Source organism: Streptomyces sp. NPDC050704 (assembly GCF_040654355.1).
Taxonomy (GTDB): domain Bacteria; phylum Actinomycetota; class Actinomycetes; order Streptomycetales; family Streptomycetaceae; genus Streptomyces.
In genome coordinates this window covers 1-49,009 of the sequence record NZ_JBFAHW010000077.1, presented here as the reverse complement: position 1 = coordinate 49,009, position 49,009 = coordinate 1, and the positions used below count along the sequence as shown (strand labels likewise).

Sequence of the window (49,009 nt, the reverse complement as noted above, 5' to 3'; positions counted from 1 at the left end):
GCCGGTAGCGGGATTCCGCTACCGGCCCTCCGGCCTTGCCCCCGGGTCCAACTGCCGTGGCGTCAGTTCGCCTTGGCCGGGCCCGAGGTGTCGATGGCCAGGGAGATGGCGAGCGCGCCCAGCACCGTGCCCATCGCGTAGCGCTGCACCTTGAGCCAGGACGGGCGGCGTGCGAGGAAGACGGCGATGGCGCCGGCCGCCAGGACGATGGCGAGGTTGACCGCGACGCTGACCACGATCTGGATCGAGCCGAGGAGGAGGCCCTGCAGGAGGACGTGGCCCTTGTCCAGGTCGATGAACTGAGGGATGAGCGAGAGGTACATGATGGCGATCTTCGGGTTGAGCAGGTTCGTCATCAAACCCATGGTGAACAGCTTGCGCGGTGAGTCGTGCGGCACGTCCTGCGGGGCGAAGACGGAGACGCCGCCCGGCTTCAGAGCGTTCCAGGCCAGGTAGGCGAGGTAGGCGGCGCCCGCGAGCTTCACCGCGAAGTACAACTCGGGCACGGCGAGGAAGACGACCGACAGACCCAGGTTCGCGGCGAGCAGGTACACCATGAACCCGATGGCGACGCCGCCGAGCGAGACGATGCCGGCGCGCCTGCCCTGGGTGATGCTGCGGGAGACGAGATAGATCATGTTCGGGCCTGGGGTGAGCACCATGCCGAGGGCCACCATCACCACGCCGAGGATCCCGCTCAGTTCAACCATGAAAACCCCTCAATTCTTCGGTGCGTTGTGCCGTCGTCCCCCGGGACCCGCTTCGTCGGCGTGGCCGTCGCGCAGGACCTCGGCGAGGTCGTGCGCGATGTCGTGGAGGAGGTGACGGGTGAAAAAGTCGACGGTGAGCCGCGGATCGGCCAGGCGTGGATCGTCGCGGTCCCAGTCGTCGGCGGTGAGCGTGGCCAGGCGGCGGGCCAGGGCCTCGGCGGCACACCCCAGCTCCTGAGCCACCTGCCGCGGCTCCTCGTCCCGGTAGCGCGGGCCGCCGTCCGAGCGGTCCGCCGCTGCCCCGGACTCCTCCCCGGTCCGTGATATCGGTGCAATCGATGGTTGCCCGAGGATTGCATCGAGCCGAGTGTGGAACAGCAGGCACATGTCCCGGACGTGGCAGCCCCGTTCCAGGGGCGACCAGGCGGGCAGGCCCGCGCGCCGACTGCCGAGGCCCAGGTCGCGCAGGCACCGCTGCCAGCCGGCCGCGTACTGCCTGAGCACGTCGGCGATCGCATCCTGCCTGATCGGGGCGGATGTGAAGCCGCAGTGGCGACAGTCGGGCGCGGGCGGGGAAGCCCGGCCGAGCGGTGACCGGGATCGCGTGGTCGTGTTCACTGCGCCCTGGACCCCTTCCGTCCCGCGGACCCGTCTGATCGGGGCATTGATCGGACTGTATTGGACGACAATACCCCGAGGCAATACGAGCATTGCCCTCCGTGCAATATTGTGGTTGGATGGATGTCCTCACGAGAAGACCGACTGGACGATGAGGGAGCGCCGTGAAGGACTACCGGAGCGTCGCCGACGTGGTGGCCGGGGAGATCGGAACCGGCACCCTCCGGCCCGGTGACCGGCTCCCCCCGCAGCGCGAGTTCGCACGGCAGCACGGCATCGCCAACTCCACCGCCACGCGCGTGTACCAGGAACTGGCCCGCCGGGGCCTGACGGTGGGCGAGGTGGGCCGTGGCACCTTCGTGCGCGCGGTGTCCGCCGGATCCGTGTCCGCCGGCCCCGCGCTCACCGAACCCGCCGACAGCCGTCGCGTCGACCTGGAGCTCAACTATCCGGTCGTACCCGAGCAGAACGCTCTTCTCGCCGAAGCGCTCGGCGGGCTGCTGCGGCCCGACGCCCTCGGGAACGCCCTGCGGCCGGTCGGCACGTCGGGCTTCCCTGCCGTACAGGAGTCCGCCGCCGACATGCTCGGCCGCGGCGGCTGGCGCCCGGACCCGGCGCGGATCCACTTCGCGGGCAACGGGCGGCAGGCGATCTCGGCCGTCGTCACCGCCCTGGTGCCGCCGGGTGCCCGACTCGGCGTCGAGGAGCTGACCTACCCCGTCATCAAGGCCGTCGCCGCCCGTCTCGGCATCACCCTCGTCCCGCTGGCCATGGACGGTGCCGGGCTCGTTCCGGAGGCGGTCGAGGAGGCCCACGCCGCGGCCCCACTGCACGCCGTCTACGTACAGCCGAGGCTGCACAATCCGCTCTCGGTCACCATGCCTGCCCGGCGCATCGAGCGGCTGGCCGACGTACTGCTCAAGCTGGGCATCCCCGCGATCGAGGACGCCATCTGGGCCTTCCTCCACGACGAACTGCCGCCGCTGGCCGCGTACGCCCCCGAGCAGACCGTGCTGATCGACAGCCTGTCCAAGCGCATCGCCCCCGGCCTGACCCTCGGGTTCGCGGTGGCGCCCCCTGCGCTGGCGAGCGAGATCGTCTCCACCCTGCGATCGGGCGGCTGGACCCCCATGCGGTTCGCCCTGGACGCCGCCCACCGCTGGCAGCAGAACGGCACGGTGAAGGCGCTGGTGGAGGCCAAACAGCGGGAAGCGGTGGTACGGCAGGAGATCGCGGCCCGGCACCTCGCCGGATTCGCCGTGCAGAGCGATCCGGGCTCCTACCACTGCTGGTGGCAGCTGCCCCGCCCGTGGCGCGCGGACACCTTCGTCGCCGCCGCCGCGCGGCACGGCATCGGGGTGGTGCCCGCCGCCGCGTTCACCGTCGGCCGCAACCACGCCCCGAACGCCATCCGACTGGGCCTCGCCTCGCCGCAGCCGGACGTCCTCTCCCGGGCGCTCGGCACACTCGTCGAACTCGCCCGGTCCGCGCCGGAGGAGCTCGTCACCGACTGACGCCCGCCCGAGCGAACACCGCGGAGAAATCCGGCAGTCCGGGGAGGGCACCTCCGGGACCCGCCCATGAGTGCCACCGCACCCGCGCGGCCCGCGCCAGGAAGCCCCTGACCGGCGGGCACTCCTCGGCGAAGCCGGACCACCGCCCCGATACAGGTGAGCCCATGGCCGGTCAGGCCGGGCGACGCGCGGTTGCCCCGACACAGCGGCGCAACAGGCTATGGCTGCCCTACGCGTCCACGGCGTAGCGGCCCCCTACGGTGCGGATCGACCCTTCGCAGGGCCACCCGACGACCAAGACACCGGACTGATCGATGGACATACCACGTCCCCTTCCACCGGTCGGTGCACATTGAAATTTTTCGCTCGGAAGGGACAGTTGCCATGTCATTCCCGGGGGAACATTCTAGTTCACCGAAAGAATTTCGGAAAGCTTCCACAGCGCGATACGGGAAATCCGCGCTGGCGAAATTCTGCCTCGGTGGCCGAACTCATCCCCAGGCCGAGTCGTCTCTCGTCAACGCAGTTGCCTCGATAAGGCCACCACGGATGTGCTCACATAGGGAAATCTTGGACATCTTCGATACCTCGCCAGTGTGAGTAGTTCCACGTTTAGCAATATTTCGACGAGCAGATGGGGATGATCATTCGCGGCCCTCAACCGGGTGGAACACCCGGTTGAGGCCTGCTCGACCGCACTGCCCGACTACGTGATCAATCTTTCCGGTGGAGGGTGGGGGCCGCGAGGGCAAGGGGTCGTCGGGATCACGCAGCGCAGCAACACGAGGGGGGAACATATGTGCCAGAAAAAGGACATCAAGGAAAATAGAAACGACGGATCCTCGCACGAGATGCACCTCTGCACGCAGGGGTTGGAGCGTTATCGCGAAGCCCTCAATGACGGGACGATATGGGGAGAGATACCCGAGTGCCTCGTCGCTCATGGACTGTTACGTCCGATGCCGGGCATCGCCGGGTTCTTCGTACCCATCCCGCCGAAGGTGGCTGAGGCGGAACTCTCCCGCTCCGTAATACGAAAGATCGAACAACACGAGAAGAGTCTCGCGGCACTGCGCTCTTCCTTTGTGGCCGCGGAGACGCTTTACCGCAAGGCTCAGCACGACACGGGCGTCCCGATCGAGTCCCTGAAGGGAGCGGACGTGATCAGTCAGTCACTGCAGCTGGCCGTCGAAGCCTGCAAGGAGGAACTGCTCACGGCACAGCCGGGCGGCGGCCGCTCCCCGGCCCTCCTCGCCGAGGCTCTCCCCCGCGACCTCGCGCTCGCAGGCCGTGGCATCAGCCAGCGCACGCTCTACCAGCACAGCGTGCGTTCTCACCAGCCGACCCTCGCCTACGTGGAGCGCGTGACGGCCGAAGGCGCCCAGGTCCGCACCCTCGACGAGATCTTCGAACGCGTCATCATCTGCGACCGCGCGGTCGCCTTCATCCCCGGCATCCCGGAACGCAGGACTGCGGCACTAGCCGTACGGCACCCCGGCGCCATCACCTTCCTCGTCAAGATCTTCGAGCACATGTGGGAACGCGCCAGGCCGGTGTCCATCGTCCCCGAGCAGCACCGACCGGATCTGCTGATCGACTCGGTCCGCTCCGCCATGCTCCGCATGGTCGTCACCGGGCACACCGACGAAACGATCGCCACCCGCCTGGGCATGAGTTCGCGCACTGTCTCCGCCCACATCAAAAAGGTCGCCGATGTCCTGGGCAGCCGTAGCCGAGCCGAACTCGGCTATCTCATCTCCCAGCGTCGCCTTCTCGAACAGGAGGAGTTGGTCGGTTCCTGAGCAGGGACAGCACTCCTTGCCATCAGGACAGCGGAACGCGTGTGAACCGCCCGGCCACTCGCAAGTCCGCCTCGACGCGGGCGGCCATCGCTCCCGGCCGTCGTCACGCCGAATACCACGACACTTCAGCAGCGCAATCGTCGTTCACCACAAAGGACCAGGTCAGAGCACATCTGATCTGGTCTCAGGTAGAGCAGCCTTCGGAATTCGGAACCTCGGAGGCAGCCAAGTCGGGCTGTACACCGGCTACTCGGCCGCAAGCACGGCCGTTACGGCTCGCACGCACCTGCGCCACCAACTGCCTCGACCGATCCGCAGTTCCTTACGCAGCGACTCGGCCGAGACCGGACCCTGATGCCGATGCCAATGCCAATGCCAAGCGTCCACACGCCGGGCCCGCTCCAACAGCCCATCGCCCTGGGCGCTGTCACGGACACCATCGCTCTCATCGTCGCCCTGGTCGTCGCGCTCCGTCCCCGCCCGGGCACTCGGCCGGTGGGCCAGCAACTCCACCGACAGCAACAGCGCGACCGGCGGCCACGTCAGGGGGTGAGCTGCTGGTGCCCTATGACGGAGAGCAGTTCGAGTTTGCTGTGGCTCTCCGTGCCGGGGCGCGTGGTCAGTACCACCAGGGTCTGGGCGCGGTTCTCGGTGAACAGGACCTGGGCGTCGACGTCGATGGGGCCGAGTTCGGGATGGAGGATGGTCTTGCAGTCGTCGTAGCGTCGGGCGACCTCCTGAAGTTCCCACATGCGGACGAACTCGGGGCTGTGTTCCTGGAGTTCGGCGAGGATCCGGGCGGCTCGGGGGGTGTCGCTGCCGGCGGTCAGCGCTGCCCGCAGGCGGGCCGCCTGAGTGCGGCCGTGGCGTTCGCGGTTCTCCTCGGGAACCATCAGCCGTTCGGCCGGGTCCATGAACCAGCGGTAGTAGGCGCTACTGGCCAGACCGGTGTGGTGGGTCTGGTCGCCGAGCAGCGCGACGGCCAGCGGGTTCATCGCGAGGGTGTCGACCAGGTCGGTCTGCACCAGGGCCGGGGAGTCGTCCAGGCGGTCCAGGACCCGCAGCAGTGTCGGGCTGACGTGTTCGGAGCGCTGGAAGCGGGCCGGGGCGTTGTGGCCGATGAGCACGAAGAGATGGTCGCGCTCGTCCAGGGTCAGCCGCAGCGCCCGGGCGAGCGCCGCGGTGATCTGGACGGAGGGCTGCGGAGCACGCTGCTGCTCCAGCCGGGCGTAGTAGTCGGTGGACATGCCGGCGAGCTGCGCGACCTCCTCGCGGCGCAGCCCCCGCGTACGCCGGCGCGCCCCCTCGACCAGCCCGACGTCGCGGGGGCGCAGCGTCTCACGCCGGTGGCGCAGGAATACCGCCAGTTCCTTCTTGTCCATCCCTCCATCCTCGCCGCATCCCGCCCGGCTATCCAGAGACCACCGATCCATGGCTGAGCCCGCCGCGACAGTCCCCCGTCGAGGACACCCGACGCTGGGGACCGCCCCCCGAGGCGGGTCCAGCTCGCGTGCCGTTGTTTCGCGTCGGGCCTGAGAGGCCCGTCAGCTGCCGCTGATCATGGCGAGAACGTCGTCGTAGGAGCCGTTGGCCACCGCGTCGCGGATGAACCTGGCGCGCTCGACGACCAGCTCCTTCGCGTCGGGCTTCTCGCGCAGCAGGTCGAGGGTCTCGGTGAGGAAGTCGTCCAGCGGCATGGACTCGTCGCTGTCCTGCTGGCCCAGCAGGGTCGTGCGCACGCCCGGCGGGACCACCTCGATCACCTGGACACCGGCGTCGGCAGCGGCGAGCTGGATGCGCAGGCTCTCGGAGAAGGAGTGCAGCGCGGCCTTGGTCGCACCGTAGGTCGGGGTGCTCTGGAACGGGACGAACGCCAGCGAAGAGGTGACGTTCATGACTACCGCGTCGTCCTTGCCCACCAGCAGCGGCAGGAAGGCGTACGTCATCCGGATCGTGCCGAGCAGGTTGACCGTGACGTGATCCTCGGCGACCTGGAGTCCGGCCGGGTCGAGGAGGTTCTCCAGCAGCATGATGCCGGCGTTGTTGACCAGAACGTTCAGCCCCGGGTGGCTCGCCGCCACGGTCTCACGGGCCCGGGCGATCGAGTCGGGGTCCGCGACGTCGAGGACGACTGCGTCGATGCCCGGGTGCTCGGCCGTGATCTCGTCGAGGAGTTCCTTGCGCCGGCCGGCGACGATCACCTTGTTGCCGGCCTCGTGCAGGCGCAGGGCCAGGCCGAGGCCGATACCCGAGGTGCCGCCGGTGATCAGGATCGTGTTGCCGGTCATCTTCATGGGGTCTTGCTCCTTCGGTACGGCGGGCCGGTGAGCGCCCGCAGCCCCGACCGTAGGGGCGTCCGCGCAGGGGCGGGAGAGGAAGGTTTATCCATGGATCGGCGGTCTCTGCCTGGTGGAGCCCTACTCCGAACTGAGCCCGTCCAGCAGGAGGTCACCGAGCTCGGAGAACGCGTCGCCGGCGGTCAGGCCGGTCCTCTCCAGGAGGGCCCCCGACTGAACCGCGTCGATGGTGACCGCCACGACCTGGGCGGCGAACTGCCCGTTGAGCGCGCGGAAAACGCCGGCCTGCACGCCGTCCTCGATCAGTTCGTGGACTCGGCGCGCCGCCGCGGCGGAGTTCGTACGGTAGATCTGCGCCGTCGGTTCGTAACCGACCATGTCGTCGTAGAAGGCGTGGGAATGCCGGCGCATGGCCGTGCCGACGCCGGTGAGGTAGACCCGGATCCGCTGCCTGGGGTCGGGCTCGGCCTGGACAGCCTGTTCGATCTCGGCTGTCGCATCCCGGAAGAAAGCACGGGTGACCGCCAGGACCAGCTGTTCCTTCGTGGAGGCGAGGCTGTACAGCGTCGCCTTGGAGCACCCCAGTCGCTGGGCGAGCTCATCCATGGTCACCGCGGTGAAGCCCTCGGTCAGGATGATCACCTCGGCCTGGCGCAGCAGTTCGTCCCGCCGGTGTGTGTCGACGACCCGCCTGCGCGCCGATCGGCGCGGGCGTCGGTCACGCGAGTCAGTTTGGGCCGTCACCGCAGCAGTCCCCCATGAGCTCCTCCGCCGGAAGCGGCGGGTGGTCGTCCGGGCCGGAAGGCCGACCCCTGCAAATGGGTACCAACGTACCGCCTGACGTACCCGCCCGGAGTGCCCCGTGAGTGACGCCGAACAGCCGAACAGCCGAACAGCCGAACAAGGGTCACCTGCTCGTCCGCCCGGTTCGTGATTACCGGTTACCGGATCGAGGATCCGATGGAGATGCCGCCGTCCACGTCCAGGACGATGCCGGTGATGTAGCCGGCGGCTTCACTGGCGAGAAAGGCCGCGGCTTCGGCGATGTCCTCGGGCCTGCCGGTGTGGCGCATCGGGACCTTGTTCGTGAGCTTGTCGCGTGCGGGGCCGTTCATGGAGGCCAGCATGGGTGTGTCGATGAGACCGGGGGCGATGGCGTTGGCGGTGATGCCGTGGCGGGCGCCCTCCAGCGCGAGGGTGCGGGTCATGCCGACGATGCCGGCCTTGGCCGCCACGTAGTTGGTCTGGCCGAAGTTCCCGCGCCATGACATGGAGGAGAAGCTGATGATGCGTCCGTAGCCCTGGCGTTTCATGGGGCCGAACGCGGCGCGGGCGCAGTGGAAGCCGCCGGTGAGGCTGACGTCGATGACCGCGTGCCAGTCGTCGTCGGTGATGTCCTCCACCCGGTTGTCGCGGATGACGCCGGCGTTGTTGACCAGTACGTCGAGGCGGCCGAGAGCGGCGGTGACATCGGTGATCCAGGCATCGACCTGGGCGGAGTCGGTCACGTCCACCACGTCGGTACGAAGTTTCGCGTCACGGGCGTCGGTATCGGTATCGGTAATGGTCCCGGCGGCGTCTGCGAGGGCCTCTTCGTTGACGTCGGCCAGCACGACCGTGGCGCCCTCGGCGGCGAACCGGGTCGCCATCGCGAGGCCGAGGCCCTGTGCGGCGCCGGTGATGGCGACGACGCGTCCGTGGTAGCGATTCACTCGTTGTCTGCTTTCGTGGCGGTGGTGGGGGGTGCGAGAAAGGCCCGCAGGGCATCGGCCACCGAGCTCGCCGACCAGTTGTCGGCGAAGGTGGCCAGTTCCTCGCGCAGGGCCTGCTCGGGGGCGACGCCGTCGATCCGGTGCAGCAGCGTCTTGAGCCGTTGCTGGGCGGGGCTGTTGCGGTCGGCCAGTTGACGGCAGATGCGGGTGGCGGTGGCGTCGAGGTCGGCCTCGGGCACGATCGCCCGGATCCAGCCGGTGTCGGCGAAGGCGGTCGCGGGCAGCAGTTCGCCGGTGAGCAGGAGCCAGCGCGACAGTCCGCGTCCGACCGCGCCGGGCAGCCGGACGCTTGACCCGCCGGCCGGTACGAGCCGCTGCTTGACGTGGCCGTCGCCGATGAGGGTGGTGTCGGCGGCGACGACGACATCGCAGGCCAGCGCGAGTTCGAGGCCCCCGGCGACGGCGTGTCCGTGCAGCACGGCGACCCAGGGTTTCGGGCTGGCCGCGATGCGGCTGAAGCAGGCCGATACGTCGGTCAGGAAGCCGACCGGGTTGTCGCCCTGCTCGTGCAGCTGAAGGAACTGGTGGAAGTCCCCGCCGGCGCAGAAGCTCGGTCCCCGGCCTGCCACGGCGATGACCGCGGTGCCGGGGTCGGCCTCGGCGCTGGTGATCTCCTTGTCCAGGGCTTCTACGAGGGAGATGTCCAGGGCGTTGCGCCGCTCGGGGCGGTTGAGCAGCAGCCACCGGACGGTGCCGCGTTGCTCTACGAGCAGAGGTTCCTCGACGAGCAGAGGTTCGGTGTCGGTCAACGTTGCTCCGGGGCGGCGAGTTCGGTTCGTCGGCGGCTGCGCAGCAGGTAGCGCTGGGTCTTGCCGCTGGGGGTCTTGGGCAGGGCGTCGATGAAGTGGATCGTGCGCGGGTAGGCGTGGGCGGCGTAGCGGGTCTTGACCAGCAGCTGGAGTTCGGCGGCCAGTTCCGGCGAGGCGTCGCCGCCGTCGCGCAGGACGACGTACGCCTCGATGACCTCGCCGCGGACGTCGTCGGGTGCGCCGATGACACTGCATTCGGCGACCGCGGAGTGCTGGGCGAGGACGCTCTCGATCTCGAACGGCCCGATCCGGTAGCCGGCCATGATGATGACGTCGTCGTCGCGGGAGGAGAAGAAGAAGTCCCCGTCGGCGTCGATGCGCCCGGCGTCGCCCGTGAGGTACCAGCGGCCGTCGGCGGTGAACTTGGCGTCGCTCTGCCCGGGGATCTGGTAGCCGCGGAAGGTCATCAGCGGGCTGGCGGCGACGTCGATCGCGACCCGGCCGAGCACACCTGGTTCGACGGGCTCGTCCTTCTCGTCGGCCAGGACGGTGAGGCGCCAGCCGGGCAGTGGCCGGCCCATCGATCCGGTCTTGAGGGGGCGGGCGAGTTCGGGATGGTGGTGGTTGGCCAACGGCATGCCGACCTCGGTCTGGCCGAAGTGATCGTGCACGGCCAGGCCGAGCGCCGAGTCGGCCCACTCGTTGACCTCGGGAGTCAGTGGCTCCCCCGCGCTGGACGCCCGTTCCAGGCACAGCCCCTGCGGCACCGACACCGACGAGGAGCGCAGTCCCCGGTACACGGTCGGGGCGGCGGTGAAGTCGGTGACCTCGTGGTCGACGAGGGTGCGCCAGGTCGTCTCGGCGGAGAACCCGCCGCCCAGCAGCAGGCTGGGAATACCGGCGGTCATCGGCGCGACGATGGCGGCGTACAGCCCGTAGGCCCAGCCGGGGTCGGCGGCGCACCAGTAGCCGCTGTCCCGGGTGACGCCGAGGCCGTACTCCAGGTAGACCTGCCATCCGGCGATGTAGGAGACGGGGTGGATGACGCCCTTGGGCTTGCCGGTGGTGCCGGAGGTGAACATGTGCACCAGCGGTCCGTCCCCGCTCGTGGTGACGGCGGGCACCGGCTGCGGCGACGCGGCCGCGACCAGGTCGGCCAGCGACACGTCACCGTGCCGCGCGCCGCTTCCGGTGACGACGAGGCGGCGCCGCGGGTCGTCCGGCATGTCGGGGCCCTGGTCGAGTTTGTGGCGCTGGTCCGGGTCGACGACCACCACGTGCGCGCCTGAACCTTCCAGGCGCAGGGCGATGGCCTGGGGTGCGAACGCGGTGAACAGTGGTACGTAGACCGCACCGAGCCGCCAGATCGCGAGGATGACGGTGACCAGGTCGGTGCTCTTGCCCATCAGGGTCGCCACCCTGTCCCCCGGACCGACACCGAGTCCTTGCAGCGCCCGCGCACAGCGGTGGGAGTCGGCGGCGAGCTCTCCGTAGGACAGCGTGGCAGGCTCGCCGGTGCCGTCGACGACGGTGAACGCGACGCGGTCGTCGGGATGCCGGTCGCACAGCAGCCCGGCCACGTCGACGGAAGGAGCCGCGAATGTCGCGGTCAGTTCGGCGACCCGGTCGGCGGCCCGGTCAGCGGCTCGGCCATCGGCCCGGACGGCGGTCCGGTCGGCGGCGCTCATCGCTCGTCCTTCCGGTCGATGACCGGCAGGACCAGACAGCTGGGGTGGCTCGGCCCGTGGTGGATGTGGTTGACCGCGGGGATCATCTGCTCCTCGCTCTCACGGGCGATGACACCGCCGGTGTTGGTGTTGCGGTCGTAGCGCGGGAAGTTGCTGCTGGCGACGTCCACGCGGATGCGGTGACCGGGAAGGAACACGTTCGAGGTGGCGGTCATGTCCACGGTGATCTCGTAGACCGTGCCGGGCTCCATCAGTTCTTCCGTGGCGAGGCCGCCTCGATAGCGGGCGCGCAGGATCCCGTCGCACAGGTTGATCGCCCTGCCGTCGGGGAAGACGTCGACGAGCTTGGCGGTGAAGTCGGTGTCCACCGCCGAGGAGGAGACGAACAGGGTCAGGCTGACCGGACCGGTGACCTCGACGGGCTTCTCCAGTACGGGACCGGCGAAGCACAGGACGTCCTCGCGGCCGGCGACGGTCCGCTGGTCGACCGGACCGCCGAACCCCGGCGTCATCGGCAGGCACGCCCCGCCGACCGTGGGGACCGGGCGGCGCGGGTCGTAGAGATAGGTGTCGTGCCCGGCGCCGGTCGGCGGCTCGGTCGTCAACACGCCGTCGCCGCCCGCTGTGTTGGCGTGACCGGCGCTGGTGAGGTGGAAGTCGGTCCACCTGGTGTCGGGCAGCGGCCAATCCTGCTCGTCGCGCCACTGGTCGATGCCCATCACGAAGATCTTCACGGGCGCCACGTCGTCCAGAGCACTGGTGTCGCCCCGCAGCCAGCGGTCGAAGAACCGCACATGCAGGCCGGTCAGACCCACCATCTGGGCACTGGCCGGCGGACCGAAGGAGCGGTCGGGATAGACGCCACTCGTGGAGACGTGATCCCACGGACCGATGACCAGCCGCTGCCCCTCGCGCGCCTGCGCACTGCCCGCCTGCCTGCGGGCAGTGGTGAAGGTACGCACGGTCTGCCCGATGTAGAGGTCGTACCAGCCGCCGATGTTGAGCGCCGGGATGGTCACGTTCTTGAGCTCGGGCGTGAGCTCCATGGCGTCCCAGTACCCGTCGTGGGAGGGGTGGGCCATCCAGTCGTCCCACCATTTCCCGTACGCCGCCAGGACCGGAACCCCGGCCGTCGGCAGCACCTCGTTGAGAGGCTCGGGGAACAGCGCCGCCTCACCGAGCTGCTGCAGCTGGGACACAGTGCCCTCGCCGGCCGCCAGGGAACGCTGCGCGTCAGCCGCGTACATCAGGGCGTTCCACCACGTGACCACGCTCAGTGACAGCGCACCGCCCGCGGAGTACCAGGGCGCCTCGTAGTTGTCGATCGATGTCAGGGCCGGCGCGATCGCTTTGAGGGCGGGGGCACCGGTCGCGGCGGTTTCCCACTGAACCATCCCCAGGTACGACGGCCCGTACATGCCCACCGTGCCGTCCGACCACGGCTGGTCGGCGATCCAGGCGACGGTGTCCTCGCCGTCGGCCCGGTCGGCCATATGGGGAACGAACTCGCCCTCCGAGCGGTGGGTGCCCCGGCAGTCCTGCACCACCACCGCGTATCCGGCCTCCACCAGAGCCAGGAGGTCGGGGATGGCCGACTGGCCGAAGCCCATCACGTCCTTGCCGTACGGCAGGCGCACGAGCAGCGTCGGAGCCTCCCCCTCGGCCGGATGCCACACGTTGGCGGCCAGGTCCACGCCGTCACGCGTCGGGACCTGAACATCTATGTCGTATACGTGCTGCATCGGCGCTCCTCATTGAGCTGGCGACGGCGACTCGGATGTTGGGTACGTTATGGAGAACAGAAGTACCCTGTCAATTACCGAGAGAGGAGCTGTTCTCACACCGTGATAGGTGACGTGCCTCGATCTCGACGTGGCCACTCGCCCTGCGGGAGTCCGTCGCAGTCTTCGCTTTCGGTCGGTCTCACAGTGCGCCGTTCAGCGCCCGTGCCTGCCTGCGCCAGAACTCCCGCGAGATTTCGGCCTTGGGAAGTACCAGGTCGAAGCCGTGGAAGGCGCCGGGGATGACGTCGAGTTCGCAGGGGACGCCGCTGTCACCGAGCCGACGCGCGTACTCGACGTCTTCGTCGTGGAAGAGGTCGAGGGTGCCGACGCCGATCCAGGCCGGCGGGAGACCGGTGAGATCCTCGCGGCGGGCAGCGGCCGCGTACGGGGAGACGTCCGGGCCCGCGACGGCGTCGCCGAGGTAGGACGACCAGCCGTACCGGTTGCTCTTGGGCGTCCAGACGCGGACCTTGAGGGTGTCCAGGTCGGTTCTCGTCGTCGTGCGGTCGTCCAGCATGGGGTAGAGGAGCAGTTGGAACACGGGCCGGATCTCGGCCCGGTCATGGGCGAGCAGCGCGAGGGCCGCGGCGATTCCGCCGCCTGCGCTGGCACCGCCGATCGCGATGCGGTCGATGTCGATGTGCAGGTCCCCCGCACGCTCGACCAGGCCACGCAGCCCCGCGTAGGCGTCCTCGACCGCGGCGGGCGCGGGATGGTCAGGGCCCAGTCGATAACGGACCGCGGCGACGGTGATGCCGAGTTCGCGGGCGAAGGCGATGTTCGTACGGTCGTCCTGCTCGGGAGCGCCGAAGATGAGCCCGCCTCCGTGCACCCAGAACAGCATCGGAGCCGCTGTCTTCAGGCCGGTCGGCTGGAAGACGCGAAGCGAGACGGAGGGTGCGTCCTTCGGTCCTGGCACGACGATCTCCTGGACCGTGACGTCCGGCCCTGGATCGGTGGAGCGCCACTTGACGCTCCGCACGAGGCGCGACGACAGACGTCCGTAGGACACGTTGGGGATGAAGCGACCTCGTCTGAGATCGGGGTGGAAGGTACTCATCGGGTCCTCGTTCTTTCCCCTCATCGAGTCATCGAGGGTGTGTGGAATCGTCTGGCCACCCGGCGGGCGGTCGGTCGGTGTCGAGAGTGTCGAGTGGGGGGACGGTGGTGAAGCCGGTGCGACGCCGACGACGGGAAGGCCGGCGCGCAACTGCGTGAGGCTCTCGCGGACCGGATCGGGCAGTGAGACGTCGGTATCACCCGCTGCCCGCATCTCGACGGACGTCCGCGGCGCGGCAGAAACCACATCCGCCATCAGAAGCGGAGCCGTGTCGCGTTCGGCGACGGTGTGCTCGGCGACGAGTTCGGTGAGCTGCCGCGTCACGCGCCGAACTCTGGCGTCGCCTTCCGACCGCGAGGCCGGCCCCGAACCTCCGGGCGACACAGCCACAACCCGTTCGCCGGCCGGTCTCCGCCCCACCGCAGCGAGCTCGGTCGCGCGGCGGTGCGTACGCGTAGCTGAAGCCGTCGTCGTGGTCAGCCGTCCCGGCCGTCGCCTGCGGGACCAGGACCGGTGTGCGGATGGCGTCTCAGTGGTCCTGGTCGGCGTCCATGAGTGCGAGGGCGTTGCGGATGCCCTGTTCGAGGAGTTGGTCGGCGAGTTGGCGGTCGGTCAGGGCGCGGGAGAGTTGCAGGGTCCCGGCCAGCATGCCGAGGAGGCCGAGTGCCTTCAGACGCGCCGAGGGTGGGTCGTGGGGTGCCAGGCGGGCGGCGAAGCCGTCGATGAGGACCAGTGCGCCGTCGGTGTAGGCCTGCCGGGTGGCGTCTGTGGAGCGTCCGATCTCGTCGAGCAGGGCGGCGTTGGGGCAGCCGTCGTCGATGTTGTCGCGCTGTTCGGGGGAGAAGTACCAGCGCACGATCTGTTCGAGGCCGGCGCGGCCGGGTGCCGCCTGCGCGACGATGTTGGCGTGCTGGGCGCGCATCTGGTCGGCGACCGCGGTGGTGACGAGGTCGTCCTTGGAGGGGAAGTAGGCGTAGAAGGTGCCGTTGGTCAGGCCGGCGTCCTTCATCAGGGTGGCGACTCCGGAGCCGTCGATGCCGTTGCGCTTGAGCCGGCGGCCGGCCGTCGCGATGATCCGCTGCCTTGTCTCCTGCTTGTGTTCCTTCGTGTACCGCACGATGTGTTCCTCCGTCGCGGCCGGGGCGTGCACCCCGGCTGCCGCTGGTCAGGTGTCGAAGACGAGCCGTCGTTTTCGGACGGGTTCGGGTATGCGCGAGGTGGGCGTCAGTGAGGTGGGCGTCAGTTCGGCATCCGGTTGAATCGGCGGACGATGCGGTCGAAGATCCGGGCCGGTAGGACGCGGTGGAAGACGCTGATGCCGGCGGCCGTCGTCCCGGCGGTGCGCCGCAGTTTCGGGTTCTTGTCGGTGGCCGCCGCGACGATCACCTTGGCCACGGTGGCGGGATCGTCGCCGCCGCTGAGGTTCTTCGCCAGCACCTCGTCGAAGTTGCGCCGTCCCGACGCGTACAGCGGCATGGGGGTGTCGCCCTGCACGCTGTGGTCCCCGAACGGGGTGTTGATCGGGCCGGGCTCGACGAGCAGGATCCGCACGCCGTGCTCGCGGACCTCGTGGTCCAGCGACCCGGAGTAGCCCTCGACCGCGTGCTTGGACGAGGTGTAGATGGCCATGAACGGGCTGGGGACGAACCCGCTGAGGGAGGAGACGTTGATGACGCGTCCGCTCCGCTGCGCGCGCATGTGCGGCAGAACCGCCTTGGTCATCCGCATGATGCCGTAGACGTTGACGTCGAAGACCTCCTGCGTCCGGGCGACGGAGAACTCCTCGCCGGCGCCGTTGGCGCCGACGCCGGCGTTGTTGACCAGGACGTCGATGCGCCCGAACCGGTCGATCACCTGCTTGACCACGGAGGCGACCGATTCGTCGCTGGTCACGTCGAGGTCGAGGTAGGTCACCCCGGCGGTCGCGGTGACGCGCGCGGTGTTGCGAGCGGTTCCGATCACCTCGAAGCCCGCCGCGACGAAGGCGCGGGCCGTCTCCTTGCCGACTCCCGATGAGGCACCTGTCACGAGCGCTACCTGCCGAGTTGTCGCCATCACGAGCTCCCTTGATTTTGGAATACGCCCGTATGCCTTACGGCCGTATGTCTTACGTTCGTACGACCATACGGCGGTCGTCGGTCGATGGCAAGTGGTCACTCGCTTGTCGATCTCGAAGGCCGGCATCATCCAGCCGGAGACACGCCGCCAGATCTCCTCCACACAGCGGTGGGTCTCTACTCAATCCCGGCTGAACGGTAAGCATCACGTGAAACTTGACATCTCAATCGTGCCTGTGTGATCGCCGAGCGGCTTAACTGCCGGTCATGCACCCCCCACGCACCACGTTCGTACGCCCACGTCCGGGCGTGAAACGCCCTCTCGTCCGACGCTCCCGCATCGCTGTGGCTCTCGGGGCCGCGCTCATCGCTCTCGGCGCATCGGTCCCGGCCCAGGCGGACCCCACGACCGACACCACCGCCACCGACCTCGCCCGGTACGTGAACCCCTTCGTCGGCACGAAGCCGGGCGGCACCGACTTCGGCACCGGCGGCGGCGCGGGCAACACCTTCCCGGGGGCCGTCGCCCCGTTCGGGATGGTCCAGTGGAGCCCGGACACCGACCGTTCCCAGCCGGGCGGCTACTACTACGACGACGACAAGATCCGCGGCTTCAGCATGACCCACCTGTCCGGCGCCGGGTGCTACGGCGCCCAGGACCTGCCCTTCATGCCGCACTCGGGCGAGGTCACCACCTCCCCCGCCACCGACCCCGACCACTACCTGGACGGCTTCTCCCACGACGACGAGAAGGCCTCGCCGGGCTACTACGGCGTCAAGCTCGCCTCCGGCACGAAGGTCGAACTGGCAGCCACACAGCGGTCGGGCGCCGGGCGCTTCACCTACCCGGAGGGCGACAGGACCGCCTCGCTTCTGGTGAACGTCTCCGGCTCGATCGGCGGCGCGAACGACGCGCAGGCCACCCTCAGCGAGGACCGCCGCACCATCAGCGGTTACGTGGCGAGCGGCAAGTTCTGCGGCGGCATCAACCGCTACCGCGTGTACTTCTCGGCCACCTTCGACCGCCCCTTCGCCTCCGTGGGCACCTGGCACAACGACGCCGTCACACCGGGCGACGAGAGCGTGCGGGGCACTTCGCGCGCGAAGGTCGACATGGATACGGGGGACAAGACGAACGCAGCCAACACAGCGGACACGGCGAACCCGGCGGTCAAGCCCGACGCGTCGGCCGACGACACAGGCGCCGAGGCCGGTGAGAAGGTCGAGCACAAGTCCGTCAGCGTCTCCGGCCCCGGCTCCGGCGCCTACGTCACCTTCGACACCGCCAAGGGCCGCTCGGTCGGCGTCAAGGTCGGTCTGTCGTACGTCAGTGTCGACGGCGCCGCCGCCAACACGAAGGCCGAACAGGGCTCCGCGGGCTTCGACGACGTGGCGGCACGCGCGCGTGCGGCGTGGAACGAGCGGCTGAACCAGATCCGCGTCGAGGGCGGCACCGATGCCCAGCGGACCACGTTCTACACCGCGCTGTACCACTCGCTGATCCAGCCGAACGTCTTCAGTGACGTCGACGGCCGGTACATCGGCTTCGACGGACGCACCCACGAGGCGGCCGAGGGGCATGCCCAGTACGCCAACCTCTCCGGCTGGGACATCTACCGCTCCGAGGTGCAGCTCCTGGCTCTGCTCGCGCCCGAGGAGGCCGGTGACATCGCGCAGTCGATGTACAACCAGGCCCACCAGTCGGGCGACGTGTGGGACCGCTGGTCGGTGAACAACGACTTCAACGGCGTCATGACGGGCGACCCGTACCACTCGATCCTGGCGAGCATGTACGCCTTCGGGGCCACCGGGTTCGACGCCGAGAACGCGCTCGCGTCCATGGTGAAGGGCGCGACGACCGTCCAGAATCCCAAGGCGCGTTATGTGGAGCGGTTCGGGCTCGACGACTACCAGAAGCTCGGTCACATCCCCGGCGACCCCTCCTCGACCCTGGAGTACACGACCGCCGACTTCGGCATCGCCGAGCTCGCCGGACGGCTCGGGGACACCTCCACACAGGCCGAGTTCATGTCCCGCGCGCAGTACTGGCAGAACCTGTTCAACACGGCGAACGACTCCCTCCAGCCGCGCAACCGGGACGGCTCCTTCGTGACGCCGTACGACCCGGCGGACGCCGGCTGGTGGATGGAGGGCAACGGCGCCCAGTACCAGTGGATGGTGCCGTACGACCTGGCGGGACTGTTCCGCGCGCTGGGCGGTGACCAGGCCGCGGTGAAGCGGCTGGACACGTACTTCACGAAGCTGAACGCCGGCCCCCACGAGCCGTACGCCTTCCTGGGCAACGAGCCGTCCCTGAACGCCCCGTACGCCTACTCCTACGCGGGCGCCCCGTACCGCACCCAGGACGTCGTGCGACGCGCCCTGAACACCCTCTACGGGCCCGGTCCCGACGGTCTGGTCGGCAACGACGACCTGGGCACGATGTCCGCCTGGTACGTGTGGGGCGCTCTCGGCATGTACCCGCAGGTGCCCGGCCGGGCCGAACTGGTCCTGGCCAGCCCGCTGTTCTCCAAGGTCACCATTCACCGGGGCAGCGGACAGACCATCACCGTGAACGCGCCGGGCGCCTCGGCGGACACGTACTACGTGCAGTCCCTCAAGGTGAACGGCCGGGCGAGCGACCGCGCCTGGCTGCCGGAGTCCGTCGTCGCCGACGGCGGCACCCTGGACTACACCCTGGGCACCGAGGCCAACACCTCCTGGGGCAGCGCGGCGGCCGACGCGCCGCCGTCCTTCCGCCGGGGCGAGCAGCCGTACTTCGCCGGCGTGGGCCCGGCACGCGTGCGCGTGCGGCCCGGTGACACCTCCGAGAAGGTGACCGTCACCGTGCGGTCGCTGCGCGACGAGGAGAGCACCCTGCACTGGACGGCCGCCCCGCCGGAGGGCCTGACGGTCACTCCCGGGGAGGGTGAGGTCACGGTGCCGGCGGCGGGCGGCGACGACGGCACCGCCACGTTCGCGGTCAAGGCCGCGGAAGGCGCCTCCGGCTTCTTCGCGGTGCCCCTGGCGCTGAAGGACGCCTCGGGCGCGACCGTCGCGAAGGCGTCCCTCGCCGTCACCGTCGCGCAGCGCGGGAGCGTGCGGTGGTACCTCGACAACAACGGGATCTCAGCCGACGACAGCGACCCGACCGGCGACTTCGACGGCGGCGGCGTCAGCTACTCGGCGAAGGCCCTGGCCGGCCAAGGGGTCACGCCCGGGTCCGAGGTGACCGGCGGGGGCTTCTCCTTCACCTGGCCGAAGGTGAACCCCGGGGAGCCGGACAACATCGTCGTCGGCGGCGGTGACCAGGTCCTGGACGTCTCCGGAAGCTCGGCCGGGGCCACGAAGCTCGCTCTTCTGGGCAGCGCGAGCAACGGTGCCGGCACCGGGACACTCACGCTGACGTACACCGACGGGAGCACCGAGAGGGCGAGCGTCGGGTTCAGTGACTGGACGCTCGGCGGGGGTGCGCAGAAGCCGTCCTACGGCAACACCGTGGCGCTTCGAAGTCCGTACCGGCTCTACTCCGGCGGTACGGATGACGTGGACACGTACGCCTTCGCCACCGCGCCGATCCCGTTGGCCGCGGGGAAGCAGCTGGCGAGTGTGACGTTGCCCGCGAGCACCAGTGGTGGACGGATGCACGTGTTCGGGCTGGCCACTGCCTGATCCCCGTACGGGGGCGCGGGTGGGCTGTGGCCGCCCGCGCCCCTCACCGGTGGTTCGTCGAACCCGCCGGTAGGCGGGGTCGACGGCTGAACCGGTCGCCTCGCGGCGTGCGCCGTGTCGCGGCCACGAGGTAAGCGACAGCGGCCGCGAGGACCAGCAGAGCGGTCCAGTCGTTCAGGCGCAGGCCGAGGATGTGGTGGGCCTCGTCCACCCGCAGGTACTCGATCCAGAAGCGGCCTGCGCAGTAGGCGGCGGCGTACAGCGCGAACGTCCGGCCCCGGTCGAGACGGAAACGGCGGTCCGCCCACACGACCAGGGCGACCACGCCGAGACACCACAACGACTCGTACAGGAACGCGGGGTGATACGTGGCCAGGTCCGCGGTGGCGTCGGGCCGGTGTGCGGGGTCGATCTCCAGGGCCCAGGGGAGGGTGCTGGCCCGCCCGTAGAGCTCCTGGTTGAACCAGTTGCCCCAGCGGCCTATGGCCTGGCCCAGCGCGATGCCGGGAGCGACGGCGTCGGCGAACGCGGACAGGGCAACGTCCTTGCGGCGGCAGCCGATCCAGGCTCCGACGGCCCCACCGGCGATGGCGCCCCAGATACCGATACCGCCGTCCCAGACGAAAAGGGCCTTGACCGGATCGCCGCCCTCGCCGAAGTACCGCTCGCCGGACGTGATCACGTGGTAGATGCGGGCACCGACGACACCGAACGGGACCGCCCACAGGGCGATGTCCGCCACGACGGTCCTGTCTCCGCCGCGTGCGGCCCAGCGACGGCCGCCCAGCCAGACGGCGGCGGCGATCCCGAGGATCAGCATCAGCGAATAGCCGCGCAATGGCAGCGGACCCAGGTGGACCTCGCCGATGGACGGGCTGGGAATGAAAGCCAGGGGCACTGGTGGTTCCTCACAAGGGACGGTGGAGCAGCTGGCCGTCGGCCGCGGGGCCTGATCGTCGCCGCCCGCGCCCCTCCCGCACATCGACCGATCGACGCGTCCTTCGTCCACCGATCGGTGGGCCGGCCCTCCACCGGCCGGCTGATCCTTCCGCTACGTGGCTGCATCTACGCTTCGGTCATGGCACAGCGACAGGCGTGGGCGCGGGAGCGGTGGAAGGCCGTCGGGCAGCACGCCTTCTTCACCGTCGTGCTCGCTCTGTCCGTGCTGGGTGCGCCGGCCTGGGCGAACATGACGACCGGTGCGGCACTCCTGCGGATCGGCCCGGCGGTGGGGCTCGCCCTTTGGTACGCGTACTGGATCGTGCTGCGCGGCGGTGCCGATCGCCCGCCACTGCCCTACCTTGTCGGGGCCTTGGCCGGGTGGGCGTTCATGGCCGTGGTGGACCCCGCGTTCCTCCCGGTCGCCGCGGCGGTGCTGAGCCCGTACTGGCTGCGGCGGGCCTGGTGGTCGGCCGGCGGGGTGCTGGTGCTGGGCACCGCCTGGTCGTGGCAGAGCGTCACCACGGACGGCTCCGTCGACGTGCGGACGCTCACGGGATGCGTGCTCGGCACCGCAGTGGCGGTCACCATCACCTGCTACGTAGCCACCCTCGACCATGAGAGTCACAAGCGGCAGCGGCTCCTGGACGAGCTCACCGCCACCCAGGCGGAACGAGCGGCGGCGGAACGCCAGGCGGGCACCTTGGCCGAACGCCAGCGCCTGGCCCGGGAGGTCCACGACACGCTGACTCAGGGCTTCGCGTCCATCGCCATGCTGCTGGACGCCGCACGCGACGACCTGCCACCCGGCTCTCCCGCGGCCCGCCGCGTCGAGCAGGCCATGCGCACGGCCCGGGACAACCTCGTGGAGAGCCGCCGCCTGGTGCACGCCCTCCGTCCGGCGCCACTGGACCGTACGCACCTGGCGGACGCGGCCCGCGAACTCACCGCCCGGCTCGCGGAGGAGACCGGCACCGAGGCCTACACGGTCGTGACCGGCCGACCGGTCGCCCTGCCGCCCGCCACCGAGGGCGAGTTGCTGCGTGTCGTGCAGGAGGCACTGACCAACGCCCGGCGGCACGCCCGCGCGACGAGTGTCTCGGTCACGCTCTCGTACCTCGGCGACGTCCTGGCGATCGACGTCCAGGACGACGGCACCGGTTTCGCACACGCGGCCCGGCAGGCGGGCGTCGGCCTGACCACCATGCGGGAGCGCATCGCCGCCGTGCACGGCACGTTCGCGGTGGAAAGCGCCCCGGGCGAGGGTACGACCGTCGCCGTCACCGTGCCGCTGCTGGCCGAGCCCGCGTTCTCCGAACCCTCGGCCGTGTCGGGCGCCGAACGGATGGCCCCGGCGTCATGAGAACTTCCACGTGAGAACTTCCCTATGAGAACTTCGACCGGTCCCACCATCCGGGTCCTCCTCGCCGACGACCACCCCGTGGTCCGCGAGGGGCTCGCCGCCATGCTGGCCACCCAGCCCGACCTCACAGTCGTCGGCGAAGCCGCCACCGGTACCGAGGCACTGCACCGGACCGCGTCACTCGCACCCGACGTCGTGCTGATGGACCTGCAGATGCCCGGCATGGACGGCATCGCCGCGACCGCCGCCATCCGCGCCGCCCACCCCGAGGTGCGGGTACTCGTCCTGACGACCTACGACACGGACGCCGACATCACCGCCGCCGTCGACGCGGGAGCGGTCGGCTACCTGCTCAAGGACACCGGCCGGCACGAGCTCTGCGAGGCCGTCCGCACCGCCGCCCGGGGAGGTTCCGCGCTCTCGCCCGGGGTGGCCGCCAAGGTCCTCGCCCATCTGCGCGGCGACCGCGGGGCCGGCTTGTCCGGCAGGGAACTCGAAGTCCTGTCCGCCGTGGCCCGGGGGCAGAGCAACAAGCAGATCGCCCGCGCCCTGCGCCTGTCCGAAGCCACGGTCAAGACCCATCTGCTGCACATCTACGCCAAACTCGGCGTCGGCGACCGGACCGCCGCTGTCACCGCCGCACTGGGCCGGGGAATCATCCGCATGGACTGAAGGCCTGCCGGAGTGTCGCGCAGCGGTACGGCAGCAGGTCACGCTCGGGGGCCGGCCGGGGGTGAGGTACGACCCGGCGGGGGCACCCTCGGTGTGGGCGCGTCACCGGTCAGCGGAGGGACGGAGAAGGCGACACGTTCTGCTCGGCGGCCCAGGAGGCGAGGATGCGCAACCGCTCGTGGGTGGGCGAACCGGGGGCGGCGGTCCAGACGGTCAGGTGCTGGTCGGGGTCGGTGTTGGCGGTGAGGGTGTCCCAGTCCAGGACGAGTTCGCCGACGACGGGATGGTTGAGGGTCTTGGTGCCCACGGTGCGGGCGGCCACCCGGTGGTCGCCCCACCAGCGGGCGAACTGCTTGTCCCGTGTGGACAGTTCACCGACCAGCTCGATCAGGCGGGGGTCCTCGGGGTACTTCGCGGCCTCCATCCGCAGCTGCGCCACGGCGATCTGCGCCGAGCGCTTCCAGTCGGCGTACAGGCCGCGCAGTGCCGGGTCGGTGAAGATGAGCCGCGGGTAGTTGCGGTGCTTCTCCGGAATGCGGGAGAAGTCGGTGACCAGGGCGGCCGCCAGCGCGTTCCACGCCAGAATGTCACCGCGCCGCCCCTGCACGATGGCCGGAGTGGCGGTGAGGTCGTCCAGCACCCGTTGCAGCTGGGGCTGTACCTTCTGCCTGCCGTGGCGCCGGGTGCGGATGGTGGTCTTGCCCGCGAGCTGGAACAGATAGCCCCGCTCGTCGTCGTCCAGGTGGAGGACGCGGGCGAGGACGTCCAGCACGGGCGCGGACGCCTGCATACGGCCCTGCTCAAGACGCGTGTAGTAGTCCGTGCTGATGGAGGCGAGCTGGGCGACCTCCTCACGGCGCAGCCCGGCCACCCGGCGGGGCCCGCCCGTCTCCGGCAGCCCGACCGTGCGCGGGCTCAGCTCGGAGCGGCGCTTCTTGAGGAATTCTCCCAGTTCGTTCAGGGTGACATTGCTGGTCATGCTTCCCAGCATTGCATCGATCGCGCCCGGCGAAAGGGGGAGAATTTCCTCCCTGGATATTCCTCTCCCCGGATGTATTCCTCCGCTTTTCGCGCCTGCCCTCGCGTGTGAGGCTCGATTCCGAGCAGCCGTCCCGGATTTCCGGCCGCGGTCCAGACCCTCGCACCGAAGGAAGCACCCCATCATGCGCGGAGCAGTCATTCACGCCCCCGGCGACGTGCGCTTCGAGGAGTTCGACGACCCGAAGACCAGCCGGCCGACCGACGCCGTCATCCGCACGGTCGCCACCTGCGTGTGCGGCTCGGACCTGTGGCCCTATCGGGTCGCGGAGCCGGTGGCCGAGCCCCTGCCCGACTGAATCCCTGGACGCCCCGTGATGCCGACCGCACTTCCCACCCTGGCGGCCCGTGGCGCCGTAGCCGCTGCCCTGCTGCTTGCCGTGACCGCCTGCACCGAAGATCCGCCGCCCTCCCCGTCCTCGTCCCGGCCGACGTCCTCGTCACCGAGCACGCCGGAGCGGACGACGACAGGTCCCGCACCCACCACACCGACCGGCAGGACAACCGCGATGAACATCCGGCTCACCCTCGACGGCCATCACGTCGACGCCACCCTGAACGACAGCGCCGCCGCCCGGGATTTCGCCGCCCAGCTCCCCCTCACCCTGAAGCTGACGGACTTCCATCAGAACGAGAAGATCGCCGACCTGCCTCGCCGGCTGTCCACCTCCGGTGCCCCGAACGGAGTCCATCCCCGTACCGGCGACCTCGCCTACTACGCACCCTGGGGCAACCTCGCCATCTACTACCGCGACGGTTCGCCCGGTACCGGCAACGACCTGATCATCCTGGGCCACCTGCCCGAAAGTGCCACCGAGCCGCTCGCCGACAACGACGAGGTCAGCGTCACCATCGAGGACGCCTCCTGACCTCCCCGGCAGCCAGGTGGCCGACCCGGACCACCAGACCCGTACCACGAGACAGCCCGCGATCGGAGAGCACGACGTGAATCCCATCTACGACTTCACCGGCCAGGTCGCCCTCGTCACCGGGGCCGGCTCCGGCATGGGCCTGGCGACCGCCCGTGCCTTCGCCGAGTCCGGGGCCGCCGTCGCCCTCACCGACATCGACGAGGCCGCCCTCGACGCCGCCGCGAAGGACCTCACCGGCGCCGGCCACCGAGTTCTCGCCCTGACCTGTGACGTCAGTGACGAGGACCAGGTCGCCGCCGCGGTCGACCGCACGGTCGAGACCTTCGGCCGTCTCGACATGGCCTACAACAACGCCGGCATCCAGATCCCGCCCAGCGACGCCGCCGAGGAGCCCGCCGAACGCTTCGACCGGGTCAACGCCGTCAACCTCCGCGGCGTGTGGGCCTGCATGAAGCACGAGCTGCGGCACATGCGCGACCAGGGCAGCGGCGCCATCGTCAACTGCTCCTCGCTCGGCGGCCTGGTCGGCCTGCCCGGCCGCGCCTCCTACCACGCCTCCAAACACGGCGTGATCGGCCTGACCACCAGCGCCGCCCTCGAATACGCACCGCGCGGCATCCGCGTCAACGCCGTCTGCCCCGGCGCCATCGACACCCCGATGGTCAGCGACATGATCGTCAAGGGCGAGCTCGACCGTGCCGAGGCCGAGGCCAACCAGCCCATCAACCGGCTCGGCACCGCCGAGGAGATCGCCCAGGCCGTTCTGTGGCTGTGCAGCCCGGGAGCCGGATTCGTCGTAGGCGTCGCCCTACCCGTCGACGGCGGCTACGTCGCCCGGTAGGGATGGGTCGCCCGGTAAGGACGGGCCACGACGCCGGGCGACGGCAGGACGGAAACCACCTGGTCCGGCCCGGTCACCGACGAGCGGTACAACGGCCCGCGCACCCGCGAACTGCCCACGCCACAGCGGTCACCGGGAACCACCCCTGCGACGCCGCCGACGTACTTCCGGCACCGCGCCCGTGCCGCGCCGCACCGCGCCGACGCCCCGCCCTCCGCCCTATCCCCTATCGGCCGCCTCCCGGGCGCTGCCAGGCCATAGCCCCGGCCACACACACCGTCGCGAGGCCGGCCAGTGCGATGGCCGTGCCGGCGTCGGTGAACTCGGCGACGGTTCCGAACAGCACCGGTCCCACCCCCTGTACGGACATCAGCCCTGCGGAGAGCAGCCCGAACGCCTGGCCGCGGCTCGCCTCCGGGACCGCGTCGAGGAAGGGCCGCTGGAGTCCGAGCGCGTAGGCGAATCCGAATCCCGTGACGAGGAGGAGCGCGGCGCAGACGGCCCAGGGCGGGTTCAGCGCGAAGCCGAGCAGCGGCAGGCCGAGGACCACCACCAGCGTGGCGACCAGGCGTTCCCGCACGGCGGGACGGACGAACCGGCCGACGGCCAGGTCGCCGGTGAGCATTCCGACCGGCAGGCAGGCGAGCAGCGGTCCGGCCGAACCGTCGGGCATGCGCTGGCCACTCGCGAACGGGACTATCAGGCTCTCGGCGCCGACGACGAACATGGGCGGCAGCCACTGGGCGAGCAGGAGTACCCGGACCCGCCGGTCGGCGAGCAGCTCGGTGCTGCTGGACCAGCTGTGGCGCAGCACCGACCCGGAGCCTCCCCGCTGTCCCGCCTGTCCCCGCTGTCCCTGCTGTTCCGACTGTTCGGGTGCGGGCAAGTCGGGCAGCCGGAGGCGGATGGCGGCCCCGGCGACCAGGTAGGCGCCCGCGCTCAGCAGCAGCGTGGTCCGCGGGCCCAGGACGGCGACCGCGGCACCCCCGGCGGCCAGGCCCAGCAGTTGGGCCGCGGACGCGGAGATGTTGGACAGCGAGCGTCCCAGGACGTAGGCGTCACCGGTGAGCGTCTCGGCGACGAGCCGGTTGCTCACGCCGCTGAAGACAGGGGTCAGGACGGCCACGGCGGCGATGAGGAGCAGCAGGGCCGCCACCGGCAGGCGGGCCAAGCCCAGCACTGCGGCCGTCGCGCACTGCAGGACGTGGCCCGCGACGATGAGCCGGCGCGGGCGTGCCCGGTCGGCGAGTGAGCCTAGGAAGAACGAACCGGCGAGCTGCGGCAGGAAGCCGATGCCGAACGTCAGAGCACCCAGCAGTGGTGAGCCGGTCGTCGAGAAGACGAGCACCGAGAGGGTCATGACGCGCAGCGCGTCGGCCGTGACCGTCAGGGTCCGGGTGGCGAACAGCAGCCGGAAACGCCGGTCGGACAGCACTTCCGTATAGGTGGCGCGCTGTTCCCGGGCGGCGGCGGAAGCCGGGTCGGAGGTCACGGTGAGGAGTGTGCGGGAAGCCCCGCGATCCGCTGCCGCCGTTACGCCTGGAGCGTAAGCCCACCGGTGTGTCCGCCGGGGCGCGGGACAACATTCGGGGCAGCTGTCCCATCAGTACGGGACACAGGGTGCCGGAGAATGACGCACCCGGGCCGGGCCCGGCCTGCCCGGGCCCGCTCCGTCGACCGAGGACCGAGGACTGACGACCGAAGGGACCGCACATGCTGGTGGACCACATCGAGATCCCCGACCTGACTCCCGATGCGTACCTCGATGACGAGGCATCGGAGGTCGCTGTCGACGCGCCGGAGGAGCGCGCCTGGCTTCCTTCCTACCAAGCGGCCCTGACCGTCTGACGCGGCTGCGCGACCGGTCGGGCACCGGGCCCGCAGGAGGGCCCGGTGTTGGCGTCTCACGTCGAGTTCCGCTGTCCAACCCCGAAGGACGGTCCGTCGTTGTCCGCTTTGTCTTCGGCTCTGTCTTCGGCGGGTGTGCCCGCCACCGACGTGGTGTCCCAGGCCGACGCCCTGCTCTGCGCCGACCGGCAGTTCGGCGACTCCGCCGCCATCGGCGAGCGCAACCTCGCCCGGTTCCGGCTGGGCCTGACCATGCTGGCCCGGCAGGACGGCGAAGGGGCGCACGTGCTGCGGGAGACGGCCGCGGCGCCCGACGAGCGCCTGCGCCCGCTGCTGTACGACCCGGTGCTGCGCAACTGCTTCGAGGTGGACCTCGTACGACTGGAGACCGGCCGGCTCGGACGCAGTTCGTTCGGCACCTTCGTGAGCGGTCGCGCGGCCGGTCCGGCGGCTGACACCCCCTCCTCCGCGGGACCCGCGGGACCCTGCGAGGCCCTCACCCGTCCGCACCGACGTGCCTGGCCCAAGCTCGGCGACGCCTGGGTGCTGGCCGAACCGGCGCCGCGCGGCAGTTCGCAGGAGATGCTGGCCGGACGCCTCATGGAGCTGTACCGGGGCGCGCTCGGCGACAGCCGGGCGGCAGGACCGATCGACCCGACGGACGAGGTCCGGGCCACCCTGCGGGAGGGCGCGGAACTCCTCGCGACACTGCTGCCGTCGGCGGGGGCCGGTGTGCTCGGGCACGTCACCATGGTCGGGTTCACCCACCGGGAGAGCGAGGAGGGGCCCCTCCAGTCCATGTCCGGCGGCGACCCGCTGCCCTCCACGGTGCTGCTGGCGCCCGAACGCTGTGCTTCCCCGTGGCTCGCCGCGGAGAGCCTGCTCCACGAGGGCGCCCACCTCAAGCTCTTCGACGCGCTCCGGACGGGTTCCCTGGTCGCGAACCCCACCGAGCGCGTACCGATTCCGTGGCGGATCGGCAGGTGGACGGTCATCCGCGCGTTCGTCGCCCTGCACTTCTACGTGCATCTGCTGGTCTTCCAGGCTGCCGCGGCCGCTGCGGGCGAGGCGGTCCGGGAGAGGTTCGGCCCGCCCCCGTCGGCCGAGGAACTCGACGAGCCCACTCCCGGCACCGCCGCCGCCCGGAGCGGCGCGTACCGGACCAGCGCGGAGCGGGCCCGCTACCTCGCGCAGTGCGTGCTGTCCCTGCCGGAGCAGGCGCTGACCGAGAACGGGCACCGGTTCACCCGCTGGCTCCTCACCGTGCTCCGCATGGTGGACGACAACGCGCCGCGGCCCCCCGACCGGGCCACGGCGGCGGCCCGGCGCGCGGAACCGGGGCAGCTGCCCGGGGTTCCCGCGGGAGGTGCCCTCCAGCAGGCCGCGCCGGTGGACGCATGCGCCCTGCCCGGCCTGGGGCAACTCGTCGTCGGCACCACACGGTCGGCCCGGATGCACTGGCTGAACGCGCGCTCGTGGACCGTCTACTCCCTGTGCGACGGACGTGACCTCGACTCGGTGTCCACGGCCTATGCCCGTGCGGCCGGTCTCCCGGCCGGCTCGGCGGAAGTCGGCCGGCAGGTGGGCGAGAGCCTCCGGCAACTGCTGGCCGTCGGCCTCGTCACCCACGACGGGTGAGGCTCCCCCGCTCCGGTCGTCGGCGGTCGACCGACCGTCCGGCACCGCTCCGTCCTACGCACCCCTGAGTCCCGTGTCCGAGCCGGGGCCGGCCGATTCCAGGCCGGCCAGGCGTGCGGAGACGATCGCCTCCAGCCGGCTGGAGACGTGAATCTTCGGCAGGATGGCCGAGACGTAATTGCGCACGGTCTTCTCCGACAGGAACAGCTCCTGGGCTATTCGACGGTTTCCATAACCGAGCGAGACCAGTCGCAGCACCTCCCGTTCCCGATTCGTCAGCGCCGGGAACGGGAGCGTCCCGCGGGATTCCGCCAGGCGCACCAGAAGAGCGGAGAGTTCGTTGCCGTCCCGCGGGCCCAGCATGACGTATCCCCGCTGCACGGCTCGCACGCTGCGCACCAGGTCCGCCGTCTCCGTGTTCTTGAGCAGATAGCCCGTGGCCCCTGCCATCAGCGTGCTCAACAGCAGGCTGTCGTTGTCGTGCTCCTGGGACACCGCGGCGACCAGCCGAGGCGCCGGGTGCTGATGGCGCAGCCGCTCAAGCAGCCCGATTCCCGCGCGACTCGGCAGGTCCAGGTCGACCATGACCACGTCGGGCTTCTCCTCCCGGACCGCCCGCACGCCCGTGTGCGGATCCCGCGTCCCGACGGCAACGGTGATCCCGTCGCTTTCGAGCGCGGAGCGTAAGCCGTCCAGAATCAGGGGGATGCTCTCTATTACCACCACGCGGATATCCGTATCCCGTACCGCATTGACCATTCCGAACCCATCCTCACACTCGGTCGGTGTGAGGAATGACGAAAACCCTTCCCCACACCGTCTTGATCGACATTCGCGTGAAAGCCCGGGACGGCGGGTTCGCCGCTTTCGTGCCGCGGTGCCGTCCGCTCAGGCGGACTTCTCGGTCCGGGCCGGCGAGGCGACGGGCGTGTCCTCGGGGTCGCGGTGCGGCCGTCGGCGTTCCGCCCAGCGCACCGCGGCCGGCATGAGCGCACCGGTCCCGGCGAACAGGGCCCCCACGAGCCACCACCCCATGGGGCCCCACTCGACGCAGGCCGTGATGAGGAGGGCGGGGCCGATCGCGACGCCCAGGGCCGATCCCATGCCGAACAGCCCCTGGTACTGACCGACCGCATGCGGCGGGGCCAGGGCGAAGGACACCTCGAAGCCGCCTGCGACGTGCCAGAGCTCACCGACGGTGTGGACCACGACGGCGGCGACGAGCAGCGGCAGGACGCACCAGGCGGGCAGTACGGCGAGCGCGGAGAACAGGACGCATGCGACGAGCAGGGCGAAGCCGGCTCTGCCGAACGCCCGGCCGCCCGCTCGTGGAGTGTCGATGCTGCGGCTCGCGCGAACCTGGAACACCACCACGAGCACGGTGTTCACCAGCATCACCAGCGAGACCGACCAGCGCGGGGCGGTGGTCTCGGCGAGCAGCCAGAGCGGCAGGGCCGTGGTGAGTACCCGGTACTGCATCGCCATGACGCCGTCGAGCACGGTCAAGGCGATGTAGGGCCTGTCCCGCAGTGCCGTCCAGCTGGGCCCGCTGCCCGGACCGAGCGGCGGCACCGCCGGAAGGAACAGCACGAGAGCCGCGCACGCCGCCCACGAGAGCGCGCTGCCCGCGATGAGCCACAGATAGGCGGTGCGGGTGTCGACATGAACGCCCCATCCCGCCACCAGGGCGCCCAGCGAGATGCCCACATTGGCCACCGACCGCAGGTAGGCCCGGAGTTGAGCGGGGCGTTCACCGCCGTAGCGCTGGATGAGCGGGCCGCGTGCGGCGGGGCCGGCGAGCTGGGCGACGCTGCCCAGGGTGGCGAACACGAGGAACGACGAGAACGACCGCGCCACGCAGAGCCCGCCCATGGCGACGGCCCCGAGCGCCAAGGTCAAGGCATAGACACCCCGTGCCCCGCGTCGGTCCGCCAGATGACCGATCGGGACACCTGTGGCCAGAGCCGCGGCACCGGCCACGGAGAGTCCGAGGCCGACCTGAGCCGCGGGCAGTTGCACGGAGCGGGTGAAGTACAGCACGCCGGCGGTCAGGTAGATCCCGTAGCCGAACATGTTGACCAGGATCGACAGGGCGAGCAGCCGGCGCGGGCCGCCTTCCGGGAGCAGGGTGGGCATGAGAGACCTTTCCGCCGACGGCCCGGGAGTTACCGGTACTCCGCGAGGCGCAGGCCCAGCGCCTGCCCCATGTCGGAGATCAGCTCGCGTCCGAGCGCGCGCGCCGCTCCGGCGTCGGCGGCCTCCAGGCAGAAGTAGCCGAACACACTGAAGTTTCCGGTCATCTTCGCGATGGGCTGCCCGTCGCGGACCGCGAGCGAGTGCCTCAGGGGGCGGTACTCGGCCGCGACCTCCGCGATGCGCCGCTCGGCGTCCACCGGCGCCACTCCGCCCTCGACGCTGCTGAACGCCACGACGATTCCGGCTCGCCGGAAGGGCGGAACGGGCAGTTCCAGTGGTTCTCCGAGGTGCTCACGTATCAGGATCTCGAACGGGTCGGTTCCCGTCACATGGTGGTAGAGGAACGGCGACATCCCGCCCATCATCCGGGCGTTGATCTCGACGAGCGCCGGTCCTTCGCGGGTCATGATGAACTCGACGTGGTAGACGCCGACCGTCAGGCCCAACTCCCGGAAGATGCCCCGCATGTACGTCTCGACAGCGGCGGACTCGTCAGGGGAAAGGCCCGCCGGCATGACGGCCGCCACCTCGAAGAGCTCGTTGTGCGCGGCCCGTTCACGCCGGGTCACCAGCAGAACGCGCGGGTCGCCTCCGCCCGCGACGATCTCGGCGGAGTACAACACGCCCTCCAGATAGCTCTCCAGGACGATCGCCGTGCTGATGAACCCGTCCAGGGCCGTGCTGCGCGCGGCGCGCTGGGCCCGCAGACCGGCGAAGTACTCCTTGAGCCCGCTCTCCGACCCGACGATCGCCGTCGATTCCTTGCCCACCCCACGGCTGGGCTTGGCCACCAGCGGGAAGCCCAGCTCCCTCGCCGCGTCGAGGGCCTGTTCCACCGTCGTCACGGTCGCATGGCGTGGGGACCGGATTCCGGCGCGGTGCAGCCTCGTACGGCACTCCCCTTTGTGGACCGCCTGCCTGAGGTGGTCCGGTGGGGTCGTTCTGAGACCGAGGGCGGCGGCCGTGTGCGCGGTGGGCAGCACGGCCAGCTCGGAGGTGGTCAGGACCGCGTGGACGGGAGAGTCCGCGTCGATCCGGCGCACAGCACCCGCCAGGTCGGCTTCGAGCCGTTCCACCGTGACGAGTCGGTCGACGTGCTCCAGGGCGGCGGTGATCTGCTCGTCGGGCGTGGCCGTCGCCCGCAGCAGGGAGACGTCACGGGCCTGCACGAACGTGACCCGGTGGCCCAGACTCTTCGCCTTCACGAGTGCTCCGAGGCAGGCCGGGCCGCTGTCGACAAAGACGACGTGAGAAATCGTCAGCTCCTTTCCGGGAGGGCCAGGAGGGGAAGGCCGGTCAGCGGCGAGGTCTCTTGCGCCGACTCCGCGCTGGCGTGCGCGTACTCCTTGAGCAAGGCCATACCGGTCTTTACCTGATCCTCCGTCAGAGATGTGAGGGGCGCCCTGAGATGACCGCCAGGCAGGCCGACCGCGTTCATCAGCGACTTGATCGCCGTCGGACTCCGGTGGCTGTACAGGAACTTGATCAGCGGGAAGAGCCGGTCGTGCAGCTCGCGGAAGTCCGCCAGGTCCTGGAAGTTCCGCCAGGGCCGGGACAGCCGGGCGAACTCACGCGGCAGCAGATTGCCCGCGGCGTTGGCGATGCCCTGTGCGCCGCGCGCGAGAGCGGGCACGAGAATGTCCTGGTCCGGACTGTCGTCGGCGAGGAAGCAGACCTTCGGCCGGTGGGCGAGGAGCTCGGCGATCTGCCCGGTCCGCGGTGAGCCCTCCTTGTGCAGCACGATCCGGGGGTGCTCCAGAATCCGCAGGAGCGTTGCCGTGTCCAGGTCGGTGAGGAGCCGGGCGGGGTTGTTGAACGTACCGATGGGCACGGCGGTCGAGTCCGCGATGTCCAGGAAGTAGCGGGCGGCCTGGTCCTGGTCGGGGCCCATGTTCGCGGGGACGGTCAGGACGACGCCGTCGGCGCCGTGCGCGGCCGCCGTCCGCACCCGCCGGACGGCGCCGGCCGTGGAGTTGCCGGTACAGCCGATGAGGAACGGGACGGTGTGCGGGACGCCGAGGACGGTACGTACGAAGACCTTGAACTCGTCGTCGTCCAGCGTCGCGCCCTCACCGGCGACGCCCAGGAAGAAGAGCCCCGCGGTGTGGTTGCGTTCGTGCATCGAGATGAGCTCGGACAGTGCCCCGTAGTCGATGCCGCCGTCCTGGTTGAACGGGGTGACGATCGCGACGAGAGATCCCGTGAAGCCGAGGATCTTCTCGACGGCGCTGTCCGCTGCGGGCTCGGCCGACCGGTCGTGGGACATCTCGTGGGACATGCGGTGTGCCTTTCGCTGGCTCTGCCGGGGGCGGGATGCGTGGCCGGCCGTTTCAGTGGGTCGCCTCGGCCAGGCAGACGTCGAGCACCTCTCCCAGCCGAGTCACCATGTCGTCGATGTCGTCGGGCGTGGAGACGAACGGAGGGGCGAACAGCACATGGTTGCCCGCCTCTCCGTCGACGGTGCCGTAGCCCGGATACAGCAGCACGCCGCGGGCGAGCCCCTCGCGCTTGATCGCGGCCGCGAGCCGGCCGCCGCCGTCGAGCGGCGTACGACCGTCGTCCGGCCGCACGAGCTCGACGCCGACGAAGAGGCCGCGCCCCCGCACATCGCCGACCGCCGGACTGTCCGAGAAGCGCTTCACGAGGGACTGCCGCAGTTGCTCGCCACGAGTCCGTACGTTGTCCAGCAGCCCCTCGTCGTGAATGGTGCGCTGCACCTCCAGGGCCACCGCGCAGGCGAAGGAGTGGTTCACGTTGGTCTGGCCGTTCTGCAGTACGCCCGAGCCCGCCCCCAGCGCCTCGTGGATCTCCGGGGACACCAGCACGGCGGATATCGGCGCGTAACCGGCGGCCAGGCCCTTGCCGACGGCGACGATGTCCGGCGTCACCGCGTCGTCGAGGTAGGCGAAGTGCTGCCCGGTACGGCCGAGTCCGGCCATCACCTCGTCGAGGACGAGCAGGAGGCCGTGGCGCCGGCAGATCTCCCGCACCTTCCGGAAGTAGCCGGGAACCGCCGGAACGGCGCCGCTGGTCGACCCGACCACCGTCTCCGCCGTGAACGCGGCGACGTTCTCCGCGCCCACTTCGAGGATCTTGGCCTCCAGTTCCGCGCCCAGCCGGTCGACGTAGTCCTCGACGGACTCCGTGGGCAGGCGGTCGCGGTACTCGTAGCACGGGGAGACAAACTCCGCGCGCCCGAGCAGCGGTTCGAAGACGGAGCGGCGCTGGACGTTCCCCGAGATGGCCAGCATGGCCAGGGTGCTGCCGTGGTAGCTCTGCCTGCGGGAGATCACCAGCTGCCGTCCGCGGTCACCCCGCTCGGCGTGGTACTGGTAGGCGATCTTGAGGGCGAGCTCCATCGCCTCGGAGCCGCCGGACAGGAACTGCGCGTGGGACAGGCCCCCCGACCGGCCGGCCAGCGTCTGTGCCAGCTCTTCGGCCGGTGCGGTGGTGAACGCGCCCGCGTGCGCCCAGGTCAGGTCGCGGGCGGCGCGTTCCATCGCCTCGGCGATACGCGGGTGCCGGTGACCGAGGCTGGACACTCCGACGCCCCCGCAGGTGTCCAGGTATCTCCTGCCGTCGCGGTCTTCGAGCCAGGCCCCGGAACCGCCACTCGCCCAGGCGGGCCGGCTGTCGATGGTTTTGTAGATGACGTGGGACATCAGCGGTCTCCGGCGTGGGTGCGCGGGAGGACTTCCGACTTCATGGGGCCCTTCCTGGTGGGTGTTGATCGCGGCTCAGCCACGGATGTACGTCCAGTAGGTCGAGGCCTTGGCGTCCCGTCGCCGGTGCAGCGGGTCGTGCACCGACCGGACCAGCAGACCGGCCAGGGTCACCAGGACATAGCCGACGGCGAGAAGCACGCTCAGCGCGGCTCTCTTCACAAGGTGTTCCCTCTCTCTCGCTGGGCCCTGGGGCCCTAGTCCAGGGGTATGGCCTGACGCCAGTCACCGTCCTCGGCCCAGGCCGGCTGGTCCTCCTTGCGCAGCAGGAAGCCGCCGATCGCCAGCAGGTCGACATGGGTCCGCATGAAACAGGTGTAGGCGTCCTGCGGGGTGTTCACGATCGGTTCGCCCCGCACGTTGAAGGAGGTGTTCACCAGGACGGGGCAGCCGGTCCGCTCCTTGAAGGCGGTCAGCAGGCGGTGGTACCGGGGGTTGTCCCGCGCGGCCACGGTCTGCACCCGCGCCGAGGAGTCGACATGGGTCACGGCCGGAACGGTCGAGCGGAGCACGCCGAGCCGGTCCAGGCCGGTGGCGTCGGCGGCGCCGTCCTCCTTGAGCAGCTGCGCCGCCGCGACGCCGGCGACCACCAGCATGTACGGGCTCGGCTGGTCCAGGTCGAAGTAGTCCTTGGCGTCCTCGGCCAGGACCGACGGTGCGAACGGCCGGAACGACTCCCGGAACTTGATCTTGAGGTTCATCGCGGACTGCATGCCCGGATCGCGTGCGTCCCCGAGGATGGAGCGCGCGCCCAGTGCCCTCGGCCCGAACTCCATGCGGCCCTGGAACCAGCCCACGATCTTCCCCCGGGCGAGCTCGTCCGCCACCCGGCGGTCCAGTTCGGCCTCGTCGAGCCGGGTGTAGACGGCACCCAGGGAATCGAGGCGGGCGGCTGTCTCCTCGTCGGAGTAGGAGGGACCGAGCAGCGCGCCGGCCATCGCGTCCCGCGCGGCGCCGGGGCGGGGGCGGACCCCGTCGCGCTCCGCCGTCAGGGCCAGGGCCGCGCCGAGCGAGGCACCCGCGTCACCGGCGGCCGGCTGGACCCAGATCTCGTCGAAGATCCCCGCCTCGATCACCTTGCCGTTCGCCACACAGTTGAGGGCGACACCGCCGGCCAGGCAGAGCCTCGACTCGCCCGTGACCTCTCTCGCGGTGCGGGCGAGCCGGACGACGACCTCCTCGGTCACCTCCTGGACCGATGCCGCGAGGTCGAACTCCCGCTCGGTGAGCGGCCCTTCGGGGGTGCGGCGGGGGCCGTCGAAGAGCTCCTCGAAGGCCCGCCCCGTCATCACCTGGCCCCGCAGATACTCGAAGTACCGCAGGTTCAGCCGGAACGAGCCGTCCGGCTTGATGTCGATCAGCCGCTCGCGGATCGTCCGGGCGTACCGGGGTCTTCCATAGGGCGCCAGGCCCATCAGCTTGTACTCGCCCGAGTCGACCTTGAAGCCGCAGAAGTAGGTGAAGGCCGAATAGAGCAGCCCGAGCGAATGCGGAAAGCGCACTTCGGCGATCGGCCGCAGCGTTGTTCCCGTCCCGTGCCACAGAGTCGTGGTGGCCCACTCGCCGACGCCGTCGACGCACAGCACCGCGGCCGAGTCGTAGGGGCTCGGGAAGAACGCCGAAGCGGCGTGCGACTCGTGATGACGGCGTACGGAGATGTCCGGAACGGGGCCGAGCCGCAGCTCGGCCAGCTCCCGCCGCAGCGTCCTGGGCATGCGCAGCTTCCAGGAGAGCCAGGAGGGCAGCGTGTCGCGGAAAGACCGGTAGGCGTACGGGGCGACACCCGCGTACGTCGCGAGCACCCGTCTGAACTTGAGTGCCGGGTCCTCGTGGTAGGCGACCGCCGAGACATCGCCGAGGCCTGCTCCCGCCTCGCGCAGACAGTAGGCCACCGCCCCGGCGGGAAACGACGCGTCATGGCGGACCCGGCTGAACCGTTCCTCCTGTGCGGCCGCGACGACGGTGTCCCCGTCCACCAGCGCGGCCGCGCTGTCGTGGTAGTAGGCGGAGAGCCCCAGGATCAGCTCGGACATAGGCGTGTCCCCCTCGTCGTGCGCGATCCGTTCGCGCACGGGACGGCATGGTGGTTCATCGGCTGCCCAGGAGGCGCGATCCGCGGCGGGCCGCTCTGCGAGCCCGCGGCCCCGAGGGCGGGTTGAGCGAGCGGTACCCCACGCGCACCCGCTCCCAGGCCGCCGCGCAGGCCCCGTTGCCCTGAGCGGGGGGCACGGTGGTCATGAAGGCGTCGACCGCGTCGGCCGCCCATGCGGAGTGCCCCGTGGCGACGTTGTCGATGACGTTGTGGATGTCCACGAAACGCGTGTCGAAGCCGTACTTCTGGAGCGCGAGCCGGGCCCGGCGGTAAGTGCCGCCGACGCCGGACAGCTCCATGGCGAGGTTCAGACCGAGGATTTCCGGCATGAAGGTCCGCGGCAGCCGGCCCACGCACAGCCAGTACACGGGCAGTTCGAAGGAGGCGTCCGCGAACCCCTCCCACCGCGCGAACTCCGCCGTGCCGGTGGGCGGCAGGTGCACCCCCATCTGCGCGAGCACCTCGCGGTAGATGAGCGGGTGGTTCAACCGCTGCTCGCCGTTGCCCAGTTCGTCCCAGTAGGTCTCGAAGAGGGAGAAGCCGATCTGCGACGACGCGTGCTCGTAGTCGGTGAACCCCCGCAGCCAGCTGCCGTCGATCAGCGTCAGCGGAGCGAGCTGCACAGTGGAGTCGACGAGGGCTTCCCGGGAGGGCAGCGGGACGTCGGCGCTGCTCTCGAACTCCTCGCTGTGCCGGTCGTGCTGCTCCGCGAGCCAGGGTCGCAGCCCGTCCGGTGTCCACTGTTCGGGCAGTGCCGGTCCGCCGCGGGCGATGCCGTGCCGGGCGCGCGCCAGCCAGCCGTGCACATAGCGCTCGGCGTACGCGCGCAGCGCCGGGGTGTCGCGGCGTCCCTGCAGCAGGTGGTACGCCGACCGCAGATCCGGCGGCGTACGCCCCTCCTCCGCGGGTGCGCGCAGGATCAGCGCGGGTACCTCCTGCGACGGGTTCCGTTCGGGCGTGGGGCGAGCGGCCCGCGTCAGCCGGTCGCCGGTGTCGGGGAGCGCGTCGATCCAGCGCCGGATCACCGCCAGGTCGGCCTCGGCGAAGATGCGGAACATCGGGCCGTTCTCCCCGACCAGTCCCTGGGTCAAGGGGCTGCGGTCCGCCCGGCCGGGCCTGACCAGCTTGCTCACGGCCAACGCCTGGAGCAGCGGCAGTGGGTCGCTGCGGGACTCCTTCAGCCACGCGGACAGGGGGCGGCCCTCAAGGAGGTACGCATGGTGGTAGACGGCGCCTTCACGGGCGCGCTGCCGGATCAGCTCGACCATCTCGTCGACGGGATCGAGCGCGCCGGCAAGCTCGGTGAACAGCAGGCCGTGCCAGTGCCGCAGCTCGTTCAGGGCCCAGGAGAAGCCCTGCGCCACCCGGTCCTCGACATCGGCGGCGGAGATCAGCTCGTCCACCGCGGCCCGGCTCATCTCGGCCCCGGAGGGCTCTCCCGGCTGCCGGGCGGCACCGGGGTCCAGGGCTGCCCAGTCCGCGCCGGCCGGCAGCGTCTCGCGCAGCGCCGTGAGCGCCGGCAGCAGGCCGACCGTACGCAGACAGAGGTCGGCGCCGATGATCTCCGGGGTGAAGTCCTCCGGCCGACGGCTCATCGCGAGGAGCAGCCCCGGTAAGTGGAAGGCGAAGTCGGCCACGCGCCGGTCGCCGCTCAGCCGCGCGGGCGGCAGCGCGTACCGCGACAGGCGCAGGCCGTTCAGCAGCGCGCCGAAGGCACTGCCACGCGAGGCGCCCGGGTGGCCGACCCCGACGTCGGAGGCGTACAGGGCCAGGGCACGCAGCACCGCGGCGTCCTCGGCGTTACCGGGACCGCTCAGCCACTGCAGCCACGCCCCGGAGACCAGCGCCAGCGGCGCACAGCCGAGCGCGGTCCGCCGCACCAGCACCTCGCGCCGGATGTCGGGGGCCGCCTCGGCGAACAGGGTCCGGCAGCGTTCCCCTTGTTCGGCCGCCCAGTTCGCGGCCTGTCCGCCCAGCGAGTCGAGGTCCGTGGGCGCGTGCTCACCCTGGCCGAGGCAGGACCGTATCGCCGCCTCCACGCCCGTCCCCGCGAGCATGGCCTCCGGGTCGCTCGCCCGGACGTAGAGCATGCGGGCTGATGACTCCATCGGAACCCCGCCTAGAACATGGGGTAGATGGAAGCGTCATCGTTCTTCTTCCGTTTGCGCCGCACTATCCTGCCGAGAATCCGCTTCAAGAGCTTCATGACTACGCCGCCTTCCGGTCCGGTGAGTTCAGGAAAGGTCGAGCTGGTCGGTCAGAATGCCGGCCACGAGGTCGTGCCCTTCGTCCGTGAAGTGGATACGGTCCACGAAGAGCCAGTCGTCCGCCGCGGCCGACTCGGCGAGGGTAGGACTGATGTCGAGGAAACGCACCCCGAGCCCGGCACATCCCCGGCGCAGGGCCTCGGCGTAGAGACGGCCGGATCCCATCGCCGCGATGTCGCCGTACACCGCACCGAAGTCGGAGATGCTGTCCAATTCCCGGAACAGCGCGGCCTCCTGGGGTGCCGGCCGTTCACGGACCCAGGTGGCCAGCGGCTGCAGAACGTACGTGAGGCGCGCGCCGGCCGCCTCGGCGAACAACCGCCAGGTGTCGAGGTGGCGCAGGGTGAGGCCGGAGGCCGTGGCGATCTGCTCGTCCAGGTCCGGTGTCACGCGGTCCGCAGCCGGTGCCGTGTCTCTGCGTCGGCGCAGGCCGAGCCCCTGTCGGCGGCCTTCGCCGCCGGAGTTCGCCATCCGGGAGAAGAAGTCACCGCAGTTGAAGAAGGCACCGTGGTCGCCGCTCTGGTCGGCCGGCAGTCGCGCGAGACCGAGATCGTTGAATCCGGAGAAGATGACGATCTCGTCGATCTCCGGCAGCAGATGGCGGTACAGGGTGAAAAGCAGGATCTCCTGGGTGGAGTTGTAGCTCCGGCCACCGAAATTGAGCCAGGGCAGCGCCGGCGCGTGCTTCGTCCACAGCCGGGACGACAACGTGGCCCGGTCGTTCGTCGCCCCGATGCCGAAAACCGTGGAACTGCCCACCAGGAGCCTGACCGGACCCTTCGGCCTGGGACCGCCCACCGACGCCCGCGTATCGGAACCGTGGGAGACCCGAAACCCCAGACTGTCCGTACAGACCACATCGGAGACATGGCCCGCGGGATGGAAGTACATCAAGTACGGCAGCCAGCGGATATCGCCGCGATCGTCGAACTTCTCCGCGTACTTCAGCATGTGCGGAGTGAGCGTGGACCTCGCCGACCCCGCTGGATCCGAGGTGGCTCTGCCTCGCTTTTCGGTGCCCGGCATACGTTCTCCTTGTCGGTCGGAGTCGGTCGGACGGATGCACATCCGGTGACGGATCGAGCGAGCGGCAACGCGGTCACGGAGGCTCCGGGAGCGTCGTGAAACGCACCGCGTCGGCCAGTTCCCGTGCCCGCTCCCGTGCCCGGGAGGCGTTCGGGGCCCCCACGAGCACAAAGCCGGCGCGGTCACCGGAGCGCTGTACGGGGCGGATGACATCCCCTTCCGCGACGGTCAGCTCCGCGTGCAGGACGTCCGGCTGCGCCCGCACCCGCTCCCATCCGTCGATGGACACCACCCGGCCCGGGGGCGGCACGAGGTAGCGCACCGCGGCGGCCCGCACCGGCTCCAGCGTGGCGGGGGCACCCGCACCTCTGCCACGCCGCAGCAGGTCGTCGCAGAGCACGCCGAACAGATCGAGGCCGGGAACCACGTACTCGAGCATGCGGTGGATCCAGTCCCCGCCACACCGCCCGTGCACCTCCCCGATCACCACGCCGTCCGCCGTCAGCCAGCACTCCACGTGGAACGCCCCGGCCCGCAGGTCCAGCGCGCGCAGCGCCCCGCGGACCTGGCGTTCGACCTCCGCACGCACCCGCTCCGGAAGCCCGGCGGGCAGCACATGGCCCACCTCGACGAAGTAGGGCGGCGGAACCTTCTCCTTGGCCGTGATCGCGAGGACCTTGGGAGCGCCGCCCAGGAACATCCCCTCCACGCTGAACTCGGGCCCGTCCACGAACTCCTCGACGAGGAACGGCCTGTTGTCCGGCAGCAGCTCCATGGCCGCCGGCAGCTTCGCCGGGCCGGTCACCAGGCTCACCCCGAGGCTGCCCATCGCGTCACGGGGCTTGACGATCCACGGGCCCCGCGACCGGGCGAGGAACTCCCGGGCCGCCGCGGCGTCCTCGCACAACCGCACCTTCGGCTGGGCGAATCCGGCCTCCGCGAGCGCCCGACGGCAGGCGTCCTTCGTTCGTATGCGGCGAACGGCCGCGGCCGGGTTGCCGAACAGGCCGAGTGCTTCGGCGGTCTCCGCGGCCGCCACCTGAGCCATCTCCTGAAGCGCGAGGACCACGTCGAAGCGCGCGCCCTGTGCTGTCTCGCGCACCGCCCACGCTGCCGTCTCGCCCGGTGCGCCATGGTCCACCACGGAGACGGCATCCGCCGCCTCGACCGCCTCGGGGGCCGCGGCCAGCGCATCGGCCCGGCTGGTGACGTGTGTGCGCAGTCCTCGCGCGCGGGCCTGCGCCAGGGCCCGTACCACCATGTCGACGCCGAGTGACGCCCCGCGCGCGCCCCCGACGAGAAGCAGTGTGGGGGACGTGTGGCTGGTACCTGGATCGGGCATCCTGCGGAACTCTCCGTCCTGGTCGGTTCGGTTCCTACTCGACGAGCAGGCCTGCACTGAAGAACCCGTCACGGGCACCCGGCATCTCCAGGACCCCGGTCTGCTCGAACAGGGCGACGGTCTTGGCGGAGGCGAATCGGATGCTCCCGAGGACCGCGTCCCTGCTGTAGGACTCGGCGATGACGGACCGCCGGATCTCCGGCTTCAGGCCCGCCTGGTTCAGGGCCGCCTCGGCGGGCTTCGTCGCCGGCTGGAGCGACCTCACGATGACATCCGGCAGGAGCTTGGCAACCAACTGGCGTTCCGTGCGGTCGAGTTGCCCCCACAGCTGTGTGAAGAAGGCCGAGAAATACGCGTGATGCCGCCCCTCGTCGATGGCGTGGTCGCGGACGGTCTCCCGAATGACCGAGATGACGTTCTTGTCCGCCGGGATATCGGCCAGGATGGAGGTGATCAGCGTCTCGAACACGACGACCTGGAGGAGCTGGACCAGCCGCTTGTGCTGGGGATAGTCGTCCCCGATGGCATCGAGGTTGCCGAGGAAGTGCTGGAAGTCGTATGCGAGCGCCTTGATTCCGGATCGTTTCTCTATCTGATCCGCCACATCCAGGCTGTAGAGCGAGTGATAGCCCTCGTCGATGAGAATTTTGAAAGCGTCCATCCTGGCACGGTTCGAGATCTCCAGGCCGCAGTTGTCCTCCGCGATCTGCTGAGTCGCGCGACAGACCACGGCCACTTCGAAATGAGAGGTGAAGTTGAGCCACTGATACAGGTGCTGGGCCGACAGATAACGCTGAAGCGGCTCCTCCTGTTCCCGGACAAGAGGATGGTTCAGATGGGGGACCAAATGCCGCGGGAAGAAATCCTTGAGAATATCCTCGTCGTCCTCGGACAGCATCCGGCGTAGCGTGACCCGCACACCGGACTTTTCGTACCAGGTGTCGAAGGCTTTGAGGTCGGACATGGGAATGGACATCTCGCAAATCTCCGGGGGTTAGAGTACGCGGCTTTTCAGTCGGCTACCACAGAGACGAGGGACACACCGCCCCCGCTTTCGCGAACGTAGAGGGTTCCCTCGCTCCACACGCGATCGAGCCGACCCCATCGCATCGCGGAGGCGACGTCCGGGAAGAAGCCGCTGCCGTTGAGGTTCGCGCTGGTGTTGCAGAGGACGGGAATTCCACTGAGCCGGTGGTATTCACCCAGTACCTCCGCCAGCGTCGCGTCGTCCTCGTGGCTGACGGTCTGCAGGCGTGCGGTGCCGTCCAGGTGCATGACGGCGGGTATCCGGTCGACCCAGTCGGCGCGCACGTCGTGGTCGAACAGCATGTGCGGATCGGGCGTTCCCGGGTCGAAGATCTTCGGGGCGTGTTCCGTGAGGCAGATGGGGGCAATCGGCCGGTAGTCCTCCCGCCCCTTGACCAGGTTGAGAAGCTTCTTCATCTTCGCGTGGGTGGCCGGCGCCAGGATGCTGCGGCCTCCCAGGGCGCGTGGACCGAGCTCGGCCCGACCGTTGATCACGACGACCGGCTCACCGGACTCGTGGAGTACCCGCGCGAGCTCTCGTGGCGGGCACGGGGTGGCGGTCCAGCCGTCCAGCGGGTCGGACGGCTTGACGGCAGGCCCGCTTCGGGGATGCCATTCGATCGGCCTGACGCCTTCGGTCGCCATGAGATGTGCCGCGGCCGTACCGATCGCGGACCCCGAGTCATTGGGGAACGGCGGGACCCAGACGGAGCGGAACAGCGGGTGTGCTCGTAATGCGCTGTTCCACTTGATGTTCAGCGCACAGCCGCCGACAAAACAGAGGTTCCACGGCCCGTCGCCCTTCCATTCACGCGCCTTGGCCGTGACCCGTTCGACCAGCAGTTCTTCCAGGAACTGGTGCACAGAGGCCAGAACGTCTTCATCGGAGAAGCCGGAATCCTCCACTCGGAGTCTGACCGAACGATAGAAGTCGTGTACGTAGCCGAGCGACGGCTCCGAGTTACTGCCCCAGCCGCCGATCTTGGCCCGGTATTCGGCGACTTCTTCCGAGGGCGCCTCGAAGTGCTGGTGGAACTCCTCGCGGAGGACCTGGATGACCTCGGCACGAATCTTGCCCAGGGCGATGTAGGCCATGAGCTTGCCGGCGACCGACAGGTCGTCGACGGTCCTCGACTCGTCGGCACGGCGGAACGGCCCGAAGTGGTGTGCGGCGGTGGCATAGGAGTGGCCGATGAGAGGGAAGAGCTCGCCGCCGTTCTCGACACCGTGCTCCGGGTCGACGAAATACAGCCGCGGGAACATGCCGCCGTCCCAGACCAGGACGAAGGAGGGTTCGCGCCCGGGCGCGAAGGGGCTTGAGCAGTAGGCGCTGGCCAGGTGGCCGGCCACGTGCAGGTAGCTGCTGTAGGTGAGCTGCTCGGACCCGATGGCGAACGTCCCGGTCCTGCCGACCTGGAGGAGATCGCGGACGGAGTCGTTCTCCCGGTACGGCGCGAGAGTCAGTGATACGGGCCTGCCGTCGTTGCTGAGGGACGTGTGCCCCGACTCCCTGCCGTCCCAGCCGTCCACCACCCAGTGGTCCACGTCCTCGACGGTGTAACCGAAGTCGGCGAGTAGTCCCCGCACGATGGAGAAGTCGGCGACTTCGCTGTACCGATGCCCGTTCTCGATCTTCTCCATCTCCACGCTGAAGACGAGTCTGTCGCCGTCCAGCAGCGCGACGGCACCATCGTGAGTGAGTTTGAGACCACAAATGATCACAGCGATTCCTTTCCGTCCCGACGGTTCCTCAGCGCTTGACGGTAAACTGCTCGAAGTAGCCGGAACCACGTTCGTCCAGGAACTTCACAAGTCCTTCCAGTGCCACCTGTCGCCCGGGATCCGGTACCCACAGCCAGGTTTCCCGCGGATCCAGTCGAGCACCTCTTTGGAGCTTCGCGGAGAAGGCTTCAAAACCGAGACGCACGCGCTTGATACCGCGGCTCGTCGCATAGCGCAGAGGGTCATAGAAGTTGATCCACTGGTATGCGGTTGCCCGCTCCTCGACCGCGTAGTCGCAGCCGTACACAAGGTTGCAGTAGCTGTTTTCGTCGACAAGATGAATTCCGCAGGCCACTATTTCCGCGTCATCGCTCACGGCAACCGGAATCCTGATGGCCGTATCAAGCCGCTCGGCCATCTCGCGTCGGGTGCGCCCCAGTCTCCCGCGATCCGGTTTCCCACCGTACTTTTCGGCGTTGAGAGCTTCGAGCTCCACGATCCGGGAAAACGAGTCCCGGAGTGGTGTGGTCGCCATGTGCAGGTGTGACCGGTCCATGGCCTGTTCCTCGATCCGGTACCTTCTCCGGTATCTCGCGGGCAGGGCGGCCAGAAACGCGTCATAGGACCGGAATCCCGACACATCGAAGAACGTCACCGCTGTCAGTGTCGCCCGCTGGAATCCAAGCCGGACCAGAACGTCCGTCAGTTCGGAGTTCCCGGCGGACACGAAGGGGAAGACCAGGGCGCCGGCGAGTCCCTCTCGCACCCTGTCCTGCAAGTACTCCACCAGCCGGAGGGCGGACTCCGAGCGCTGCTGTCCGCTCAGGTCCTGACGGAAGATGACCTCGCTGTTGTCGAACCCTCGGATCACGAGAGCTTCTCCGAGGACGGCCGCCAGCCGGCTTGCCTGCTCCGAGGCATCACCCGGTCCCGCGATCGCATCGACCAGGGCGGAATGTTCAGCGCGAACCCGCTCCAGGGAATCATCGTCGGCCCTCAGGAACTGCTCGCTGGTCAGCATCTTCCATGGATGGCTGAACAACGCGCTGTCGGAGCGACTCATCGCGCCGTGCACCGCGGCGAGCAGACCTCGTTCGTCGTCCAGCGTGGCGACTACGGCGTCACCGGGCTCCACGTGCTCCCGGAAACCCAGATACGCGTGGCTTCGGTCCACGCGCCCGGCGCTGTTGAGTGCCTGCCAGTCCCCCGGCGCGACATGTGCCAGACCGGAGTGGAGTTGAACGGTCATAAAGGCGTCGCTTCCGGCGATTCGGGAACAGCGAGGCAAGAGCATGTCCCCCGGCGGGGGCAGGTGGGCAGCCGCATGTTCAGGCCGGAGAAATGTGAATGTGCAGGGCCTGCCGTACCGCTTGCTCCAGTTCATCCAGTTCTTCGGGACTCGGGGCGTCGATGAAGAAGGTCACGGCCCTGTCATCGGAATCGCGCAGCGGGCCGAGGGTGCTCCCGCGATCCTTGAGGACAAAGACCGCCCGCACGGTGGCGGGGTCATCCGGCGCCCCTGGTGCGATATGCGGCCACAGTCCGCTCTCACCCAGCCACTGGAGACCGACACCGGGCCAATCGAATTCGACGTCCTCAAGAACACCCGCCGTATGCTCCAGGTACACCTGGCGGGTGAACCTGTGGGGCTTCGGATAACTGGCCGGTTCCTGTAGGGCGACCTTGATGATCTCGGGTTCGAGTGGCACGCCTGTCGCCAACTGGTACAGGACGAGAAGCCCATCACCCGGTGTGCGTGCGGCTACCTCCATAAGGCGGGGGCGCCTGTCGGAGGTGACCCGCCATTCGGCGTGTGCGATGCCGTCGGAGAATTCGAGCTGCTCCAGCATCTTGTCGTTGGCCGTGAGAAGCAGCTTCTCCTCGTCGCTCAGCGCCGAAGGCACGCTGTGTGAAAGCTCGACGAAGGTCCGGCTGCTGGACTCGGTCGTCTCCTTCTTCGTGACCGAGCTGAAGACTGCGCGCCCACGCTGAACGAGGGTTTCGACAGAGAACTCCTGGCCGACGACCTTCTCCTCTATCAGGAGGTTCTCCGTCGCGGGATAGGAGTCGAGCAGTTCTCCGAGCTCGCCGGCCGATGTCACGGTCACCACGCCCGAGCTCGAATGCCGGCCGGCCGGCTTGACGACCGCGGGGAGCGGGATGGCCGCCGGATCGACCGACTGCCTTTCGGCGGCGGGGACGACGGTCGAGTGCGGGCTCCACTCGTCGAGGTACCAGCGCTGCAGATACTTGCTACGGCACACCTTCGTGGCCCGCACTCCAGGGGATGCAAGGCCCAGCGCATCGGCCAGGATTCCGGTCTGCTCGACCAGAATCTCCCCCACGGCATAAACGCCCACGACGGAATAGCGTGTTCGCCATTGCTGTGCGCGAGCGATCACACCGGCTGTGAACGAGCCTTCGTCCTGCATGGAGCCGTCGACAAAGGCGATGTCGTCGATGGCGGACGCGGGGTGGTCCTTGTCCCGGATGCAGGCCAGTGCCTCGTCCCGCCACTTTCCGGGCGTGATCAGAAGTATCCTGAGGTTGCGAGCCTTCAACTCCGCCAGATACAGCGGGTTTCGGCATACGACACCGAACCCGCCGAGCAGGATGAACGCATCGGGTCCGGCCGGCAGTCCTTCGAGCTCATTCATATCCGTACTGCTCCAAGACGTCACCATAGAGATCGTTGAACAGAGCGATGTTCTCTCGGGTGAAGACCTCTCGCCAGGAACCGGTCTTCCCTTTGTGGAAGCTCCACGCATCGGGGTTGTAGATGCGGTCCGCGATGGCCTCCGCGTCCCGGTCCTCGGCACCGACGTGCCTCAGGACGTCCTCGACGGCACTGATCTGCTGCTTCTTGGAGCCACCGCCCTGTGGGCCCACGAGGTCTTCGTACCTGACCTTGCACACGGCAGGGTGGTGCAACAGCCAGATCGACTTCTCGAATTCGGTCCGGGCGAGGAAATAGGGATCACGCAGGGCGTAGTCGATTTTCTCGGCCATCGTGGGCTTCGTCAACAGGATCGAGTTGAAGACACGTCGCTCGTAGAAGTTTCCGAAGCCCTTGGGCGTCTTGCCCTCGACGAAGTTGATGAGCGAGACCAGTGCGTCCCGGGGATCTCGGAAGTTGAGAATTATGGGAGGTTCGCCGGTTTCGCACCATTCCCCGACGAAACTCCCGTCCACTGTCGTGATATTGAGATCGTGCCAGATCCAGCACAGACCGGCCGGAGTGTCGGAGAATCTGGTGCTGCCCAGCCGCGGATTGGTCGCCGTTATGTCCACCAAGTCGTAACGGTCCTGCCCGTACCGATTCACCACAGGCTGTCCGAATCGGCGGTACCAGCTCCAGGAGAGGGCGGCCCAGGCCTCATCCGTGCGCCGAGTGAACTCGTCCGAGCCCTCCAGGGCGACGATCGATTCGTAGGTCTCGGGAGAATGCACAAGAGAGGCTATGTGCTTCCGCTGCTCCGCACTGAATGTCGGTATGGTCCTCGGTGAAGGCCGTGTTGCCCCGACGATCCTGAAGTCGAGCTCCAGCATGAGCTCTTGCATCAGATGGGTTCCGGTCTTCTGCGGGGACACGATCAATGCACGCGGAGATAACGACATGAGATTCCTCGCTGGAGTGTGCAGAAGGTATCTGAATAATCACATTGGGCATCAGTCCGAGTCAACGTCATAAGCTCGTGTGCTGCATCACGTTTAGTGTTTGACTTTTTACCCACCGTTTTCATTCCATGAGGTGAAACAGGCTCTGCAGGAGATACTCGGGGTCCTTCGTGATTTCCTCCAGGAATCGGGTGAAAGTCCTGCCCCATGTCTCGATGGTCGTACTGTCGAACAGTTCTGTGGAGTACTCGAAGGTGACGGAGATGAATTCTTCGTCAGGGGAAAGGACGGCGTAGAGCTCGTTGCGGGCCGATGCGACCGTGTCGAGACCTCGCACCGTGGCCGACACCGCGCCCAGGTCCAGGGCAGGCGGCGGTGTGGTGACCACGGTGAACAGCACGGTGGGGAACAGTCCGTCGGTGCTCCCGGGTGAGACGAGCTCGGCCACCTCGGTCAGGGGTAGTTCCTGGTGGTCGAGCGCGCTGAAGAGGGTCGAGCTCAGCTGCGTCACGAGATCGGCGAAGGTCTCCGCCTCGCCGAGCCGGGCGCGCAGCAGGACGGCGTCGCCCAGCATCCCGACCACGTCCGACCGCTCGCGGCGCAGCCGGTTCGCACTGGACGCGGCCAGCACCACGTCTGTGGGCCGGCCGCACAGTGCGGCCGCCCAGGCGGCGAACGCGGCGGCCAGGACCGTGTACGGAGTCGTCCCCAGACGAGTGGCGGTGTCCGCGATCCGGGCGGGCGTGTCGCCGTCGACGACCCAGGTGTGCAGGGCGCCCCGGCCGGACAGCGTGCCGGGGTGCGGCCGGTCGTACGGCAGGTCCAGACGCAGGGGCGCGCCGTCGAGTTCGGTGCGCCAGAATCGCTCCAGTTCCGCTCTGCGCCCGTCGCTCAGTTCGTGTTCCGCGCGTGCGCAGTCCGTGAACTGTGCGGTGGGCGGGGCCAGTTGGGTGCCGCCGCCGTCGCGCCTCGCACGGTAGAGCTCCTGCAGGTCGTGCCAGATGATGCCCATGGACCAGCCGTCGCAGACCGCATGGTGGAACACGGTCACCAGCACCCAGTGG

The 49,009-nt window shown here is 69.4% G+C and carries 40 protein-coding genes and 1 pseudogene; 10 read left to right on the top strand and 31 right to left on the bottom strand.

Annotated features, from left to right (window positions below; all coding sequences use genetic code 11):
* Positions 1-62: 62 nt before the first annotated feature.
* Both AB0I18_RS34910 and AB0I18_RS34905 read right to left on the bottom strand, forming a co-directional pair.
* On the bottom strand, positions 63-710 hold the full coding sequence (locus tag AB0I18_RS34910) for a LysE family translocator (RefSeq protein WP_363109692.1): 648 nt from the start codon (positions 708-710) through the stop codon (positions 63-65).
* Positions 711-719: 9 nt separating this feature from the next.
* On the bottom strand, positions 720-1,214 hold the full coding sequence (locus AB0I18_RS34905) for a hypothetical protein (RefSeq protein ID WP_363109691.1): 495 nt from the start codon (positions 1,212-1,214) through the stop codon (positions 720-722).
* Between the two features lie 278 nt (positions 1,215-1,492).
* Between AB0I18_RS34905 and AB0I18_RS34900 the strand changes: the two genes are divergently transcribed.
* Both AB0I18_RS34900 and AB0I18_RS34895 read left to right on the top strand, forming a co-directional pair.
* Positions 1,493-2,842 carry a PLP-dependent aminotransferase family protein gene (locus AB0I18_RS34900; RefSeq protein ID WP_363109690.1) on the top strand — a complete coding sequence of 450 codons (1,350 nt, stop codon included), beginning with the start codon at positions 1,493-1,495 and terminating at the stop codon, positions 2,840-2,842.
* A 959-nt stretch (positions 2,843-3,801) separates the two neighbouring features.
* On the top strand, positions 3,802-4,644 hold the full coding sequence (locus tag AB0I18_RS34895; RefSeq protein ID WP_363109689.1) for a LuxR C-terminal-related transcriptional regulator: 843 nt from the start codon (positions 3,802-3,804) through the stop codon (positions 4,642-4,644).
* A 542-nt stretch (positions 4,645-5,186) separates the two neighbouring features.
* Here AB0I18_RS34895 and AB0I18_RS34890 read toward each other — a convergent pair.
* The 10 genes from AB0I18_RS34890 to AB0I18_RS34845 all read right to left on the bottom strand — a co-directional run bounded on the left by AB0I18_RS34890 (position 5,187) and on the right by AB0I18_RS34845 (position 16,049).
* On the bottom strand, positions 5,187-6,026 hold the full coding sequence (locus AB0I18_RS34890) for a helix-turn-helix transcriptional regulator (RefSeq protein WP_363109688.1): 840 nt from the start codon (positions 6,024-6,026) through the stop codon (positions 5,187-5,189).
* Between the two features lie 162 nt (positions 6,027-6,188).
* A complete protein-coding gene (locus tag AB0I18_RS34885; protein ID WP_363109687.1) occupies positions 6,189-6,938 on the bottom strand; it encodes an SDR family NAD(P)-dependent oxidoreductase in 750 nt (249 codons plus the stop codon).
* A 123-nt stretch (positions 6,939-7,061) separates the two neighbouring features.
* Positions 7,062-7,685, bottom strand: coding sequence for a TetR/AcrR family transcriptional regulator (locus AB0I18_RS34880; protein ID WP_363109686.1), 624 nt, complete (start codon positions 7,683-7,685; stop codon positions 7,062-7,064).
* A 197-nt stretch (positions 7,686-7,882) separates the two neighbouring features.
* Complete coding sequence (locus AB0I18_RS34875; RefSeq protein WP_363109685.1) at positions 7,883-8,653, bottom strand: SDR family NAD(P)-dependent oxidoreductase; 771 nt, start codon at positions 8,651-8,653, stop codon at positions 7,883-7,885.
* On the bottom strand, positions 8,650-9,462 hold the full coding sequence (locus AB0I18_RS34870) for an enoyl-CoA hydratase/isomerase family protein (protein WP_363109684.1): 813 nt from the start codon (positions 9,460-9,462) through the stop codon (positions 8,650-8,652). The genes AB0I18_RS34875 and AB0I18_RS34870 overlap by 4 nt, the downstream gene beginning before the upstream one ends.
* Positions 9,459-11,150 carry an AMP-binding protein gene (locus tag AB0I18_RS34865; RefSeq protein ID WP_363109683.1) on the bottom strand — a complete coding sequence of 564 codons (1,692 nt, stop codon included), beginning with the start codon at positions 11,148-11,150 and terminating at the stop codon, positions 9,459-9,461. Before AB0I18_RS34865 ends, AB0I18_RS34870 begins: the two co-directional genes overlap by 4 nt.
* The gene (locus AB0I18_RS34860) at positions 11,147-12,892 is read right to left on the bottom strand and encodes a CocE/NonD family hydrolase (protein ID WP_363109682.1); all 1,746 of its coding nucleotides are present in this window, start codon (positions 12,890-12,892) and stop codon (positions 11,147-11,149) included. Before AB0I18_RS34860 ends, AB0I18_RS34865 begins: the two co-directional genes overlap by 4 nt.
* A 181-nt stretch (positions 12,893-13,073) precedes the next feature.
* Positions 13,074-14,318: an alpha/beta hydrolase gene (locus tag AB0I18_RS34855; RefSeq protein WP_363109681.1), complete on the bottom strand. Its 1,245-nt coding sequence runs from the start codon at positions 14,316-14,318 to the stop codon at positions 13,074-13,076.
* A 205-nt stretch (positions 14,319-14,523) separates the two neighbouring features.
* Positions 14,524-15,114, bottom strand: a complete 591-nt coding sequence (locus AB0I18_RS34850) for a TetR/AcrR family transcriptional regulator (RefSeq protein ID WP_363109694.1) — start codon at positions 15,112-15,114, stop codon at positions 14,524-14,526.
* Between the two features lie 119 nt (positions 15,115-15,233).
* Positions 15,234-16,049 (bottom strand): oxidoreductase, encoded by an 816-nt coding sequence (locus AB0I18_RS34845; protein ID WP_363109680.1) that lies wholly within the window; start codon positions 16,047-16,049, stop codon positions 15,234-15,236.
* A gap of 269 nt (positions 16,050-16,318) precedes the next feature.
* On the opposite strand from AB0I18_RS34845, the gene AB0I18_RS34840 reads away from it, so the two are divergent.
* Positions 16,319-19,723: a GH92 family glycosyl hydrolase gene (locus AB0I18_RS34840; protein ID WP_363109679.1), complete on the top strand. Its 3,405-nt coding sequence runs from the start codon at positions 16,319-16,321 to the stop codon at positions 19,721-19,723.
* Between the two features lie 43 nt (positions 19,724-19,766).
* Here the strand turns inward: AB0I18_RS34840 and lgt are convergent, their stop codons facing one another.
* A complete protein-coding gene (gene lgt / locus AB0I18_RS34835) occupies positions 19,767-20,621 on the bottom strand; it encodes a prolipoprotein diacylglyceryl transferase (protein ID WP_363109678.1) in 855 nt (284 codons plus the stop codon).
* Between the two features lie 180 nt (positions 20,622-20,801).
* Here lgt and AB0I18_RS34830 point away from each other — a divergent pair, with 180 nt between their 5' ends.
* Positions 20,802-22,025, top strand: a complete 1,224-nt coding sequence (locus AB0I18_RS34830; protein WP_363109677.1) for a sensor histidine kinase — start codon at positions 20,802-20,804, stop codon at positions 22,023-22,025.
* Between the two features lie 24 nt (positions 22,026-22,049).
* Positions 22,050-22,697: a response regulator transcription factor gene (locus tag AB0I18_RS34825; RefSeq protein WP_363109676.1), complete on the top strand. Its 648-nt coding sequence runs from the start codon at positions 22,050-22,052 to the stop codon at positions 22,695-22,697.
* Positions 22,698-22,806: 109 nt separating this feature from the next.
* On the opposite strand, the gene AB0I18_RS34820 is transcribed toward AB0I18_RS34825, so the two are convergent.
* Positions 22,807-23,688, bottom strand: a complete 882-nt coding sequence (locus tag AB0I18_RS34820; RefSeq protein WP_363109675.1) for a helix-turn-helix transcriptional regulator — start codon at positions 23,686-23,688, stop codon at positions 22,807-22,809.
* A gap of 172 nt (positions 23,689-23,860) precedes the next feature.
* On the opposite strand from AB0I18_RS34820, the pseudogene AB0I18_RS34815 reads away from it, so the two are divergent.
* From AB0I18_RS34815 to AB0I18_RS34805, 3 genes and pseudogenes are all read left to right on the top strand, one after another.
* Positions 23,861-24,028: pseudogene (locus AB0I18_RS34815) on the top strand (IMP dehydrogenase); the annotation flags it as partial.
* 24 nt (positions 24,029-24,052) lie between these two features.
* Positions 24,053-24,604: a cyclophilin-like fold protein gene (locus AB0I18_RS34810; RefSeq protein ID WP_363109674.1), complete on the top strand. Its 552-nt coding sequence runs from the start codon at positions 24,053-24,055 to the stop codon at positions 24,602-24,604.
* A 76-nt stretch (positions 24,605-24,680) separates the two neighbouring features.
* Positions 24,681-25,448, top strand: coding sequence for a glucose 1-dehydrogenase (locus AB0I18_RS34805; protein WP_363109673.1), 768 nt, complete (start codon positions 24,681-24,683; stop codon positions 25,446-25,448).
* Positions 25,449-25,674: 226 nt separating this feature from the next.
* On the opposite strand, the gene AB0I18_RS34800 is transcribed toward AB0I18_RS34805, so the two are convergent.
* The gene (locus tag AB0I18_RS34800; protein WP_363109672.1) at positions 25,675-26,940 is read right to left on the bottom strand and encodes an MFS transporter; all 1,266 of its coding nucleotides are present in this window, start codon (positions 26,938-26,940) and stop codon (positions 25,675-25,677) included.
* Between the two features lie 221 nt (positions 26,941-27,161).
* Between AB0I18_RS34800 and AB0I18_RS34795 the strand changes: the two genes are divergently transcribed.
* Together AB0I18_RS34795 and AB0I18_RS34790 are read left to right on the top strand one after the other, a co-directional pair.
* On the top strand, positions 27,162-27,296 hold the full coding sequence (locus tag AB0I18_RS34795; RefSeq protein WP_363109671.1) for a hypothetical protein: 135 nt from the start codon (positions 27,162-27,164) through the stop codon (positions 27,294-27,296).
* Positions 27,297-27,395: 99 nt separating this feature from the next.
* Positions 27,396-28,934 (top strand): HEXXH motif-containing putative peptide modification protein, encoded by a 1,539-nt coding sequence (locus AB0I18_RS34790; protein WP_363109670.1) that lies wholly within the window; start codon positions 27,396-27,398, stop codon positions 28,932-28,934.
* Between the two features lie 54 nt (positions 28,935-28,988).
* On the opposite strand, the gene AB0I18_RS34785 is transcribed toward AB0I18_RS34790, so the two are convergent.
* From AB0I18_RS34785 to AB0I18_RS34710, 16 genes are all read right to left on the bottom strand, one after another.
* Positions 28,989-29,660 (bottom strand): response regulator transcription factor, encoded by a 672-nt coding sequence (locus tag AB0I18_RS34785; protein WP_363109669.1) that lies wholly within the window; start codon positions 29,658-29,660, stop codon positions 28,989-28,991.
* 162 nt (positions 29,661-29,822) lie between these two features.
* Entirely contained in the window at positions 29,823-31,070 is a 1,248-nt protein-coding gene (locus AB0I18_RS34780) for an MFS transporter (protein ID WP_363109668.1), read from the bottom strand.
* Positions 31,071-31,099: 29 nt separating this feature from the next.
* Positions 31,100-32,335: an ATP-grasp domain-containing protein gene (locus AB0I18_RS34775; RefSeq protein ID WP_363109667.1), complete on the bottom strand. Its 1,236-nt coding sequence runs from the start codon at positions 32,333-32,335 to the stop codon at positions 31,100-31,102.
* Positions 32,336-32,388: 53 nt separating this feature from the next.
* Complete coding sequence (locus AB0I18_RS34770; protein WP_363109666.1) at positions 32,389-33,408, bottom strand: dihydrodipicolinate synthase family protein; 1,020 nt, start codon at positions 33,406-33,408, stop codon at positions 32,389-32,391.
* A 52-nt stretch (positions 33,409-33,460) separates the two neighbouring features.
* Positions 33,461-34,792 carry an aspartate aminotransferase family protein gene (locus AB0I18_RS34765; protein ID WP_363109665.1) on the bottom strand — a complete coding sequence of 444 codons (1,332 nt, stop codon included), beginning with the start codon at positions 34,790-34,792 and terminating at the stop codon, positions 33,461-33,463.
* 75 nt (positions 34,793-34,867) lie between these two features.
* Complete coding sequence (locus tag AB0I18_RS34760; protein ID WP_363109664.1) at positions 34,868-35,014, bottom strand: hypothetical protein; 147 nt, start codon at positions 35,012-35,014, stop codon at positions 34,868-34,870.
* Positions 35,015-35,049: 35 nt separating this feature from the next.
* Positions 35,050-36,885, bottom strand: coding sequence for a carbamoyltransferase (locus tag AB0I18_RS34755; RefSeq protein WP_363109693.1), 1,836 nt, complete (start codon positions 36,883-36,885; stop codon positions 35,050-35,052).
* A 55-nt stretch (positions 36,886-36,940) separates the two neighbouring features.
* Positions 36,941-39,052 (bottom strand): iron-containing redox enzyme family protein, encoded by a 2,112-nt coding sequence (locus AB0I18_RS34750; RefSeq protein ID WP_363109663.1) that lies wholly within the window; start codon positions 39,050-39,052, stop codon positions 36,941-36,943.
* 126 nt (positions 39,053-39,178) lie between these two features.
* Complete coding sequence (locus AB0I18_RS34745) at positions 39,179-40,237, bottom strand: SGNH/GDSL hydrolase family protein (protein WP_363109662.1); 1,059 nt, start codon at positions 40,235-40,237, stop codon at positions 39,179-39,181.
* A 73-nt stretch (positions 40,238-40,310) separates the two neighbouring features.
* Positions 40,311-41,579 carry an ATP-grasp domain-containing protein gene (locus tag AB0I18_RS34740; protein ID WP_363109661.1) on the bottom strand — a complete coding sequence of 423 codons (1,269 nt, stop codon included), beginning with the start codon at positions 41,577-41,579 and terminating at the stop codon, positions 40,311-40,313.
* Between the two features lie 34 nt (positions 41,580-41,613).
* Complete coding sequence (locus AB0I18_RS34735) at positions 41,614-42,555, bottom strand: diiron oxygenase (RefSeq protein WP_363109660.1); 942 nt, start codon at positions 42,553-42,555, stop codon at positions 41,614-41,616.
* Between the two features lie 35 nt (positions 42,556-42,590).
* The gene (locus AB0I18_RS34730; RefSeq protein ID WP_363109659.1) at positions 42,591-44,327 is read right to left on the bottom strand and encodes a carbamoyltransferase N-terminal domain-containing protein; all 1,737 of its coding nucleotides are present in this window, start codon (positions 44,325-44,327) and stop codon (positions 42,591-42,593) included.
* 28 nt (positions 44,328-44,355) lie between these two features.
* Positions 44,356-45,576, bottom strand: coding sequence for a peptidogalycan biosysnthesis protein (locus tag AB0I18_RS34725; RefSeq protein WP_363109658.1), 1,221 nt, complete (start codon positions 45,574-45,576; stop codon positions 44,356-44,358).
* Between the two features lie 79 nt (positions 45,577-45,655).
* Positions 45,656-46,984: an ATP-grasp domain-containing protein gene (locus AB0I18_RS34720; protein ID WP_363109657.1), complete on the bottom strand. Its 1,329-nt coding sequence runs from the start codon at positions 46,982-46,984 to the stop codon at positions 45,656-45,658.
* Positions 46,977-47,876, bottom strand: coding sequence for a hypothetical protein (locus AB0I18_RS34715; RefSeq protein ID WP_363109656.1), 900 nt, complete (start codon positions 47,874-47,876; stop codon positions 46,977-46,979). Before AB0I18_RS34715 ends, AB0I18_RS34720 begins: the two co-directional genes overlap by 8 nt.
* 190 nt (positions 47,877-48,066) lie before the next feature.
* Positions 48,067-49,009, bottom strand: a 943-nt coding sequence (locus tag AB0I18_RS34710; RefSeq protein WP_363109655.1) for a condensation domain-containing protein, incomplete at its 5' end; no start/stop codon positions are given.

Excerpts from the sequence above, each read along its gene's own strand:
- AB0I18_RS34860 (WP_363109682.1), bottom strand. The coding sequence starts at position 12,892 with ATGCAGCACGTATACGACATAGATGTTCAGGTCCCGACGCGTGACGGC.
- AB0I18_RS34720 (WP_363109657.1), bottom strand. The coding sequence starts at position 46,984 with ATGAATGAGCTCGAAGGACTGCCGGCCGGACCCGATGCGTTCATCCTG.
- AB0I18_RS34810 (WP_363109674.1), top strand. The coding sequence starts at position 24,053 with ATGCCGACCGCACTTCCCACCCTGGCGGCCCGTGGCGCCGTAGCCGCT.
- AB0I18_RS34845 (WP_363109680.1), bottom strand. The coding sequence starts at position 16,049 with ATGGCGACAACTCGGCAGGTAGCGCTCGTGACAGGTGCCTCATCGGGA.
- AB0I18_RS34755 (WP_363109693.1), bottom strand. The coding sequence starts at position 36,885 with ATGTCCGAGCTGATCCTGGGGCTCTCCGCCTACTACCACGACAGCGCG.
- AB0I18_RS34750 (WP_363109663.1), bottom strand. The coding sequence starts at position 39,052 with ATGGAGTCATCAGCCCGCATGCTCTACGTCCGGGCGAGCGACCCGGAG.
- AB0I18_RS34825 (WP_363109676.1), top strand. The coding sequence starts at position 22,050 with ATGAGAACTTCGACCGGTCCCACCATCCGGGTCCTCCTCGCCGACGAC.
- AB0I18_RS34890 (WP_363109688.1), bottom strand. The coding sequence starts at position 6,026 with ATGGACAAGAAGGAACTGGCGGTATTCCTGCGCCACCGGCGTGAGACG.
- AB0I18_RS34745 (WP_363109662.1), bottom strand. The coding sequence starts at position 40,237 with ATGCCGGGCACCGAAAAGCGAGGCAGAGCCACCTCGGATCCAGCGGGG.
- AB0I18_RS34735 (WP_363109660.1), bottom strand. The coding sequence starts at position 42,555 with ATGTCCATTCCCATGTCCGACCTCAAAGCCTTCGACACCTGGTACGAA.
- AB0I18_RS34740 (WP_363109661.1), bottom strand. The coding sequence starts at position 41,579 with ATGCCCGATCCAGGTACCAGCCACACGTCCCCCACACTGCTTCTCGTC.
- AB0I18_RS34725 (WP_363109658.1), bottom strand. The coding sequence starts at position 45,576 with ATGACCGTTCAACTCCACTCCGGTCTGGCACATGTCGCGCCGGGGGAC.
- AB0I18_RS34795 (WP_363109671.1), top strand. The coding sequence starts at position 27,162 with ATGCTGGTGGACCACATCGAGATCCCCGACCTGACTCCCGATGCGTAC.
- AB0I18_RS34765 (WP_363109665.1), bottom strand. The coding sequence starts at position 34,792 with ATGTCCCACGTCATCTACAAAACCATCGACAGCCGGCCCGCCTGGGCG.
- AB0I18_RS34770 (WP_363109666.1), bottom strand. The coding sequence starts at position 33,408 with ATGTCCCACGAGATGTCCCACGACCGGTCGGCCGAGCCCGCAGCGGAC.
- AB0I18_RS34715 (WP_363109656.1), bottom strand. The coding sequence starts at position 47,876 with ATGCTGGAGCTCGACTTCAGGATCGTCGGGGCAACACGGCCTTCACCG.
- AB0I18_RS34780 (WP_363109668.1), bottom strand. The coding sequence starts at position 31,070 with ATGCCCACCCTGCTCCCGGAAGGCGGCCCGCGCCGGCTGCTCGCCCTG.
- AB0I18_RS34820 (WP_363109675.1), bottom strand. The coding sequence starts at position 23,688 with ATGCTGGGAAGCATGACCAGCAATGTCACCCTGAACGAACTGGGAGAA.
- AB0I18_RS34840 (WP_363109679.1), top strand. The coding sequence starts at position 16,319 with ATGCACCCCCCACGCACCACGTTCGTACGCCCACGTCCGGGCGTGAAA.
- AB0I18_RS34895 (WP_363109689.1), top strand. The coding sequence starts at position 3,802 with ATGCCGGGCATCGCCGGGTTCTTCGTACCCATCCCGCCGAAGGTGGCT.
- AB0I18_RS34910 (WP_363109692.1), bottom strand. The coding sequence starts at position 710 with ATGGTTGAACTGAGCGGGATCCTCGGCGTGGTGATGGTGGCCCTCGGC.
- AB0I18_RS34830 (WP_363109677.1), top strand. The coding sequence starts at position 20,802 with ATGGCACAGCGACAGGCGTGGGCGCGGGAGCGGTGGAAGGCCGTCGGG.
- AB0I18_RS34885 (WP_363109687.1), bottom strand. The coding sequence starts at position 6,938 with ATGAAGATGACCGGCAACACGATCCTGATCACCGGCGGCACCTCGGGT.
- AB0I18_RS34865 (WP_363109683.1), bottom strand. The coding sequence starts at position 11,150 with ATGAGCGCCGCCGACCGGACCGCCGTCCGGGCCGATGGCCGAGCCGCT.